The 57018-nt window shown below is 70.1% G+C and carries 52 protein-coding genes (1 of these 52 only partly in view); 40 read left to right on the top strand and 12 right to left on the bottom strand.

Going from position 1 to position 57018, the window contains the following annotated elements:
- On the bottom strand, window positions 1–422 hold the 5' end (the start) of the coding sequence (locus KAH28_RS01535) for an alpha/beta hydrolase (RefSeq protein ID WP_290574040.1). 517 nt of this gene lie to the left of the window's left edge; only the first 422 of its 939 coding nucleotides appear in the window; the start codon lies at window positions 420–422; its stop codon lies beyond the left edge, outside the window.
- A gap of 192 nt (window positions 423–614) precedes the next feature.
- Here KAH28_RS01535 and prpB point away from each other — a divergent pair, with 192 nt between their 5' ends.
- The 6 genes from prpB to KAH28_RS01505 all read left to right on the top strand — a co-directional run bounded on the left by prpB (window position 615) and on the right by KAH28_RS01505 (window position 5438).
- Window positions 615–1496 carry a methylisocitrate lyase gene (gene prpB / locus KAH28_RS01530; RefSeq protein ID WP_290574039.1) on the top strand — a complete coding sequence of 294 codons (882 nt, stop codon included), beginning with the start codon at window positions 615–617 and terminating at the stop codon, window positions 1494–1496.
- Between the two features lie 57 nt (window positions 1497–1553).
- Window positions 1554–2714 (top strand): 2-methylcitrate synthase, encoded by a 1161-nt coding sequence (gene prpC / locus KAH28_RS01525; protein WP_290574038.1) that lies wholly within the window; start codon window positions 1554–1556, stop codon window positions 2712–2714.
- Window positions 2715–2816: 102 nt separating this feature from the next.
- Window positions 2817–3377 (top strand): TMEM165/GDT1 family protein, encoded by a 561-nt coding sequence (locus KAH28_RS01520; RefSeq protein ID WP_290574037.1) that lies wholly within the window; start codon window positions 2817–2819, stop codon window positions 3375–3377.
- Window positions 3378–3487: 110 nt separating this feature from the next.
- Window positions 3488–4381, top strand: a complete 894-nt coding sequence (locus tag KAH28_RS01515) for an alpha/beta hydrolase (RefSeq protein WP_290574036.1) — start codon at window positions 3488–3490, stop codon at window positions 4379–4381.
- Between the two features lie 5 nt (window positions 4382–4386).
- Complete coding sequence (locus KAH28_RS01510) at window positions 4387–5043, top strand: hypothetical protein (protein WP_290574035.1); 657 nt, start codon at window positions 4387–4389, stop codon at window positions 5041–5043.
- Entirely contained in the window at window positions 5040–5438 is a 399-nt protein-coding gene (locus KAH28_RS01505; RefSeq protein ID WP_290574034.1) for a PaaI family thioesterase, read from the top strand. The genes KAH28_RS01510 and KAH28_RS01505 overlap by 4 nt, the downstream gene beginning before the upstream one ends.
- 9 nt (window positions 5439–5447) lie before the next feature.
- Here KAH28_RS01505 and KAH28_RS01500 read toward each other — a convergent pair whose 3' ends face one another.
- The 4 genes from KAH28_RS01500 to KAH28_RS01485 all read right to left on the bottom strand — a co-directional run bounded on the left by KAH28_RS01500 (window position 5448) and on the right by KAH28_RS01485 (window position 8541).
- A complete protein-coding gene (locus KAH28_RS01500; protein WP_290574033.1) occupies window positions 5448–6215 on the bottom strand; it encodes an HDOD domain-containing protein in 768 nt (255 codons plus the stop codon).
- A 226-nt stretch (window positions 6216–6441) separates the two neighbouring features.
- A complete protein-coding gene (locus KAH28_RS17420) occupies window positions 6442–6810 on the bottom strand; it encodes a DUF4399 domain-containing protein (RefSeq protein ID WP_366918107.1) in 369 nt (122 codons plus the stop codon).
- A 234-nt stretch (window positions 6811–7044) separates the two neighbouring features.
- On the bottom strand, window positions 7045–7713 hold the full coding sequence (gene rpiA, locus KAH28_RS01490; protein WP_290574031.1) for a ribose-5-phosphate isomerase RpiA: 669 nt from the start codon (window positions 7711–7713) through the stop codon (window positions 7045–7047).
- 168 nt (window positions 7714–7881) lie between these two features.
- Window positions 7882–8541, bottom strand: coding sequence for a YggS family pyridoxal phosphate-dependent enzyme (locus KAH28_RS01485; RefSeq protein ID WP_366918106.1), 660 nt, complete (start codon window positions 8539–8541; stop codon window positions 7882–7884).
- Window positions 8542–8619: 78 nt separating this feature from the next.
- Between KAH28_RS01485 and KAH28_RS01480 the strand changes: the two genes are divergently transcribed.
- The 5 genes from KAH28_RS01480 to KAH28_RS01460 all read left to right on the top strand — a co-directional run bounded on the left by KAH28_RS01480 (window position 8620) and on the right by KAH28_RS01460 (window position 14350).
- Window positions 8620–9663, top strand: coding sequence for a type IV pilus twitching motility protein PilT (locus tag KAH28_RS01480; protein ID WP_290574029.1), 1044 nt, complete (start codon window positions 8620–8622; stop codon window positions 9661–9663).
- Between the two features lie 11 nt (window positions 9664–9674).
- Window positions 9675–10844 (top strand): PilT/PilU family type 4a pilus ATPase, encoded by a 1170-nt coding sequence (locus tag KAH28_RS01475; RefSeq protein ID WP_290574028.1) that lies wholly within the window; start codon window positions 9675–9677, stop codon window positions 10842–10844.
- A complete protein-coding gene (locus tag KAH28_RS01470) occupies window positions 10841–11938 on the top strand; it encodes a PilT/PilU family type 4a pilus ATPase (protein ID WP_290574027.1) in 1098 nt (365 codons plus the stop codon). The genes KAH28_RS01475 and KAH28_RS01470 overlap by 4 nt, the downstream gene beginning before the upstream one ends.
- Window positions 11939–12043: 105 nt before the next feature.
- Window positions 12044–12454 carry a hypothetical protein gene (locus KAH28_RS01465; protein WP_290574026.1) on the top strand — a complete coding sequence of 137 codons (411 nt, stop codon included), beginning with the start codon at window positions 12044–12046 and terminating at the stop codon, window positions 12452–12454.
- A 51-nt stretch (window positions 12455–12505) separates the two neighbouring features.
- Window positions 12506–14350 (top strand): ABC transporter ATP-binding protein, encoded by a 1845-nt coding sequence (locus KAH28_RS01460; RefSeq protein ID WP_290574025.1) that lies wholly within the window; start codon window positions 12506–12508, stop codon window positions 14348–14350.
- Here KAH28_RS01460 and KAH28_RS01455 read toward each other — a convergent pair.
- Window positions 14344–14787: a hypothetical protein gene (locus KAH28_RS01455; protein ID WP_290574024.1), complete on the bottom strand. Its 444-nt coding sequence runs from the start codon at window positions 14785–14787 to the stop codon at window positions 14344–14346. The two genes, KAH28_RS01460 and KAH28_RS01455, sit on opposite strands and share 7 nt — an antisense overlap.
- A 93-nt stretch (window positions 14788–14880) precedes the next feature.
- On the opposite strand from KAH28_RS01455, the gene KAH28_RS01450 reads away from it, so the two are divergent.
- From KAH28_RS01450 to lpxC, 18 genes are all read left to right on the top strand, one after another.
- On the top strand, window positions 14881–15996 hold the full coding sequence (locus KAH28_RS01450) for a PQQ-dependent sugar dehydrogenase (protein WP_290574023.1): 1116 nt from the start codon (window positions 14881–14883) through the stop codon (window positions 15994–15996).
- 255 nt (window positions 15997–16251) lie between these two features.
- On the top strand, window positions 16252–16689 hold the full coding sequence (locus KAH28_RS01445; protein WP_290574022.1) for a division/cell wall cluster transcriptional repressor MraZ: 438 nt from the start codon (window positions 16252–16254) through the stop codon (window positions 16687–16689).
- 66 nt (window positions 16690–16755) lie between these two features.
- Complete coding sequence (rsmH, locus tag KAH28_RS01440; RefSeq protein ID WP_366918105.1) at window positions 16756–17622, top strand: 16S rRNA (cytosine(1402)-N(4))-methyltransferase RsmH; 867 nt, start codon at window positions 16756–16758, stop codon at window positions 17620–17622.
- Entirely contained in the window at window positions 17622–17879 is a 258-nt protein-coding gene (gene ftsL / locus KAH28_RS01435; RefSeq protein ID WP_290574107.1) for a cell division protein FtsL, read from the top strand. The genes rsmH and ftsL overlap by 1 nt, the downstream gene beginning before the upstream one ends.
- Complete coding sequence (locus KAH28_RS01430) at window positions 17876–19609, top strand: penicillin-binding protein 2 (RefSeq protein ID WP_290574020.1); 1734 nt, start codon at window positions 17876–17878, stop codon at window positions 19607–19609. The genes ftsL and KAH28_RS01430 overlap by 4 nt, the downstream gene beginning before the upstream one ends.
- Window positions 19606–21090 (top strand): UDP-N-acetylmuramoyl-L-alanyl-D-glutamate--2,6-diaminopimelate ligase, encoded by a 1485-nt coding sequence (locus KAH28_RS01425; RefSeq protein ID WP_290574019.1) that lies wholly within the window; start codon window positions 19606–19608, stop codon window positions 21088–21090. Before KAH28_RS01430 ends, KAH28_RS01425 begins: the two co-directional genes overlap by 4 nt.
- The gene (gene murF / locus KAH28_RS01420; RefSeq protein ID WP_290574018.1) at window positions 21087–22493 is read left to right on the top strand and encodes a UDP-N-acetylmuramoyl-tripeptide--D-alanyl-D-alanine ligase; all 1407 of its coding nucleotides are present in this window, start codon (window positions 21087–21089) and stop codon (window positions 22491–22493) included. Before KAH28_RS01425 ends, murF begins: the two co-directional genes overlap by 4 nt.
- Window positions 22474–23556, top strand: coding sequence for a phospho-N-acetylmuramoyl-pentapeptide-transferase (gene mraY, locus KAH28_RS01415; RefSeq protein ID WP_290574017.1), 1083 nt, complete (start codon window positions 22474–22476; stop codon window positions 23554–23556). Before murF ends, mraY begins: the two co-directional genes overlap by 20 nt.
- Entirely contained in the window at window positions 23553–24887 is a 1335-nt protein-coding gene (murD, locus tag KAH28_RS01410) for a UDP-N-acetylmuramoyl-L-alanine--D-glutamate ligase (protein WP_290574016.1), read from the top strand. Before mraY ends, murD begins: the two co-directional genes overlap by 4 nt.
- The gene (gene ftsW, locus KAH28_RS01405) at window positions 24884–26077 is read left to right on the top strand and encodes a putative lipid II flippase FtsW (RefSeq protein ID WP_290574015.1); all 1194 of its coding nucleotides are present in this window, start codon (window positions 24884–24886) and stop codon (window positions 26075–26077) included. The genes murD and ftsW overlap by 4 nt, the downstream gene beginning before the upstream one ends.
- Window positions 26078–26210: 133 nt before the next feature.
- Window positions 26211–27266: an undecaprenyldiphospho-muramoylpentapeptide beta-N-acetylglucosaminyltransferase gene (gene murG / locus KAH28_RS01400; RefSeq protein WP_366918102.1), complete on the top strand. Its 1056-nt coding sequence runs from the start codon at window positions 26211–26213 to the stop codon at window positions 27264–27266.
- Window positions 27263–28699 carry a UDP-N-acetylmuramate--L-alanine ligase gene (murC, locus tag KAH28_RS01395; RefSeq protein WP_290574013.1) on the top strand — a complete coding sequence of 479 codons (1437 nt, stop codon included), beginning with the start codon at window positions 27263–27265 and terminating at the stop codon, window positions 28697–28699. Before murG ends, murC begins: the two co-directional genes overlap by 4 nt.
- Window positions 28696–29631, top strand: a complete 936-nt coding sequence (murB, locus tag KAH28_RS01390; protein WP_290574012.1) for a UDP-N-acetylmuramate dehydrogenase — start codon at window positions 28696–28698, stop codon at window positions 29629–29631. Before murC ends, murB begins: the two co-directional genes overlap by 4 nt.
- A complete protein-coding gene (locus KAH28_RS01385; protein WP_290574011.1) occupies window positions 29628–30563 on the top strand; it encodes a D-alanine--D-alanine ligase in 936 nt (311 codons plus the stop codon). Before murB ends, KAH28_RS01385 begins: the two co-directional genes overlap by 4 nt.
- Window positions 30560–31282, top strand: coding sequence for a cell division protein FtsQ/DivIB (locus KAH28_RS01380; protein ID WP_290574010.1), 723 nt, complete (start codon window positions 30560–30562; stop codon window positions 31280–31282). Before KAH28_RS01385 ends, KAH28_RS01380 begins: the two co-directional genes overlap by 4 nt.
- On the top strand, window positions 31282–32520 hold the full coding sequence (ftsA, locus tag KAH28_RS01375; RefSeq protein WP_290574009.1) for a cell division protein FtsA: 1239 nt from the start codon (window positions 31282–31284) through the stop codon (window positions 32518–32520). Before KAH28_RS01380 ends, ftsA begins: the two co-directional genes overlap by 1 nt.
- Before the next feature lie 37 nt (window positions 32521–32557).
- Complete coding sequence (gene ftsZ / locus KAH28_RS01370; RefSeq protein WP_290574008.1) at window positions 32558–33754, top strand: cell division protein FtsZ; 1197 nt, start codon at window positions 32558–32560, stop codon at window positions 33752–33754.
- A gap of 149 nt (window positions 33755–33903) precedes the next feature.
- Window positions 33904–34821 carry a UDP-3-O-acyl-N-acetylglucosamine deacetylase gene (lpxC, locus tag KAH28_RS01365; RefSeq protein ID WP_290574007.1) on the top strand — a complete coding sequence of 306 codons (918 nt, stop codon included), beginning with the start codon at window positions 33904–33906 and terminating at the stop codon, window positions 34819–34821.
- Between the two features lie 96 nt (window positions 34822–34917).
- On the opposite strand, the gene KAH28_RS01360 is transcribed toward lpxC, so the two are convergent.
- Entirely contained in the window at window positions 34918–35271 is a 354-nt protein-coding gene (locus KAH28_RS01360; protein ID WP_290574006.1) for a DciA family protein, read from the bottom strand.
- A 20-nt stretch (window positions 35272–35291) separates the two neighbouring features.
- Here KAH28_RS01360 and KAH28_RS01355 point away from each other — a divergent pair, with 20 nt between their 5' ends.
- The 5 genes from KAH28_RS01355 (at window position 35292) to KAH28_RS01335 (ending at window position 43449) form a co-directional block, all read left to right on the top strand.
- A complete protein-coding gene (locus KAH28_RS01355; RefSeq protein ID WP_290574005.1) occupies window positions 35292–36221 on the top strand; it encodes a M23 family metallopeptidase in 930 nt (309 codons plus the stop codon).
- A gap of 238 nt (window positions 36222–36459) precedes the next feature.
- Window positions 36460–39276, top strand: coding sequence for a preprotein translocase subunit SecA (gene secA, locus KAH28_RS01350; RefSeq protein ID WP_290574004.1), 2817 nt, complete (start codon window positions 36460–36462; stop codon window positions 39274–39276).
- A 5-nt stretch (window positions 39277–39281) separates the two neighbouring features.
- The gene (argJ, locus tag KAH28_RS01345; RefSeq protein WP_290574003.1) at window positions 39282–40493 is read left to right on the top strand and encodes a bifunctional glutamate N-acetyltransferase/amino-acid acetyltransferase ArgJ; all 1212 of its coding nucleotides are present in this window, start codon (window positions 39282–39284) and stop codon (window positions 40491–40493) included.
- A gap of 22 nt (window positions 40494–40515) precedes the next feature.
- The gene (locus KAH28_RS01340) at window positions 40516–41436 is read left to right on the top strand and encodes a Nudix family hydrolase (RefSeq protein ID WP_290574002.1); all 921 of its coding nucleotides are present in this window, start codon (window positions 40516–40518) and stop codon (window positions 41434–41436) included.
- 96 nt (window positions 41437–41532) lie between these two features.
- Window positions 41533–43449 carry an amidohydrolase family protein gene (locus tag KAH28_RS01335; RefSeq protein ID WP_290574001.1) on the top strand — a complete coding sequence of 639 codons (1917 nt, stop codon included), beginning with the start codon at window positions 41533–41535 and terminating at the stop codon, window positions 43447–43449.
- Between the two features lie 9 nt (window positions 43450–43458).
- Here KAH28_RS01335 and KAH28_RS01330 read toward each other — a convergent pair whose 3' ends face one another.
- A complete protein-coding gene (locus KAH28_RS01330) occupies window positions 43459–44793 on the bottom strand; it encodes a TolC family outer membrane protein (protein ID WP_290574000.1) in 1335 nt (444 codons plus the stop codon).
- Between the two features lie 257 nt (window positions 44794–45050).
- Here KAH28_RS01330 and KAH28_RS01325 point away from each other — a divergent pair, with 257 nt between their 5' ends.
- From KAH28_RS01325 to KAH28_RS01310, 4 genes are all read left to right on the top strand, one after another.
- Complete coding sequence (locus KAH28_RS01325) at window positions 45051–46121, top strand: OmpA family protein (RefSeq protein WP_290573999.1); 1071 nt, start codon at window positions 45051–45053, stop codon at window positions 46119–46121.
- A gap of 29 nt (window positions 46122–46150) precedes the next feature.
- A complete protein-coding gene (locus tag KAH28_RS01320) occupies window positions 46151–47056 on the top strand; it encodes a hypothetical protein (RefSeq protein ID WP_290573998.1) in 906 nt (301 codons plus the stop codon).
- Window positions 47057–47203: 147 nt separating this feature from the next.
- Window positions 47204–48991, top strand: a complete 1788-nt coding sequence (locus KAH28_RS01315) for an acyl-CoA dehydrogenase C-terminal domain-containing protein (protein WP_290573997.1) — start codon at window positions 47204–47206, stop codon at window positions 48989–48991.
- A 22-nt stretch (window positions 48992–49013) separates the two neighbouring features.
- Window positions 49014–50495, top strand: a complete 1482-nt coding sequence (locus tag KAH28_RS01310; protein WP_290573996.1) for an amidase — start codon at window positions 49014–49016, stop codon at window positions 50493–50495.
- A gap of 35 nt (window positions 50496–50530) precedes the next feature.
- Here the strand turns inward: KAH28_RS01310 and KAH28_RS01305 are convergent, their stop codons facing one another.
- The 3 genes from KAH28_RS01305 to KAH28_RS01295 all read right to left on the bottom strand — a co-directional run bounded on the left by KAH28_RS01305 (window position 50531) and on the right by KAH28_RS01295 (window position 53059).
- On the bottom strand, window positions 50531–51592 hold the full coding sequence (locus KAH28_RS01305; protein ID WP_290573995.1) for a hemolysin family protein: 1062 nt from the start codon (window positions 51590–51592) through the stop codon (window positions 50531–50533).
- Window positions 51593–51651: 59 nt separating this feature from the next.
- Window positions 51652–52545 (bottom strand): DnaJ C-terminal domain-containing protein, encoded by an 894-nt coding sequence (locus tag KAH28_RS01300; RefSeq protein WP_290573994.1) that lies wholly within the window; start codon window positions 52543–52545, stop codon window positions 51652–51654.
- Window positions 52546–52621: 76 nt separating this feature from the next.
- Window positions 52622–53059, bottom strand: a complete 438-nt coding sequence (locus KAH28_RS01295; protein WP_290573993.1) for an Hsp20/alpha crystallin family protein — start codon at window positions 53057–53059, stop codon at window positions 52622–52624.
- 223 nt (window positions 53060–53282) lie between these two features.
- On the opposite strand from KAH28_RS01295, the gene KAH28_RS01290 reads away from it, so the two are divergent.
- Both KAH28_RS01290 and KAH28_RS01285 read left to right on the top strand, forming a co-directional pair.
- Window positions 53283–54797 carry a hypothetical protein gene (locus tag KAH28_RS01290; RefSeq protein ID WP_290573992.1) on the top strand — a complete coding sequence of 505 codons (1515 nt, stop codon included), beginning with the start codon at window positions 53283–53285 and terminating at the stop codon, window positions 54795–54797.
- 125 nt (window positions 54798–54922) lie between these two features.
- Window positions 54923–56449 (top strand): hypothetical protein, encoded by a 1527-nt coding sequence (locus tag KAH28_RS01285; protein WP_290573991.1) that lies wholly within the window; start codon window positions 54923–54925, stop codon window positions 56447–56449.
- On the opposite strand, the gene KAH28_RS01280 is transcribed toward KAH28_RS01285, so the two are convergent.
- Window positions 56433–56765 carry a hypothetical protein gene (locus KAH28_RS01280; RefSeq protein ID WP_290573990.1) on the bottom strand — a complete coding sequence of 111 codons (333 nt, stop codon included), beginning with the start codon at window positions 56763–56765 and terminating at the stop codon, window positions 56433–56435. The genes KAH28_RS01285 and KAH28_RS01280 overlap by 17 nt on opposite strands.
- Window positions 56766–57018 lie beyond the last annotated feature (253 nt).

Below are 57018 nucleotides of genomic sequence, written 5' to 3'. Positions count from 1 at the left end.
TTGCGCGCCACCCAGCGCACTGCCGCGAGCGCATCGTCCGGGGCCGCTGGGAAGGGATGCTCGGGCGCCAGCCGGTAGTCCACCGAGACCACCGCGCATTGCGCGCCGGCGCACAGCGCCCGGCAGAGGTGGTCGTAGGTGGACACATCGCCGATCACGAAGCCGCCGCCGTGGAAGAAGACCAGCACCGGTGGCGGCGCCGCGGCATCGGCCGGCAGATAGAGCCGGGCGCCGATGGTGCCCTCATCGGTCGGTATGGCGAGCTCGCGGGTGCCCCCGATGGCTGCGTCGGTCGGCGGGATGAGCCCCATCAGCTGCGCGAAGGCCGCGCGCCCCTGATCCGGTGGCAGGTCGCTGAAGGCAGGTGCTTGCGCGGCGGCCAGCTGATCGAGCAGCTGCCGGACTTCGGGATGCAGCGCCATGGAATGTCTCCTTCGTTCTAGTGGGAATGGCGATCCCGGATGCTAGCGGATCGACAGCGCGGTCAGACTACCCGACCGGGCGGTTGGGAGCGCCCGGTTCGTCGTTACGCTTTGTTTTAAACTTCCGTCGGCTCCACACACCGTCCAGGCGGCCGCAGCGCGGCACGCGCCGGACACGCACAGGAAAGAACCATGAGCGATTCCGCGGGCGCACGCTTCCGCGCGGCACTTGCCGAAGAGACGCCGCTGCAGGTCATCGGCGCGATCAACGCCAACCACGCCCTGCTCGCCCAGCGCGCGGGCTTCCGCGCGATCTACCTCTCCGGCGGCGGTGTCGCCGCCGGCAGTCTGGGCCTCCCGGACCTCGGCATCTCGGGGCTGGAGGATGTGCTGGTCGACGTCCGCCGCATCACCGATGTCTGCGACACGCCCCTGCTGGTGGACGTCGACACCGGCTTCGGGTCGAGCTTCTTCAACGTCGCCCGCACCACCAGGTCGATGATCAAGGCCGGCGCCGCCGCCATGCACATCGAGGATCAGGTCGGCGCCAAGCGCTGCGGACACCGGCCGAACAAGGAGATCGTCTCCAAGCAGGAGATGGTGGATCGCGTCAAGGCCGCCGTCGACGCGCGCACCGATCCCGACTTCGTGATCATGGCGCGCACCGACGCGCTCGCCGTCGAGGGGCTGGACGCCGCCATCGATCGCGCGGCGGCCTGCGCCGAGGCCGGCGCGGACATGATCTTCCCCGAGGCGATGACCGAACTGGACATGTACAAGCGCTTCGCCGGCGCGGTCGGCGTGCCGGTGCTGGCCAACATCACCGAGTTCGGCAGCACGCCGCTGTTCACCGTCGACGAGCTCGCCGGCGCCGACGTCAGCCTGGTGCTCTACCCGCTGTCCGCGTTCCGTGCCATGAACAAGGCCGCGCAGGCGGTCTACGAGGCGGTGCGCCGCGACGGCACGCAGAAGAACGTGGTCGATACCATGCAAACTCGCTCCGAGCTCTACGAGGCCATCGGCTATCACGACTACGAGCAGAAGCTCGACGCTCTGTTCTCCAAGAAGCAGTGAGCCGCCGGCCGCTGTCCGCAACCCCTTTCCCGAAATCGCATCCAGGGAGACAAACGCATGAGTGACGACGCCACCAACAAGAGCGGCTTCAAGCCCAAGAAGTCGGTCGCCCTGTCGGGCGTGGCCGCCGGCAACACCGCGCTGTGCACGGTCGGTCGCAGTGGCAACGACCTGCACTATCGCGGCTACGACATCCTCGATCTCGCCGAGACCTGCGACTTCGAGGAGATCGCCTACCTGCTGGTGCATACCAAGCTGCCGACCCGCGCCGAGCTCGCGGCCTACAAGGCCAAGCTGAAGCGTCTGCGTGGCCTGCCGGTGGCGGTCACCGATGCGCTCGAGGCGCTGCCGGCGTCGTCGCATCCCATGGACGTCATGCGCACCGGTGTCTCGGCGCTGGGCTGCGCGCTGCCCGAGAAGGACGACCACAATACCGCCGGCGCACGCGATCTCGCCGATCGCCTGCTCGCCAGCCTCGGCTCGATGCTGCTGTACTGGTATCACTTCAGCCACAACAGCAAGCGCATCGATACCGAGACCGATGACGACTCCATCGGTGGCCACTTCCTGCACCTGCTGCACGGCGAGCCGCCGAGCGAGAGCTGGGAGCGCGCCATGCACACCAGCCTCATCCTCTACGCCGAGCACGAGTTCAACGCGTCGACCTTCACCTCGCGCGTCATCACCGGCACCGGCGCCGACATGTACGGCGCCATCTGCGGCGGCATCGCGGCGCTGCGTGGACCCAAGCACGGCGGCGCCAACGAGGTCGCCTTCGACATCCAGCAGCGCTACGACGGACCGGACGAAGCCGAGGCCGACATCCGCAAGCGGGTCGAGAACAAGGAAGTCGTCATCGGCTTCGGGCACCCGGTCTACACCGTCTCCGATCCCCGCAACAAGGTGATCAAGGAAGTCGCGCGCAAGCTCTCCGAGGAGCAGGGCAACATGAAGATGTTCAGCATTGCCGAGCGCCTCGAGTCGGTGATGTGGGAAGTCAAGAAGATGTTCCCGAACCTCGACTGGTTCAGCGCCGTGAGCTACTACATGATGGGGGTGCCCACCGCCATGTTCACGCCGCTGTTCGTCATCGCGCGCACCGCCGGCTGGAGCGCCCACATCATCGAGCAGCGCCTCGACGGCAAGATCATCCGTCCCTCGGCCAACTACACCGGCCCCGAGGACCAGACCTTCCTGCCCATCGACAAGCGCAGCTAGTCGCGACTTCGGCGGGCCGGGCCTGGTACGCGGTCCGGCCCGCCCGGCTCGTCCGCGGTATCGACGCGCGCGAGCCGCGCATGCGGCCCGAGGGGTGCCGCCATGGACGCATTCGCCGTTTCCACCGCGCTGGTGGCGATCGCCGAGATCGGCGACAAGACCCAGTTGCTGGCGCTGGCGCTGGCCGCGCGCTATCGCCGAGCACCGGCGATCTGCGCCGGCATCCTGGTGGCGACCGTCGCCAATCACGCCCTGGCCGGTGCGGCGGGCCTGTTCATCGCGCACGAGCTGCCGGAGGGCGTCCTGCAGTGGGTCGTGGGCCTGTCCTTCATCGCCATGGCGGCGTGGATGCTGGTGCCCGACCGGCTCGACGATGACGAGATGCCGCGCGCCAGCCAGCGCGGCGCCTTCGCGGCCACGCTCATCCTGTTCTTCATTGCCGAGATGGGGGACAAGACCCAGATCGCCACCGCCGGGCTGGCGGCGCGCTTCGATACCGCGGCGGTCGCCGTTGTCGCAGGCAGCACGCTGGGCATGCTGATCGCCAACGTGCCGGTCGTCTGGCTCGGCGACCGCTATGCGCCGCGGATTCCGTTCGCCGTGGTCCGGGCGGCCAGCGCCGCGCTGTTCGCCCTCCTCGGAGTGGCCACGCTGCTCTGGTAGGCAGAGACAGCAGCGGGACGCACCCCCGCACGGCGATGCAGGGCGGCGCCCGCTTGCGTACATTGCGGGAACAGGCGCGCGTGCATGCGCCGTATTGCGAGGAGACCCCGATGAGCGGCCTGGCGGCATGGCGTGCCGGCGGCGACAACTTCGATTTCGGTGGCCACCGGGTGTTCTACCGTCACGCCCGGCGCGAAGTGGCGACGCCGCGCGCGCTGGTGTGCATCCACGGCTTTCCCACGGCGTCGTGGGACTGGCATCGCGTCTGGGATCGTCTCTGCGCCGCCTTCGACATCGTCGTGGCACCCGACATGCTCGGCTTCGGCTACTCGGCGAAACCGCGCGGTCATCGCTATCGCATTGCCGAGCAGTGCGACCTGCACGAGCAGCTGGCGGCGCATCTCGGCATCTCGGAGGCCGTCCTGCTGGCGCACGACTACGGCGACACGGTGGCACAGGAGTGGCTGGCGCGGACCCTCGACGGCAGCGCGCGCGTACGGCCGCAGGCCGTGGCGCTGCTCAACGGCGGCCTCTTCCCCGAGACTCATCGGCCACGACCGGTGCAGCGGATGCTGGCCTCGCCGCTGGGGCCGCTGCTCGCGCGTGCCATGCGCCGGAGCAGTTTCGAGCGCAGCTTCCGCGCCATCTTCGGCACCGACACCCAGCCCTCCGACGCCGAGCTGGCCGATTTCTGGGCGCTGCTCGCGCGCGATCGCGGCACCGTCGCGATGGCGCGGCTGATCCACTACATGGCCGAGCGCCGCCAGTGGCGGGCGCGCTGGGTGGACGCACTGGTGCGCAGTCCGGTGCCGCTGCGGCTGATCAATGGTCTGGTCGATCCGGTGTCGGGCGCCCACATGGTCGAGCGCTACCGCACGCTGGTGCCGCGCCCCGATGTCGTGGCCCTCGACGGCATCGGCCACTATCCGCAGATCGAGGCACCCGACGCGGTCGCCGATGCCTTCCTCGAATGGCCGGCGCTGCGTGCGCCGGCGGACCGGTGAACGGCATGGCGGCACTGCTCGGCTTCCATGCGCTGTTCGGGGTCGTGGCGGTGCTGGCGCTCGGCTTCGCACCGGCGGGTTTCTACGGTATCGCCATCACCGCCCTGGTGGTCGGCTACCACGTAGCGCTGGTGGGATGGAGCGCCTGGAGACGCCAGCGCGAGTGGCTGGTGCTATGGGGTTTCCTCCTGCCGCTGTCGCTGCTGCAGGTAGTGCCGGACTGGATCCTGGTCGAGCAGATCGGCAGTCTGCAGTTCTTCGACCACGGCGTGCCGCGCATCGGAGCGGTGCCGGTGTACATGGCCGGCATGTGGATGATCCCGCTGTTCGTGATCGTGCGCTGTGCCGATGCCATGCCGCGCGGCGGGATGCGACCGCTCGCCGCGCTGATCGCGGCGCTGGTGGTGTTCGGCGCAGCCGAGCTGCTGGCGGCGCCGCTCGGGTTGTGGGCGATGCGCGGGGTCGACGAGGCATTCATGGGTGCGGCCCTCTACGTGCTGCCGGCCGAGGCATTGCTGGGTCTTGCCGCCTGGTGGGGGCATCGCCTCATGCGCGGGCGCGCCTGGCCGCTGCGCGCGCTGGTGGCAGCAGGCATCAGCGTGCTGTATACCGGCGCGCTGATCACCGGCTACTTCTTCATCGAAACGGGAGCGACTCCTTGAACGCACGGCTCGACCGCGTCCGCGCGCTGCCGCTGCATCGCGATCTGGGCGTGCAGCGGATCACCAGCGATGGCGGCAGCGCGACGCTGCACTTCACGGTGACCGACTACACCGTCAATCCCGCGGGTGCGCTGCACGGCGGTGTGCTGTACACGCTATGCGACGTCTGCGCCTACGCGGCGCTGCTCGGCGTCATCGACGACACGCAGGAGGCGGTGACCCATGATCTGCATGTGTCCGTCATGAGCGCTGCCCGCCTCGGTGACGAGGTGGTGGTGAGCGCCTCGGTGGTCAAGCGGGGGCGCAGCGTCTGCTTTCTCGACGTCGTCGCGCGCGTCGGGGATCGCGTCATCGCGACCGCGCGCGTGACGAAGAGCCTGATCGCGACGGACTGATCGCCGCGCTCAGACGGCCAGGCGGGCCCTGGCACCTTCGTGCGCCTGCCGGATGGGGGGCGCGTCCAGGAAGTGGCCTTCGGCGTCGAGGCCCATCTTGTCCAGCGCGCTGATCGGCGCGACCGTGGGAGTCTTGCCTTCGTGCAGGGACCAGCCGTGTACCGCCACGATGACGACATCGGCGATCTCGGCGGCGCCGCCGTGATGGCGGTGCGGGTCGGCCACGATCGGCGGGATCTCCTGCAGCATTCCGGGGAACGCCCAGCGCGCCAGCAGCGCCCGGCCGATCTCGGGGTGCGTGGCGGTCACCAGCTCGTCGATCGCCGCCGGCGACAGGTCCGCTGCCGGCATGTCGTCGAGCAGCCGGATCAGGGGCAGTGCACCGACCATGTGCAGCAGGCCGCCGAGCATGGCGGTCTCCGGACGGAAACCCGTGCACTCGCGCGCCAGGGCCTCGCTGAGCGCGGCGACGCCCAGGCTGCGGTTCCACAGCCGGCGCGCGAACTCGCGCAGCGAGCTCTGCCGGGCGAGAAACATCTGCTCGACCGCGAGGCGATGCACCAGGGCCCGCGTATAGGCGAGGCCGAGCCGTGTGACGGCTGCCTGCACGGTCTGCACGCGCACGCGGCTGGCGCTGAAGGCGCTGTTGGCGGCGTGCATGAGGCGCGCCGCGATCGCCGGATCCTGTGCGATGGCGGCTGCCACGTCGGTCGCGCAGGCGTCCTCCGAGCCGACGATGGCGTCGATGCGCATGGCCAGATCGGGCAGGGTGGGCATGGGAAGGCGCCCGGCCGCGAGGCGGGCGCGAACGTCCGCCACCAGTTCCGGTGGGGACAGGGATGCGATTGCCGGGGCCGGTGCGGATTGCATGGCGCCAGTGTCGGTCCTGGTGCCGACGGGAACGCATCCCGGGCGACCAGCGGCGGCGCTTCGTCGATGGATGCGCGCCGCAGCGCCGGATGCGGGCCGCGCGCGCCGGCGCGGCCCGTGCTGTCCGGGATCTCTACTCGGTGACGGTGATGGTGATGCGCTCGCTGCTTACCACCGGATCGTGCGGCTGATGCTTCCAGTCGCCCAGCACCAGCTGAAGGGTGTGCTCGCCCGGCTCGAGGTCGAGCTCGGTCTCGGTCTGGCCGCCCCCGAAGTGGATGAACTGCTCGTTGGACGGCAGCGGGCGATCGGTCGGGATCTCGTCGACATCGACCAGCAGGTGGTGATGGCCGGTGCCCTCCTTGTGCATGCCGGCGGGCGCGACCCCCATGCCGGCGAGGCCGAACTTCACCATCACCGGACCGGAGACGGTGTCGCCGTCGGCCGGGCTGATGAAGTAGACGCTGGCGCCCTCGGGGGCGGGCAGGCGGCCGGTGGGCATGGGCGACGATGCAGCGGTGTCGTCGTCACCGGCTGCCGCGGCGGGAGCGGCAGGCTCGCCGGCGGTGCCGGCCGTCGAGGCGGTGCTCGGTGCGGCCTCACTGGTGTCGCCCGCGGTCGAGTCGGTGTTGCCGCAGGCCGTCAGGCCGAGGGCGAGGCTCAACCCGAGGGCGGTGATCAGCTTGGTCATTGCGTTCGGCATGCGAATGCTCCTTGGCGTGGGGGAATGGGGATGTCAGTGGTCGCCGGGTCGGCGGATGTCGACCCCGGATGCCGACCCCACCAGCAGGACATCGGCGGCGCGTCGGGCGAACAGGCCCACAGTGACGATGCCCGGGATCTGGTTGAGAGTCCGCTCCATCGCGACTGGATCGGTCAGATCGATCCCGGTGACGTCGAGGATGACGTTCCCGTTGTCCGTGGTCACGCCCTCGCGCAGTACCGGCCGGCCGCCGAGCGCGACCAGCTTGCGCGCGACCATCGAGCGCGCCATGGGAATGACCTCGACGGGCAGCGGGAATGCGCCGAGCACGCGCACGCACTTGCTCTCGTCGACGATGCAGACGAAGCGGCGGCTGGCCTCGGCGACGATCTTCTCGCGCGTCAGCGCGCCGCCGCCGCCTTTGATCAGCCGCAGGTGCGGATCGGCCTCGTCGGCGCCGTCGATGTAGCAGTCCAGACCGCCGGCCTCATTGAGGTCCGTCACCGCGATGCGGTGGCTGCGCAGCCGCTCGGTCGAGGCTTCCGACGACGAGACCGCCGCCCTGATGCCGGGGCCGCGGCTGGCGAGCAGGTCGATGAAGATGTTGACGGTGGATCCGGTACCCACGCCGAGCACGTCGCCTTCGTGGACATGGGTGAGCGCGGCTTCGGCCGCGCGGCGCTTGGCGTCGTCCTGGGACATGCCGTCTGAGGGTATGGGCCAATCGGCAGGATAGCGAATGGCAGCCTGCAGCGCCGTGTTCAGTGGCCGCCCGCGACCCGGTTGCGCGCGGCATCCCGGGCCGCCGCCGGTGCCCGACATGCGCATGCACCGGCCGCTGCGCTCGCTCGCCGTGCCGCGGGCATCGTCTCAGTCCCGGGCGCCGAACAGCGCGCTGCCGACGCGCACCATGGTCGCGCCGCAGGCGATGGCGGTCTCGAAATCGTCGCTCATGCCCATCGACAGCGTGTCCAGCGGCAGGCCGCGGTCGCGCAGTCGGTCGAACAGCGCGCGCATCGCGGTGAAGGCGCGCTCGCCGTCGTCGCGGGCGGGAATGCACATCAGGCCGCGCAGGGTCAGCCCGGGCTGGGCGAGCACGGCCTCGCAGAGGGCTTCGGCATCGTCCGGCGCCACGCCCGACTTGCTTGCCTCGCCGGATGCGTTGACCTGCACGCAGACCTGCAGCGGCGGACGCGCGGTGCCGCGCGCCGTACCCAGGCGGCGCACGATGCGCTCGCGGTCGACGCCCTGTGCCCAGTCGAAGTGCTCGGCGATATCGGCGCACTTGTTGGACTGGATGGGGCCGATGTGGTGCCAGGTGAGCGCATCGTCGGCGAGCGCTGCGCGCTTGGCGATGCCCTCCTGGGCGTAGTTCTCGCCGAACACCGTCTGTCCGGCGGCACGCGCGGCGCGCACGGCCTCGGCCGGCTGCTTCTTCGAAACCGCGACCAGTGTCACCGCTGCCGCGTGGCCGGCGCGTGCGCTGGCGGCCGCGATGCGGCCGTTCAGTGCCGTCAGGCGCTCGGTCATCGTGTTCGTATGGTCAGTCACGCTCGGCATCTATAGTCTTGGGCCCTCGCAAGGGGGAAACGGGGAGCATCCCGCCACATGGACATCACGCAGTTGCTGACCTTCGCGGTCAAGCAGAACGCATCGGATCTGCACCTGTCGTCGGGCGTCGAGCCGATGATCCGCGTGGACGGTGACGTCAAGCGCATCAACCTGCCGCCGCTGTCGCACAAGGACGTGCACGCCATGATCTACGACATCATGAACGACAAGCAGCGCAAGGACTACGACGAGCACTTCGAGACCGATTTCTCCTTCGAGATCCAGGGGCTGGCGCGCTTCCGCGTCAACGCCTTCAATCAGGGCCGCGGTGCCGGTGCGGTGTTCCGCACGATTCCGTCCAAGATCCTTTCGCTGGAGGATCTCGGTGCCCCCGAGATCTTCAAGAAGATCGTCGACGTGCCGCGCGGCATCGTGCTGGTCACCGGACCCACCGGCTCGGGCAAGTCCACCACGCTGGCGGCGATGATCGACTACATCAACAAGAACGAGCACGGCCACATCCTCACCATCGAGGATCCCATCGAGTTCGTCCACCAGTCCAACCGCTGCCTGATCAACCAGCGCGAGGTGCATCGCGATACCGAAGGCTTCAACCAGGCGCTGCGCTCGGCGCTGCGCGAGGACCCCGACGTCATCCTGGTCGGCGAGCTGCGCGATCTCGAGACCATCCGGCTGGCGCTGACCGCGGCCGAGACCGGCCATCTCGTCTTCGGCACGCTGCATACCAGCTCCGCGGCCAAGACCATCGATCGCATCGTCGACGTCTTCCCGGCGGCCGAGAAGGACATGGTGCGGGCCATGCTCTCGGAGTCGCTGCGCGCGGTGATCTCGCAGTCACTGCTCAAGAAGCTGGGCGGCGGTCGCGTGGCCGCGCACGAGATCATGATCGGCAACGCCGCCATCCGGAACCTGATCCGCGAGAACAAGATCGCCCAGATGTACTCCGCCATCCAGACGGGCGGGCGCGAGGGCATGCAGACCCTCGACCAGAATCTCAAGGATCTCGTGCGTCAGGGCAAGGTGAGCAGTTCCGAGGCCCGCATGTACGCCAATTCCAAGGCCGACTTCTCGGCCGCCTGAGCGGGTAAGCCATGGATCGCGACGCCGCCGTCAAGCTCGTCACCCAGCTGCTGCGCACGGTCAAGGACCGCGGGGCATCGGACCTCTTCCTCTCCGCCGGCTTCCCGCCCGCGCTCAAGATCGACGGGCAGCTCACGCCGGTGATGGAGCGCCCGCTCAGCTCGCAGCACGCGGCGCTGATCGTCCGGGCCATCATGAACGACCGGCAGCTCAAGGAATTCGAGGCCACCAACGAGTGCAACTTCGCGATCGCGCCGCAGGACATCGGCCGCTTCCGCGTCAATGCCTTCGTGCAGCAGAACCATGCCGGCGCGGTGCTGCGCCCGATCACCACCGAGATCCCGACGCTGGACGAGCTGCAGCTGCCGAAGGCGCTCGGCGACATCGTCATGTCCAAGCGCGGCATGGTGCTGATGGTGGGGGCGACCGGCTCCGGCAAGTCGACCTCGCTGGCGGCCATGCTCGGGCACCGCAACGCCGAGTCGCGCGGGCACATCGTCACCATCGAGGATCCCATCGAGTTCGTGCACCCGCACCGCGGCTGCCTGATCACGCAGCGCGAGGTCGGCGTCGACACGCACAACTGGGACAACGCCCTCAAGAACACGCTGCGTCAGGCGCCGGATGTGATCCTCATCGGCGAGATCCGTACCCGCGAGACCATGGAGTACGCCATCAACTTCGCCGAGACCGGCCACCTGGTGCTGTCGACCCTGCACGCCAATTCGTCGAACCAGGCGCTGGACCGCATCATCAACTTCTTCCCCGAGGACAAGCGCGAGCAGGTGCTGATGGACCTGTCGCTCAACCTGCGCGCGATCCTCTCGCAGCGCCTGGTGCGGCGCGAGGGCGGCGGCCGCAAGGCGGCGGTCGAGGTGATGCTCAACTCGCCGCTGGTGTCGGATCTCATCTTCAAGGGCGAGGTCTCGGGCATCAAGGAGGTCATGTCGCGCTCGCGCGAGCAGGGCATGCAGACCTTCGACCAGCACCTCTTCGATCTCTTCGAGAACGGCGACATCAGCTACGAGGAGGCGCTGCGCAACGCCGACTCGCAGAACGAGCTGCGCCTGCGCTTCAAGTTGGAATCGAATCGCGCCGCCCGGGATCTCCACAACGATCCCGGCGTGCAGGGCATGACCATGCGCGAGGATGACGAGGAGGGAGCGGGGGGCTGGCGGTGAGCGCGGGCGCCAGCGACGCGCTGCAGGGCTTCCAGCGCCTGCAGCCCTATCTGCGGCTGGCGGCCGAGAAGCGCGCCTCGGACATCTACTTCACCACCGGGTCGCCCGCCATGGTGCGCATCGAGGGCGAGATGCACGCGGTCGGCCGGCAGCCGCTGAAGGCCGAGGAGATCGCGGCCATGGCCGATGCCATGCTCAGCGACGCGCAGCGCGACGCGCTGAAGCGCGAGCGCTCGGTGGACCTCGCCACCCACGCCGGCGGTCTGGGGCGCTTCCGCGCCAACATCTTCCACCAGCGCGGCGACATCGCGATGGTGATGCGCTTCGTGGGGGCGGACATTCCGTCGATCGAGGCACTCGGCCTGCCCGCGATCCTGTCCGATCTCGCCATGCAGCGGCGCGGTCTCGTGCTGGTGGTGGGTGCCACCGGCTGCGGCAAGTCGACATCGCTCGCCGCGATGGTCGATCACCGCAACCGCACCGCCAAGGGGCACATCCTGACGATCGAGGACCCCATCGAATACGTGCACTCGCACCAACGGGCCATCGTCAATCAGCGCGAGGTGGGGCTGGACGTGCCGGACTACGAATCGGCGCTGGTGGCGGCCATGCGCGAGGCGCCGGACGTGGTGCTCATCGGCGAGGTGCGCATGCACGCCACCATGCAGGCCTGTCTGCACCTCGCCAACACCGGGCACCTGACCCTGTCGACCCTGCACGCCAACAATGCCCATCAGGCGCTGCAGCGCATCGTGAACCTCTATCCGGCGGACCTGCGCCCGCAGCTCTATCTCGACCTCGGCCTGACCCTGCGCGCCATCGTCTCGCAGCGCCTGATCCAGGGCGTCGACGGACATCGCGTGGCCGCCTGCGAAGTGCTGCTGAACACGCCCTATGTCAGCGAGCTCGTCACCGCCGGCCGCATCGACGAGGTCTACGATGCCCTGGAGTCATCGCGCGACCGCGGCATGCAGAGCTTCGACCATGCGCTGGCCACGCTCTACCGCGAGGGCCGGATCAGCGAGGAGGAGGCGCTCAACAACGCCGACTCGCGCGCCAACCTCGAGGCCAAGCTGCACTTCGGCGGCAGCTGAACAGTGCGCCACGGCTGAACGGGCGCGCGGGGCGCCCTTATACTCGTGCGCCTGCGACCGCCGGCGCCGCGCCGGCCCATCCATACGAGTCATTCGGAGCACGGCATGTCGAACGAACAGCAATTGCCGGAGATCAAGCTGGATGCCACCCAGCTCTACCGCGAGGAATCCATCACCGACCGCCGCGTGGGCACGCTGCGCAAGCTGACGCCGGTGACGGCCGAGGGCGAGGACGACGACAGCCGTTCGGTGGTCTTCGAGGGGCAGGCCAGCCTGATGACCCCGGCCGGCTCGCTGCCCCTGCACTTCGAGATCGATGCGACCACCATGCAGGAGGCGCTCGAGAAGTTCCCGTCGGTGGCCCAGCAGGCGCTCGAGGAGACCCTGGAAGAGATGCAGCGGATGCGCCGCGAGCAGCAGGGCGGCGGCATCATCGCTCCCGGCCAGGGCGGCTACGGCGGCGGCCAGGGTGGCGGCATGCCCGGACAGGGCGGAGGCGGCCGTATCCAGTTCTAGCGCCGCACCGCGGTACGCGTTCGCGCGGTCGTCGCGCCGGTCGATGACGCGATGAGCGCGCCGAGCGACGACACACCCGCCGAGCGCGGGCTGCTGCGCCGCACCGTCGGCGTGTTCCGCTACACGCGGCGCGCGCTGGCGCTGGTGTGGACGACTTCGGCGCCGCTCGCCATCGTTCTCGGCGTGCTGACGGTCGTGGCCGGGGTGCTGCCCGCGCTGGCGGCCTGGGTCGGGCAGATGATCGTCGACTCGGTGGTGGCCGCCATCGAGGCCCGCGAGGCCGGCACCACGCCTGATATCGCGCAGCCGCTGGAGTGGGTGGCGCTGGAGGCCGGCATCATCGTGGCCATCGCCGGCGCGCAGCGCGGCATCTCCGCGTGCCAGTCGCTGCTGCGGGCGCTGCTCGGCCAGCGCGTCAACGTCCTGATCCTCGAGAAGGCGGCGACGCTGTCACTGGCGCAGTTCGAGGACTCCGAGCTCTACGACAAGCTCACCCGTGCCCGGCGCGAGGCGTCGCAGCGCCCGCTGGGCCTGGTCAACAAGACCTTCGGCCTGCTGCAGAACGGCATATCGCTGGGCAGCTTCGCGGTCATCCTGGTGCAGTTCTCGCCGTGGGCGCTGCTCATCCTGGTGGCGGGCGCGCTGCCGGGCTTCGTGGCCGAAGCCAAGTTCTCGGGCGACGCCTTCCGGCTGTTCCGCTGGCGCTCGCCCGAGACCCGCATGCAGATGTATCTGGAGACCGTCCTGGCGCGCGAGGACAGCGTCAAGGAGGTCAAGCTCTTCGGGCTCGGGCCGCTGCTGCTGGAGCGCTACCGCGACATCTTCCGGCGCCTGTACAAGGAGGACCGGGCCCTGACGCTGCGTCGCGACGGCTGGGGCTTCGTGCTCGGCGTGGTCGGCTCGGCGGCGTTCTACGGCGCCTATGCCTGGGTGGTGGTGGCAGCGGTGCTGGGGCGGATCACGCTCGGCCAGATGACCATGTACGTGGCGGTGTTCCGGCAGGGGCAGTCGGCGGTCAGCGCCATGCTCACCGCCATCAGCGGCATGTACGAGGACAACCTCTACCTGTCCAATCTCTACGAGTATCTCGAGGAGCCGGTGGCCAGCGATACCGGTACCCGCACGGAAGGCGCCCTGCCGGGGGACGGCGTGCGCTTCGAGCACGTGGGCTTCCGCTATCCGGGGGCGCCGGCACCGGCGCTCTCCGATGTCAGCTTCCACCTGCGGCCCGGGCAGAGCCTGGCGCTGGTGGGTGCCAACGGCTCCGGCAAGACCACGCTGATCAAGCTGCTCACCCGGCTCTATCCGCCGGACCGGGGGCGCATCCTGCTCGACGGCAGTCCGCTGGAGGAATGGTCGATCACGGCTCTGCGCGGGCGCATCGGGGTCATCTTCCAGGACTTCATGCGCTACCAGCTCGAGGTCGGCGAGAACGTCGGCGCCGGTGACGTCGCGGCCTTCGGCGACGAATCGCGCTGGCGCCAGGCGGCCAATCTCGGTCAGGCCGACCATTTCATCGAGGCGCTGCCCGCAGGCTACCGGACCCAACTCGGGCGCTGGTTCCGCGACGGCCAGGAACTGTCGGGCGGGCAGTGGCAGAAGATCGCTCTGGCGCGCGCCTTCATGCGCGAGGGCGCCGACGTGCTGGTCCTCGATGAGCCCACCGCCGCGATGGACGCCCAGGCCGAAGCCGACATCTTCGCGCGCTTCCGTGAATATGCGCGGCATCGCATGACGATCATCATCTCGCACCGCTTCTCGACCGTGCGCATCGCCGACCACATTCTGGTCATCGACGGCGGGCGCGTGATCGAGTCCGGTACCCACGACGGCCTGATGGCGGCCGACGGGCGCTACGCGCATCTGTTCCGGCTGCAGGCGCGCGGGTATCAGTAGGCGCGTGGTGGCGCCGTCGCGCCGGCGAACACCGCGCCGGCGGCGGCACCGGCCAGCGCCAGGCCCGCCGTGCCCAGTGCCGTGCGTGCGGCCGCTATGGCGGTCACCGGCAGCGCCAGGTCCATGACCGCCAGCATCGTGAGGACGGCGGCGGCTTCGGCAACCGCGAAGAGGGCGAGGCGACCGCCGTCCAGTCTTCGCCAGAGCCAGGCCGCGATCGGGAAGGCGACCAGGAAGGCGGTGCCGCACAATGCGGCGTACATCGGTGCGAAGCCGGCAAGATCCTGTCCCGCGGTGCGCAGCGCGAGTCCGGCCGGGACCTCGTGGCCGAGCGTCTCGATGGCGACGATGTTGCGATGGGTCTGCCACAGGCTGCCCGTGGCTGCCGCCACGATGACGGCGCCGAGGAAGGCGAGGGCGGCGCGGAGGAAACGCATGAACGAACCGGCGGAGACGCGATGTCCGCGATCATGCCGCATCCCGGTGCGTGCTGCCTGCTATCGTCAGCGCATGCTCGAATGCGCCCGAACATGATGCGATTCGCCCGATTGCGGCTCTGCACGGCGCTGTGCGCCGTGCTGGCAGTCACGGTGCCGGGCAGCGCCGCCGCCGGCGCCGCGCCCGGCTATCGCATCGAGACCGTGGCGGACGGTCTCGATCATCCCTGGTCGCTGGCATTCCTGCCGGACGGTCGCCTGCTGGTCACCGAGCGGCCGGGTCGGCTGCGCATGGTCGAGGATGGCACGCTGTCGGCGCCGGTGACCGGCGTGCCGGCGGTGCACGCGGTCAGCCAGGGCGGGCTCTTCGAGGTGCTGCCGGCGTCCGATTTCGCCGACAGCGGCCTGCTGTACCTGTCCTATGCCGCCGGCGGGCCGGATGCCAATGCCACCACGGTGCTGCGGGCGCGCCTCGCCGACGGCGCACTGGTCGACGGTACCGTGGTGTTCGCCGCGACCCCGACCAAGGACACGCCGGTGCACTACGGCGGTCGCATGTGCCACCGCGGCGATGGCACCGTGCTGATCGGTCTCGGTGATGGTTTCGACTACCGGGAGGCGGCGCAGGATGCAGCCAGCCACCTCGGCAGCATCGTGCGGCTGGCGCCCGACGGCGCCGCGCCGTCCGACAATCCCTTCCGCAACGTGGACGGGGCGCTGCCGGAGACCTACAGCATCGGGCACCGCAACATCCAGGGGCTCGTCTGCGACGACGAGGGCGTGTGGGCCCACGAGCACGGGCCGCGCGGTGGCGACGAGCTCAACCGCATCGGCCCCGGCGCGAACTACGGCTGGCCGGTTGCGACCGGCGGTATCGACTATAGCGGTGCCCGCGTGTCGCCCTTCGAGCGCCGGCCCGGCATGGTGGCACCGGTGGTGGAATGGACGCCGTCGATCGGGCCCAGCGGCATGACGCGCTACCGCGGCGGGGCCTTCCCGGACTGGAACGGCGACCTCTTCGTCTCGACCCTGGTCGAGCGCAGCGTGCGCCGCCTGATCATGGACGGCGACGCCGTCAGCGGCCAGGAAGTCCTGTTCACCGAGCTGGACGCGCGCATCCGCGACGTCGCGACCGGGCCCGACGGCTTCCTCTATCTGCTCACCGATGCCGACGACGGCGCCATCCTGCGCGTCCGTCCCGCTCCCTGAGCGGCTGCGCGCCGCCACTTCCCCCACGGCACCCCACGGCGCGCCCCCGGCGGCGCCGGGCCTCGTCCTGTCGATGAAGTATGGCGCTCAACCTCATGTTTTTAATGCGATTGCAGTGAATGTGCCCGGATCTGCGCAAATGACTGTTTCGCCGTGCATTTTCTATTGCGGTGTGGGGAGGTGTGGGGTAAAGTGGGTGTCAAGTGCACTTAAGTGGGGAGCGCAGGGGACTGGCGGCTTCCAGGGGCGTAGGCAATGTTCACCGGGGAACACCCGCTCAATGTCGATGACAAAGGACGCCTGGCCGTGCCGGCGCGTTATCGGCAGCAGCTGGCCGATTCCCACGGATTGCAGCTCTACATCACCATCGTCACCCTCGACGGCAACACCCGGCTCGAGATCTATCCGGCTCCGGTATTCCGCGACATCGCGGAGCAGATCCAGCAGATGGAGGATCGCGATCTCGCCGAGGCGCTGAAGCTCGGCTTCGTCGGTCGCGCGGTCGAGGCCGAGATCGATCGGCAGGGCCGCATCGTGCTGCCGCCGCTGCTCCGCAAGGATGCGGGCATCGGCAACCGCGCCATGCTGGTGGGCCAGATCACGCGCTTCGATGTGTGGGATCAGCCCACCTACGAGGCCACCCGGGTGCCGGACGATCAGATCGCCAGCGCCCTCAAGCAGATCCGTCGGTGATCGGGCATGCCCTCCGCCGCCGCCACCGCCCTCCGCCTCGACATCGACGGCGACCGGAGCGCTGATATGCAGCCGCACCGCCCCGTGCTGCTCGACGAAGCCCTCGCGGGTCTGGCAGTCCGGGCCGGCGGCCGTTACGTGGACGCGACCTTCGGGCGCGGCGGCCACGCCGCGGCGATCCTCGATCAGCTCGCCGGCAGCGGCTGGCTGCAGGGTTTCGACCAGGATCCGGAGGCGGTCGCCGCCGCCCGCGAGCGCTTCGCCGGGGCCGCCAACTTCGGCATCCGGCATGCCCGCTTCGACCGGCTGTCCGAATGGGCCGCCGCCACCGGCTGCAGCGGCGCGCTCGACGGCGTGCTGATGGACCTGGGCGTGTCCTCGCCGCAGCTGGATACGCCGGCGCGCGGATTCTCGTTCCAGCACGACGGTCCGCTGGACATGCGCATGGATCCCGGACAGGGCGAGCCGGTGTCCGACTGGCTGGCGCGTGCCAAGGCCGACGAGATCGCCGACGTGCTCTATCACTACGGCGAGGAGCGTGCCAGCCGTCGCATCGCACGCGCCATCGTCGCGGCGCGCGAGAGCGAACCGGTGGTCACCACCACGCGGCTGGCCGGCATCATCGCCGGGGTCATGGGGCGGCGCGGCCGCATCCATCCGGCCACGCGCAGCTTCCAGGCCCTGCGCATCTTCATCAACGACGAGCTTGCTGTCCTCGAGGCCGCGCTGCAGCAGTGCGCCGCCGAGCTGGCGCCGGGCGGGCGGCTGGTGGTGATCAGTTTCCATTCGCTGGAGGACCGGCTGGTCAAGCGCTTCATGCGCGACGCGCCCGCGCTCAAGCCGGTGCAGCGCGTGCTGGCCGACGAGCAGCACGCGCGCGACAACCCGCGCGCCCGCAGCGCCGTGCTGCGCGTCGCGGAGGCGCAGCCGTGATGCTGCTACGCGCCCTTCTGATGGCGGCCGTGGTGGTTTCCGCGGTCACCGTGGTGTGGAGCACGCACGCCTATCGCGGCCTGGTGAGCGAGGTCGAGGTGCTGCGCGCCAAGCAGCACCAGCTCGATGTCGAATTCGGCCAGCTTCAGCTCGAGGAGGCCTCGCTGGCGCATCCCGGGCGCATCGACGAAGCGGCGCGCAGCGAACTCGGCATGCAGCTCCCGGACAACCGCACCGTGGTGGAGGCCCGGCCGTGAGCCGCGCCCGCCGCAAGCCGCAGGTACGCACCGTGCCGGCATGGCGCCGGCACAGCGTGACCGCGCTGGTGCTCGCCGGTGCCGTCGTGGTGGCGCTGCGCGCCTTCGAGCTGCAGGTGCTGGATCGCGCCTTCCTGGAGGGCGAGAGCGACAAGCGCGCCATCCGGCACGTCGAGATTCCGGCCCACCGCGGCGCCATCCGCGACCGCAACGGCGAGCCGCTGGCGGTGTCGGCGCCGGTGGAGTCGGTCTGGGTGGTGCCCGGCGACCTGCTGGCCGCGCCCGACTATCTCGCGCCGGTGGCGGATCTGCTCGGCCGCGACGCCGCCGATCTGCGCGCCGAGCTCGCGGCGCGCACCGACCGCCGCTTCTACTGGCTGGCCCGTCATCTGTCGCCGGCCCAGGCGCAGCGCATCAATGCGCTCAAGGCGCCGGGCATCGCCACCACACGCGAGTATCGGCGCTTCTACCCGACCGGCGAGATCGCCGCGCAGCTGGTCGGCCTGACCAACATCGACGGCAAGGGGCTCGAGGGCATCGAGGCCGCGGCCAACGACGAGCTCGCCGGGCGCCCCGGCAAGCGCCGCGTCATCCGCGCGCGCGACGGCCGCGTGGTGGACAGCGGCATCGAGCTTCAGCAGGCACAGCCGGGCCGCGACGTGCATCTGACGCTCGACCTGCGCATGCAGTACCTGGCCTATCGCGAGCTCAAGGCGGCGGTGCAGCGCCACGGCGCCGAGAGCGGCATGGTGGTCGTGGCCGACGTCGACAGCGGCGACATCCTGGCGATGGCGAGCGCGCCGGGGTTCAATCCCAACCGCCGTGACAGCATCGACAGCGCGGCGATGCGCAACCGCCCCATCACCGACGTGTTCGAGCCGGGCTCCACGGTCAAGCCGCTGCTGGTGGCACACGCCCTGGAGCACGACCTGGTGCCCGCCGGCACGACCTACGACACCGGAGACGGCTGGATGCAGGTGGGCCGCCTCACCGTGCAGGACGTCAGTGCCTACGGCGAGGTCGATCTGGCGCGCATGCTGAAGAAGTCGAGCAACGTCGGCGCCGCGCGCCTCGGTCTGGACATGGGCGCCGAAGCCGTGTTCGACGCATTCCAGACCTTCGGCTTCGCGCAGCCGATGTACATGGATTTTCCCGGTGCCGCTACCGGCCTGCTGCGCTTCTGGGGCGACTGGGACAAGGTCACCACCGCCACGGCCGCCTACGGCTACGGGATGTCCACCAGTGCGCTCCATCTGGTGCGTGCCTACGCCGCCATCGCCCGCGACGGCGAGATGCCCGGTCTGCGCATGCGCACCGACGGCGCGGTGCTGCCGCCGGAGCGCGTGCTCTCCGCGAGCACTGCGCGCCGTGTCCGCCAGATGCTGGAGGGGGTGGTGACCACGGACGGCACCGCCGCCGGCGCCGACGTGCCCGGCTTCACGGTGGCGGGCAAGACCGGCACCACGCACAAGGTCGGCGCCGGCGGCTATGCCAAGGACCGCTACCAGAGTCTCTTCGTCGGCATGCTGCCTGCGGAGGATCCCCGGCTGGTGGGGCTGGTGCTCATCGACGAGCCCCGGCGCGGCGGCCACTACGGCGGTGTCGTGGCGGGGCCGGTGTTCTCGCGCATCATGCAGGGCGCCGCGCACTGGATGCAGCTGGCGCCGCGCGCGCCCAAGGCGCCGGGCTTCACCACTGCCGCCGCGGGTCAGGAGGGGCCGAACTCGTGACCGCCACCACGCCCAGCGGCAGCGTGCGCCTGTCCGAACTCCTCGAGGGGCTCGCCGATCCGCAGGACACGCCCGATCTGCTGGTGTCCGGCGTGGCCATGTCGAGCCGCGATGTCGGGCCGGGGCAGGTGTTTCTGGCGGTCCGCGGCACCCGCATGCACGGGCTGGCCTTCGCGGCGGACGCGGCGGCGCGCGGCGCCGCCTGCATCGTCTATCAGTCGGGCGAGGGGGCCGTGGCGCCGGATGTCGCGGTGCCGGCGGTGCCGGTGCCGGATCTGGCGCGGCATGTCGGCACCATCGCCGCGCGCTTCCATGGTCATCCCGCCGACGCGCTGGCGGTGACCGCGATCACCGGTACCGACGGCAAGACCTCGGTGGCGTGGCTGATGGCAGGGGCGCTGGCCCATCTGCGCACGCCGGCGCACTACATCGGCACTCTGGGCAGTGGCATTCCCGGCGGACTGTCGGCGACGCAGCACACCACGCCGGATCCCATCCGGCTGCAGGCCGCGCTGGCCGAGGCGCGCGACGCCGGCGCCCGCGCCGTGGTCATGGAGGTGTCGTCCCACGCCCTCGACCAGTGGCGGCTGTCGGGTACCCGCATCGCCTGTGCGCTGCTGACCAACCTCGGCCGCGATCATCTCGACTACCACCCGGACGTGCAGCACTACCACGACGCCAAGCGCCGGCTGTTCCGGGACTGTGCGCCGGCGGTGAGCGTGTTCAACGCCGACGACCGCATCGCGCGGCAGTGGGCCGCCGAGCAGCCCGGCGCCTGGACCTATGCGCTCGACCAGAACGCCGACGTGCGCGCGGCGGAGCCGAGCTTCACGCCGGACGGCATGCGCTTCTCGCTCGAGCACGGCGATGCGCGTGCGCAGGTGCGTGCGCCGCTGCTCGGGCGCTTCAACGTGGCCAATCTCACCGCGGTGGGCACGGCCCTGCTCGCGCAGGGGCACGCCATGCGCAACGTCGCCGCGGCGCTGTCGCGTTCGGGCGTGGTGCCGGGGCGCATGGAGCCGATCCGCGTCGACGGGAAGCCCCTGGTCATCATCGACTACGCGCACACGCCGCAGGCGCTGTCGCAGGCGCTGCTCGCCTGCCGCGCGCACACCCGCGGCAAGCTCTGGTGCGTGTTCGGCTGCGGCGGCGACCGGGATCGCGGCAAGCGCGCGCTCATGGGGCAGACCGCCGCGGCGGTCGCCGACCACATCATCATCACCGACGACAACCCGCGCAACGAGGAGCCGGAGGCCATCGCCGAGGCAGTGCTCGAGGGCGTGGGGGCGCACGGGCAGGCACGCATCATTCTCCGGCGCGCGGAAGCCATCGCCCACGCGCTGGGCGCCGCAGCGTCCGACGACATCGTGCTGATCGCCGGCAAGGGGCACGAGACCGTGCAGCAGTACGGTGCCATCGAGTACCCCTTCTCCGACCGGGACTGCGCGCGGGCACTGCTGGGTCTGGAGGCGGCGTCGTGAGCGCGCGCAGCGCCGCAGCCTTCGCCACCGCCGTCGGCGGTTCCCTGTCCGGTGCCGATGTCGGCTTCGCCGCCGTGGTCACCGACAGCCGCGCGCTGGCGCGCGGCGACTGCTTCGTCGCGCTGGTCGGTCCGCGCTTCGACGGCCACGAGTTCGTGCCGCAGGCTGCCGCTGCCGGGGCCGCGATGGCGGTGGTCGCGCGGGAATGCGACGCGCCGCTTCCGCAGGTGCGCGTCCCCGATACGCTGGAGGCGTTGCAGCGTTTCGCGGCGGAATGGCGGCGCGGCTTCGACCTCCCGGTCGTGGGCATCACCGGCAGCAACGGCAAGACCACGCTGCGCGCCATGTGCGAGGCCGTGCTGGCGCCGCTCGGTCCGCTGCTGGCCACCGAGGGCAACCGCAACAATCACATCGGGCTGCCGCTGACCCTGTGCCGGCTCGATGCCACGCACCGCGCGGCGGTCATCGAGATGGGCGCCAACCACGCCGGCGAGATCGCGATGCTCGCGGGGTTGGCCGCGCCGCGGATCGGCATCGTCACCAATGCCGGCGATGCGCATCTGGAGGGCTTCGGTTCGCGCGAGGGCGTCGCGCGCGCCAAGGGCGAGCTGTTCGCGGCGCTGCCCGCCGACGGCACGGCCATCATCAATGCCGACGATGCCTACGCCGCCTACTGGCTCGGCGTTGCCGGCGACCGGCGCGTGCTGCGCTTCGGTCTGGCCGCCGATGCCGAGGTGCGCGCGGAGGGCGTCGAGGCGGTCGACGAGGGCGCGGGCAGCCGCTTCACCCTCTGTCTGCCCGGCGGCGACCGGGCCGCGGTCACGCTGCCGCTGCCCGGTGCACACAACGTGCGCAATGCGCTGGCGGCTGCTGCCGCCGGTCATGCGCTCGGTCTCGATGCGGCGCGCATCGCCGCCGGACTGGCGGCGACGCACACGCCCGACGGCCGTCTGGCATCGCGTTCCGCGGTGGGTGGCGCCCGCATCATCGACGACAGCTACAACGCCAATCCCGATTCGCTGCGCGCCGGCATCGCGCTGCTCGCCGGGATGCACGGCACGCGCGTGCTGGCGCTCGGCGAGATGGGCGAGCTCGGTGACGCCGCCGCAGCCCGGCACGCCGAGGCCGGGCGCGCCGCGCGCGAAGCCGGTATCGACCGGCTGCTCGCGGTCGGGCCGATGGCAGGTCTCGCGGCCGAGGCCTTCGGCGACGGTGGCGCGACCTTCGACGAGCCGGCGGCCCTGGCCGCGGCGCTGCGCGGCGAGCTCGCGCGCGACTGGGTCGTGCTGGTCAAGGGATCGCGCAGCGCGGGCATGGAACGGGTCGTCGCCGCGCTGGACGCGGGCGCGGCCGACAGCGAGCCAACAGCATCGGGGGAGTCGCATGCTCTATCACGTCACTGAGTGGCTGCAGGAGCTGGAGAGCGGCTTCCGCGTCTTCCAGTACCTCACCTTCCGTTCGGTGCTGGGCGTGCTCACCGCGCTGGTGTTCTCGTTCATCGCCGGCCCGTGGATGATCCGCCGTCTGCAGTTGAGCCAGATCGGGCAGGTGGTGCGGCATGACGGGCCGCAGACCCACCTCGTCAAGTCCGGCACGCCCACCATGGGCGGGGCGCTGATCATCGCTGCGGTGACTGTCGGCACGCTGCTGTGGAGCGACCTCAGCAACCACTACGTCTGGATCGCGGTGCTGGTGACCATCGCCTTCGGCGCGGTGGGCTTCGTCGACGACTACAAGAAGATCCGCTACGGCAAGTCGCAGGGACTGAATGCGCGCCAGAAGTACTTCTGGCTCTCCCTGGCGGGCTTCGCGGCCACCACCACGATGTATGTCACCGCCACCACGCCGGTGGAGACCGCGCTGCTGCTGCCCTTCGTCAAGGACGTGACCGTTCCGCTGGGCGCGGGCTTCATCCTGTGGGCCTATCTGGTGATCGTGGGCAGCTCCAACGCGGTCAACCTGACCGACGGGCTGGACGGGCTCGCCATCATGCCGACCGTGATCATCGCCTCGGCACTGGCGGTGTTCGCCTACGCACACGGCAACGCGGTGATTGCCGAATACCTCGGCATCCCGTTCATCGCCGGAGTCGGCGAGCTGTCCATCTTCTGCACGGCGATCGCCGGTGCGGGACTCGGCTTCCTGTGGTTCAACGCCTATCCGGCGCAGGTCTTCATGGGCGACGTCGGCGCGCTGGCCCTGGGCGCGGCCCTGGGCGTGGTGGCGGTGCTGGTGCGCCAGGAACTGGTGCTCTTCGTGATGGGCGGCGTCTTCGTCGCCGAAACCCTCTCGGTGATCCTGCAGGTGGGCTCGTACAAGCTGCGCGGCAAGCGCATCTTCCGCATGGCGCCGCTGCATCATCACTACGAGCTCAAGGGCTGGCCCGAGCCGCGCATCATCGTGCGCTTCTGGATCATCACGCTGATCCTGGTGCTGATCGGCCTGTCGACGCTGAAGATCCGATGATCGGCGCGACCCTCCAGGCCCCCTTTCTCGTCGTCGGCCTCGGCGCCACCGGGGCTTCGGTGCTGCGCTTCTGCGCCGGTCGCGGCCTGCAGGCCGATGCCACCGACGATCGTGCCGCGCCCCCGGGCATCGAGGCGCTGCGCGAGGCCCACCCCGCGAGCCGCTTCGCCGTCGGCGCCTTCGCCGCGCCGCGACCGGTCACCGAATACGGCGCCGTGGTGCTGTCGCCGGGGGTGTCGCCCCAGCACGCCTTCGTGCGCGAGATTGCCGCTGCCGGGATCCCGGTGGTCGGCGACATCGAGCTGTTCGCGCAGACCGCCGAGGCGCCGATCGTCGCCATCACCGGCAGCAACGGCAAGTCGACCACCACCGCCCTGCTGGGCGCGATGGCAGGGGCCGCCGATGTCGCAGCCGGCGTCGGCGGCAATCTGGGCACGCCCGCGCTGGATCTGCTGGCGCCGGATGTCGAGCTCTACGTGCTCGAGGTGTCGAGCTTCCAGCTGGAAACCACGCACAGCCTGGCGGCAGCCGCCGCGACCGTGCTCAACCTGTCCGAGGACCATCTCGACCGCCACGGCGACATGGCGGCCTACGCCGCCGCCAAGGCACGCGTCTACCGTCACTGCGGCACCGCCGTGATCAATCGTGACGACCCCGCCACCGCGGCGGGCAGCGAGGGTGCCGCGCGCTCGGTCAGCTTCGGACTGGACCGGCCGGCGAGCAACGACGCCTACGGCATGGACGCGGGCTGGCTGATGGTCGGCGACGAGCGCCTGATCGCGATCGACGCGATGCGCATGCGCGGTGCGCACAACCACGCCAATGCGCTGGCCGCGCTGGCGCTCGCCGAGGCGGCCAGTCTGCCGCGCGCGGCCTGCCTGCGCGCGCTGGCCGGCTTCGACGGCCTGCCGCACCGCTGCCGGCTGGTGCACGCATCGGATGCGGTCCAGTGGCTGGACGACTCCAAGGCCACCAACGTCGGCGCCGCCAGCGCGGCGCTCGCCGGCATGGCCGGCACGGTGGTCTGGATCGGCGGCGGTCAGGCCAAGGGCCAGGATTTCGCGCCGCTGGCCGCGGTGCTGGCGCCGCGCGCGCGGGTCGCCATCGTCTATGGCCAGGATGCCGCCGTTCTCGAGGACGCGCTCGCCGGCGGCGGTGTGCCCACGCGGCGGGTGGCGACGCTCGAGGAAGCGGTGGCCGAGGCCGCGAACGCGGCGCTGCCCGGCGATACGGTGCTGCTGTCCCCGGCCTGTGCCAGCCTCGACCAGTTCAGCGACTACCGCGCGCGTGGCGAGCGCTTCGCGCAGCTCGCCAGGGAGATGGCGGCATGATCGGCGAACGGCTGCGCGCGCTGCCGAAGCTGCCGATGCCCGATCGCTGGCTCGGCGGGCTGACGCTGGCCCTGCTGCTGCTGGGGCTGATCATGGTGGCGTCGAGCTCGGTCGCGGTGGCGGAACAGGGCAGCGGCGGTGCCCTGGCCCTCTTCTGGCGGCAGGCGATCTACGCACTGCTGGGCGCCTTCGTTGCCATCACGCTCACCCAGATTCCGCTGGCCGCCTTCGAGCAGAACAGCATGCTGCTGCTGGGCGGGGCGATTCTGCTGCTGCTTCTGGTGCTGGTGCCGGGTATCGGGGTCGAGGTCAACAATGCGCGGCGCTGGATCGATCTCGGCATCATCCGGCTGCAGGCCTCGGAGCCGGCCCGCCTGATGGTGGTGCTCTATGTGGCCGGCTTCATCGTGCGCCGGCAGGTCGAGGTGCAGTACCAGCTCCGCGGCCTCGCCAAGCCGTTGCTGGTGATCGCGCTGGCCTGTCTCCTGCTCCTCCTGCAGCCCGATTTCGGGGCCGCCGTGATCCTGGCGGCGATCTGCTTCCTGATGCTGTTCCTGGGCGGTGTCCGGCTGCGCTACCTGTTCGTGCCGGTGCTGGCCACGGTGGGTGCCTTCGCCATGCTGGCGGTGGCGCAGCCGTACCGCGTGCGCCGCCTGCTGGGCTTCTCCGATCCGTGGGCGCATGTGGAGACCGCCGGCTGGCAGTTGTCGCAGTCGCTGATCGCGATCGGCCGGGGCGGCTGGTTCGGCGAGGGGCTGGGCAACAGTCTGCAGAAGATGCTCTACCTGCCGGAGCAGCACACCGACTTCATCTTCGCGATCTTCGCCGAGGAGTTCGGCCTCTTCGGGGTGCTGGTACTGCTCGCGCTGTACATGGGGCTGTGCTGGCGCGGCCTGCAGATCTCGGCCGTGGCCGAGGCGCGCGGAGCGCGCTTTGCCGGCTATGTGGGCTACGCGCTGAGCTACTGGCTGGCCTTCCAGGTGCTGGTGAACCTCGCGGTCAACATGGGGCTGCTCCCCACCAAGGGGCTGACCCTGCCGCTGATGAGCTACGGCGGCTCCAGCCTGCTCACGGTGTGCGCCATGGTCGGGCTGCTCCTGCGCATCGATGTGGAGAACCGCGCCGCCTCGCCGGGCCACGATGCCCGCTCCAGGCGCTCCCGCGTGGGCGCCCGCGAGGTGGCGGCATGAGGGTGCAGATCGTGGCCGGGCGTGCGGGTTTCCGGGCGGTGTCCGGTGGACACCGACCCCCGGGAGCGCTCGGCCATGGATGGCCGAGCCGGAACCCCGCGCCACGGAAGGCTGCGGACGCGAGGATCGGGTCATGAAGGTGTTGATCATGGCTGGAGGCACAGGCGGGCACGTCTTCCCGGCGCTGGCGGTGGCGGAGATCCTGCGCGCGCAGTCGCACGACGTGGTCTGGATGGGTACGGCGGCCGGCCTGGAGGCGCGCGTGGTGCCGCAGAACCGCTTCCCGCTCGAGACCATCGAGGTGCAGGGGCTGCGCAGCAGCGGAGCGGGCCGCCTGATCCGCGCGCCGCTGACCCTGGCACGGGCCCTGCTGCAGGCACTGCGCATCGTGCGCCGCCTGCGCCCCGCGGTAGTCCTGGGCATGGGCGGATTCGCTTCCGGCCCCGGCGGCGTCGCCGCGTGGCTGCTGCGCCGACCGCTGGTGGTGCACGAGCAGAATGCCGCCGCTGGCCTCACCAACCGGCTGCTGGCGCGCCTGGCGCGTCGCCGGCTGCAGGCGTTTCCGGACGCGCTTCCCGGTGCCACGACGGTGGGCAACCCGGTTCGCGAGAGCTTCGCCGCGCTGCCGGCGCCCGACGCCCGCATGAGCGGTCGCGCCGGGCCGCTGCGTCTGCTGGTGGTGGGCGGCTCGCAGGGTGCGCGCGCGCTCAACATCACCGTGCCGGCGGCGCTCGGCCGGCTGCCTGCGGGCACCTACGAGGTGCGCCACCAGGGCGGCCGCACCGTCGAGGCCGCGGAGGGCGCCTATGCCGATGCCGGCCGGCAGGCGCGCATCGAGGCCTTCATCGAGGACATGGCCGAGGCCTACGGCTGGGCCGATCTGGTGGTGAGCCGCTCGGGCGCGATGACCGTCGCCGAGCTGGCGGCAGCCGGCGTGGCATCGATCCTGGTGCCATTCCCGTCGGCGGTCGACGACCACCAGACCCGCAATGCCCAGCATCTGGTCGATGCCGGTGCGGCGGTGCGGGTCGCCGAGTCGGCGCTGACGCCCGAGCGCCTTGCCGGGATCCTGAGCGAGCACGCCGATCGCGCCCGCCTGCTGGGCATGGCGCGCGCCGCACGCGCCGCCGCGGCACCCGACAGCGGCCGCCGCATCGCGGATGCCTGCCTGGAGGTGGCGTCGCCATGAATGCCGTCCACCAGCAGGACATGCGGAGCCGGCCGATGCGCCGCGTGCGGCGGCTGCACTTCGTCGGCATCGGCGGCAGCGGCATGGCCGGCATCGCCGAAGTGCTCTGCAACCTGGGCTATGACGTCAGCGGCAGCGACATGAAGGCCTCTGCCGTCACCGAGCGGCTGCAGGGCATGGGCGTGACCGTGCACTTCGGCCACGATGCCGGGCACGTCCGCGATGTCGATGCCGTGGTGGTATCGACCGCCATCGACCCGACCAATCCCGAGGTCGCCGCCGCGCGCGCCGCCCGCACGCCGGTGGTGAGGCGCGCCGAAATGCTGGCCGAACTGATGCGCTTCCGCTACGGCATCGCCATCGCCGGCACGCACGGCAAGACCACGACCACCAGCCTGGTGGCGGCGGTGCTGGCCGAGGGCGGGCTCGACCCCACCTTCGTGGTCGGCGGCCGGGTGAAGTCGGCCGGTGCCAATGCACGCCTCGGCGAGGGGCACTATCTGGTGGCCGAGGCCGACGAGAGCGATGCCTCCTTCCTGCATCTCAACCCGCTGATCGCCGCGCTGACCAACATCGACGCCGATCACCTGGAAACCTACGGCGGCGACTTCCAGAAGCTGCTCGATACCTATGTCGAGTTCCTGCAGCGCCTGCCGTTCTACGGGCTGGCGGTGATCTGCGCAGACGACGCCCACAACCGTGCGCTCATCGGTCAGATCGGGCGGCCGGTCATGACCTACGCGCTGGAGGCCGACGCCGACTTCCGTGCCCGCGACCTGGTCGCCGGCGAGGGGGGCACGCGCTTCGCGGTGGAAGCGCCGGACGGCCGGCACGACGATCTCTTCCTCGCCATGCCGGGTCGCCACAACATCGCCAATGCGCTGGCCGCCATCGCGATCGCGCGCGAGCTGGAGGTACCGTGGGATGCCATCGCCCGCGGTCTCTCCGGCTTCCAGGGCATCGGCCGGCGACTGGAGCCCTGCGGCGCGCTGACCTTCGGCGATGCCGCCGTCAGTCTGATCGATGACTACGGCCACCATCCCCGCGAGCTCGAGGCAACCTTCGAAGCGGTGCGCGCGGCCTGGCCCGGCCGCCGCCTGCTGGTCGTCTTCCAGCCGCATCGCTACACCCGCACGCGCGACTGCTTCGATGATTTCTGCGCGGTGCTGTCGAGCGCCGATGCCGTCATTCTGTGCGAGGTCTACCCTGCCGGCGAGCAGGCCATCTCCGGCGCCACGTCGGCGGCGCTGGCGACCGCCATGCGGGCGCGCGGCAAGGTGGTGCCGGTGGTCGTGCACACCCCCGCGGATGTGGTCGACCTGCTGCCCGATGTCGCGCGCGACGGCGATATCGTGCTGACCCTGGGCGCCGGCGACATCGGCACGCTGCCCGCGCGACTGCGCGAGCGCTTCGGCGCCGGGGCGACGGCATGAACGCCGCCATCGATACCGGTCGGGTGCGCGGCCGCGTGCTGCGCGACGAGCCCATGGCGCGGCACACATCCTGGCGCGTCGGCGGGCCTGCCGACCGCTACTTCGAGCCGGCGGATCGCGCCGATCTCCTGGCCTTCATCGCGTCGCTTGCCGATGACGAGCCGCTGCACTGGGTGGGTCTGGGCAGCAACCTGCTGGTGCGGGACGGTGGCCTGCGCGGCACGGTGATCGCGCTGCACGGCGCGCTCGACACGCTGGTGCTCGAAGCCGCCACCGACGCCGATCCGGAATCGCGGACCGTGTTCGCCGAAGCCGGCGTGCACTGCGCGCGTCTTGCCAAGTTCACCGAGCGCGAGGGCCTTGCAGGACTCGGCTTCATGGCCGGCATTCCCGGCACCGTAGGCGGTGCGCTGGCGATGAACGCCGGGGCGTGGGGCGGTGAAACCTGGCCGGCGGTCGAAGCGGCCGAGGTCGTGCTGCGCGGCGGCGGGACGCGCTGGCTGACGCGCAACGCCGTCGACTACGGTTATCGCCACGTCGCGCTTCCCGAGGCCGCCCTCGGCTTCATCGCCGCGCGCTTCGCGGTGTCCGCCGACGCCGACGGCAGTCAGGCTGCCGCGGTGCGCACCCAGCTGGCCCGGCGCAAGGCCACGCAGCCGGTGGGCCGCCCCAGCGCAGGCTCGACCTTCCGCAACCCGCCGGGCGACTTCGCCGCGCGCCTCATCGAGGCGGCGGGGCTCAAGGGGTATCGCATCGGTGGCGCCGGTATTTCCGAGCAGCACGCCAACTTCATCCTCACCGAGACGGGCGCGCGCGCGGCCGATGTCGAGGCGCTCATCGGCCACGTGCAGCGCACCGTGGCCGAGCGCACCGGCATCCGGCTCGAGGCCGAGGTGCGCGTCGTCGGCGAGCCCGATGGAGGTGCGGCATGACGGGCCGGATCACCGACGCGCGCGCCTTCGGCCGGGTCGCCGTGCTTGCCGGGGGCTGGTCCCCGGAGCGCGAGATCAGCCTGCAGTCCGGCGCCAACGTCTACAACGCGCTGCTGCGGCGCGGCGTCGATGCCGAGATGCTGGACATCGACCGCGCCGATCTGCTGGGCGACCGCCTGGCCGGCTTCGATCGCGTGCTCAACCTGATGCACGGCCGCGGCGGTGAGGACGGCACCGTGCAGGCGCTGCTCGATCTGCGCGGCCTGGTCTACCCCGGCAGTGGGCTGGCGGCATCGGCGCTGGCCATGGACAAGCTGCGCAGCAAGCGCGTCTGGCGCGACGCCGGATTGCCGACGCCCGCCTTTGCGGCGCCGGCCACGCTCGACGAGGCGATGGAGGCGGGCGCGGCGATCGGCTATCCGCTGTTCGTGAAGCCGGTGGCCGACGGCTCGTCCGTGGGCATCAGCAAGGTGCACGCGGCTGCGGAGCTGGAAGTCGCCTTCGCGGAGGCGGCGCGCTACGGCGACGTGCTCATGGAGGCCTTCGCCGCCGGCCGCGAGCTGACCTGCACCGTGCTCGGCGGCGAGGCGCTGCCGCTCATCTGCATCGAGCCCGACGGCGCCTTCTACGACTATCACGCCAAGTATCTGTCGGATGCGACGCGCTATCTGTGCCCGGCGCCGGTCGACGCGGATCTGACCCGGCGCGTGCAGACCATGGCGCTGCAGGCCTTCGCCGCCATCGGCGCGCGCCACTGGGGTCGGGTCGATTTCATGCTCGACGCCGAGGGCGCGCCGCAGCTGCTGGAGATCAACACGCTGCCCGGCATGACCACCCATTCGCTCGTCCCCATGGCCGCGGCGGCGGTGGGGATCGACTTCGACGCGCTGTGCTGGCGCCTGCTCGAGCTCACCATGGAGGAATCGCCATGATCGATCTGCGATCGGACTGGCGCGGCGGGTTGATCCCGCTGCTCGCCGGCATGCTGCTGGCCGGCGGTGCCGGCGCCGCCACGCATGCCATCGTCGAGCGCGATGAAGGCGTGACGCGGCTGGTGCTTCCCGAGGTGCCGCGTCACGTCGACGGTGCCGAGCTGCGCGCGCTGGTGCGCCGGCATGACGCGGGCGGTCTCGCGACCGTCGACCTCGCCGCGCTGCGCGCCGACATCGAGGCCATCGACTGGGTGGCCTCGGCAGGTGTCCGCCGGAGCTGGCCCGACGGGCTGGTGGTGCGTATCCGCGAGCACCGGCCGGTGGCACGCATGGGGGGCGGTCGCTATCTGACGGCCGCGGGCCGGGTCGTGACGCTGGAGGCGGTGGCCTCGGCCGAAGCGCTGCCGCTGCTGGGGGTCGATGAGGCTCATGCGGCCAATGCCTTCGATGCGCTGACGGCGCTTCGCGACGGGCTCTCGGCAACCGCGCTGGCGCCCGCCGAGATTCGCCGCGACGCCCGCGGCAGCTGGACGCTGGTGGATACCGCCGGAGTCAGCTTCCGCCTCGGGAAGGGCGATCCGGTGACGCAGCTTCCGCGCCTGCGCGATGCGGTTGCACCGGCGCTCGGCGGGCGCCTCGAGCGGGTCGCGTACGTCGACCTGCGCTACGGAAACGGTTTCGCAGTGGGCTGGGACGACACCGGCCCGGAGATGGAGTAATGGCGAAGAAGGGCAACAACCGGCTCCTGGTCGGACTCGATATCGGGACTTCCAAGGTGGCGGCCATCGTCGGCGACATGCACGACGACGGCACGCTGGAGATCGTCGGGCACGGCGAGGCGCCGTCCAAGGGCCTGTCCCGCGGCGTGGTGGTGGACATCGAGGCCACCACCGGCGCCATACGGCGGGCCGTCGAGGAGGCCGAGCTGATGGCCGGCTGCCGCGTGCAGTCGGTCTACGCCGGCATCTCGGGCAGCCACGTCCGCGCGGTGAACTCGCAGGGGATCGTCGCGGTGCGCAGCCGCGAGGTCACCGAGACCGACAAGGAGCGCGTCATCGACGCAGCCCGCGCGGTGGTCATCCCCACCGATCAGCGTGTCCTGCACGTGGTGCCGCAGGAGTGGTCGGTGGACGGTCAGGAAGGCATCCGCGAGCCGGCCGGCATGGCCGGTGTACGGCTCGAGGCCAAGGTGCACATCGTGTCGGTGGGAACCTCGGCGGCGCAGAACATCTACAAGTGCGTCGAGGGCTGCGGGCTGGAGATCGACCGCCTGATCCTCGAGCCGCTGGCCTCCAGCTACGCGGTGCTGCAGCCGGACGAGCGCGATCTCGGCGTCTGCCTGGTGGACATCGGCCACGGCACCGCCGACATTGCCATCTTCAAGGATGGCTCCATCCGGCACATCGCCGTGGTGCCGGTGGCGGGCGAGTACGTCACCCGCGACATCGCCGCCATGTTCCGCACGCCGAGCCAGTCGGCCGAGGCCATCAAGCGCGAGTACGGCTGCGCCTGGCCGCAGATGTGCGAGCCCGGCGATGCCGTCGAGGTGCCTTCCACCGGGGATCATCCCTCGCGCCAGATCTCGCGCCAGGAGATGGCCGAGGTCATCAAGGCGCGCTACGAGGAGCTGTTCCGCGAGTTCATCGCGCGCGAGCTGCATCGCAGCGGCTTCTACGACCTCATCGCCAGCGGCATCGTCCTCACCGGCGGCAGCGCCCGCCTGCCCGGAGTGATCGAGCTGGCCGAGGAGATCTTCCAGGTCCCGGTGCGTCTCGGCGTGCCGCAGGACCAGGTCAAGGGCATCACCGATGTCACCAAGAACCCGTCATACGCCACAGCAGTCGGCCTGCTGCTGTTCGGGCGTGATCAGCGACCGCACGAGCGTGTCGACTTCGACCAGGCCGGAGTGAAGCAGCTGTGGCAACGGGTACGCAGCTGGTTCCAGGGCAATTTCTGATCCGCAACGGCAAGCGCACGCGCAGGAGGTAACACCAATGAGCGAAATGTTCGAAGTACTGGATGGCCAGTCCCCCGAAAGAGCCATCATCCGCGTCATCGGGGTGGGCGGCGGTGGCTGCAACACCGTCAACCAGATGGTCGAGGCCGAGATCGAGGGCGTCGAGTTCATCTGCTCCAACACCGATCGGCAGCATCTCGACCGGTCCAAGGCCGCCAACATCCTGCAGATCGGCGCCGCCGTGACGCGCGGGCTGGGCGCCGGCAGCGACCCCGAGAAGGGGAGGGCCGCCGCCGAGGAGGATCGTGACCGCATCCGCGACCTGCTGGAAGGCACCGACATGCTCTTCCTCACCGCCGGCATGGGCGGTGGCACCGGCACCGGTGCGGCGCCGGTGATCGCCGAGATCGCGCGCGAGCTCGACATCCTGACGGTGGCAGTGGTCACCAAGCCCTTCATGTTCGAGGGCAAGAAGCGCAACTCGGCCGCGGTCAACGGCATCAGCGAGCTGCACAAGCACGTCGACTCGCTGATCCTGATCCCGAACGAGCAGCTGCAGCGGGTGCTCGGTGACGACGCCACCATGGACGAGTGCTTCCGCAAGGCGAACGACGTCCTGCAGAACGCGGTCCAGGGCATCTCCGATCTGATCACGCGCCCGGGCCAGGTCAACGTCGATTTCGCCGACGTGTCCACGGTGATGCGCTCGCGCGGCAAGGCGATGATGGGGCTGGGCCGCTCCAGCGGCGACGACCGCGCCATCAACGCCGTCGACGAGGCGCTGACCAGCCCGCTGCTCGACGACATCGAGCTGACCAACGCCCAGGGCATCCTGGTCAACGTCGCCTGCGACCACTCGCTGAAGATGGGCGAGATCAACCGCATCATGGGCCGCGTGCTGGAGATCGCCAGCGAGGACGTCGATCTCAAGTTCGGCACCTCGCTGGACGAGAATCTGGACGGCGAGCTGCGCGTCACGGTGGTGGCCACCGGCCTGGGCGGTGCGCAGGCGCAGCCGCAGCCGGTGCACGACCCCAACAGCAACGTCACGCCCATCAGCCGTCAGCCGGCGGCCGACGTCAACGGCCAGCCTCGCCAGGGTTCGGTGGAAGTGCCGGCGGTGATGCGCGAGTCGGGCGGCCGGGTCGCGGTCGGTCAGGACTTCCGGAGCCGGAGCATTCCCGACGAGGAAGTGCTCAACATTCCGGCCTTCCTCCGCAATCAGGCGGACTGACCGTCAGCCGGGCGCAGCCGTTGCGCCCCGGGCCGGGGATGCACCCGGTCCGGGGCGGCGTCGCGTTCAGTCTGGATACCGGGTCATGGTGCTGTCATAATGATTCATTAAGCACAATGCACCAAGACGAGGCAGGACGCCCGACCCTGATGCTCAAACAACGAACGCTGAAGAATCCGGTCCGCGCATCCGGCGTCGGACTGCACAGCGGCCGCAAGGTCTACATGTCCCTGCTGCCGGCCGATCCCGACACCGGCATCGTGTTCCGGCGCATCGACCTGCCCGGCGCGCCCGAAGTCCCCGCGCGCGCGCATCTGGTCACCGATACGCAGCTGTGCACCTGTCTGACCAATGACGACGGTCTCAAGATCCAGACCATCGAGCACCTGCTGTCGGCGTTGTCCGGCATGGGCGTCGATAACGCCGTCGTCGAGCTGTCCGCGCAGGAAGTGCCGATCATGGACGGCAGCGCCGGGCCCTTCGTGTTCCTCGTGCAGTCCGCCGGCGTGGTCGAGCAGGATGCCGCCAAGCAGTTCCTGCGCGTGACCCGCCCGGTTCAGGTGCAGGACGGCGACAAGATGGCGCGGCTGGAGCCCTTCGACGGCTTCCGGCTGTCCTTCGGCATCGAGTTCGCCCATCCGGTCGTGCGCGGCACGCGTCAGCACGTCACCATCGACTTCTCGAGCACGAGCTTCGTGCGCGAGGTGGCGCGTGCGCGGACCTTCGGATTCATGCAGGACGTTGAGTTCATGCGGGCACGCAACCTCGCGCTCGGCGGCAGCCTGGAGAACGCGGTGGTCCTCGACGAGTACCGGGTGCTCAACCGCGACGGCCTGCGCTACGACGACGAGTTCGTGCGCCACAAGATCCTCGATGCGGTCGGCGATCTCTATCTCGTTGGTCATAGCGTGCTGGGCGCCTATTCGGCCTTCAAGTCCGGTCACGATCTCAACAACCGGCTCGCGCGTGCGCTGCTCGAGAACGAGGATGCGTGGGAGCTGACCACGGTCGCGGATGCCGGAGACGCGCCGGTGCAGTTCATTCCGGCGCTGCCCGTCACCGCCTGAGCCATCGGCGGCCGGAAGGCCTTTACCGCCCCGATAGTTGTCACGGGCGTGACAGGACGCCTAGACTGCGGGAATGCACTTGAATTCAGCGGGGATTCAGTCTCCAGCACGGGCGCCGTTTGTCTGGCGGCGCGCGGCGGGGCGGACCCGGATTTCAATACGTCGACAGTCGACACCGCGCCTCTGCAGCCATTCGGTGATGCGGCGCGATTCCAGCCGCGCGCGCGCCGCGGCCGCCGCGTTGTCGGCGAAGACCACGACGCAGTCGCCGCGCAGGTTCGCGACGCGAAGCGCGGGCGCCCAGGGCGCATCCAGCTTCTGCAGTTCCGCGCTGAGCGCCTGCAGGCGGGCAGCGCGCGCCAGCACTCGCGCCGTCGTGCCGCTGCGGCTGTCGAGCACTTCCGAGAGACGCGCGCCGGTGGGCGTCAGCGCGTCGGACGCCTTTTTCATCAGTTGAGAGAACCGGACGGATGCAGATCATCATCGTAGACCATCGACGAGGTACGTCGCGCCGCTTCGATCTGCGGCGGGTGCGCGTGCGTGCGCTGGCCGTCCTCGGCGGTGCCGGTGCCTTCCTGACGATGGCGCTGTTGATCGCCGGTGGCTGGAAGCTGCACGACCTGATGGTCCCGCAGCGCGTGGAAGTGGTGGATCTCTGGGGGGTCGACAACACCGACCAGCGCCAGGAGATCGCGGCCCTGCGCGAGCGCATCCACGACGAATCGACCGCATTCGCGCGTCGCATCGCCACGCTGCAGGCTCATGTCGCCCGTCTGGATGCCGCCGGCGAGCGCATGACCCGCCTCGCCGACCTCGAGGACGGCGAGTTCAACTTCGGCGAATCGCCCGCCGTCGGCGGTCCGCTGACCGAGCAGGGCGACACCCCCGAGCTGGCCGCGCTCGCCGACGAGCTCGATTCGCTCGAGGCGCGCGTGCGGAGCCGTTCGCGCCAGCTGAGCGTGCTCGAGGACATGCTCGTGGATTCGCACGTGCGCGACGCGTCGCGCCCCGAGGGGCGCCCGGTGGCGAGCGGATACATCTCCTCGGGCTACGGGCGTCGCACCGATCCGTTCACCGGGCGTCCGGCCGCGCACTACGGACTCGACTTCGCTGCGCGCACCGGTACCGATGTCACCGCGGTCGGTTCCGGCATCGTCGAGGTCGCCGGTGACCGGCCCGGCTACGGGCACATGGTCGAGATCAACCACGGCAACGGCTACATCACGCGCTACGGGCACAACAGCAAGCTGCTGGTGCGCGCCGGCGAGCGCGTGACGCGCGGGCAGGTCATCGCCGAAGTCGGCGATTCCGGCCGTGCCACAGGGCCGCACCTGCACTTCGAGGTATGGCAGGACGGGCGCACGGTCGATCCGGTGCGCTACGTGCGCGCCGCGCGCTGATCGCGCTCCGCCAGTCGGTACCACCGGCGGTACCGAACCGGTTCGCTCGGAGCCCCGCGTTCCGCCCGTTTTCCCGTTCCGCACGCCGCAGCGATGCTGCCATGCAGCACCGCGGTGCGCCGCGGTCCGGCCGCTGACGGATGCGCTCGGTCGGCAGCCGGCATAATGTGCGATTGACGTCCCCGCCGGGCGCCCGGCCCGCAGGCGGCGTGCCTCCGTCTCAAGCCCGCGAGTATCGATGTTCAACAATGTGATGGCTCGGCTGTTCGGCAGCCGGAATCAGCGTGTCGTTTCCCGCATGCGCGGTCTGGTGACCCAGGTCGCCAAGCTTGAGGACGAGCTGCAGGCACTCTCGGACGAGGCGCTTGCCGCCAAGACCGACGAGTTCCGCAAGCGGCTGGCCGAAGGCGCCAGCCTGGAGAGCCTGCGCGCCGAGGCCTTCGCCGTGGTGCGCGAAGCCGGCCGGCGCTGGCTCGGCATGCGCCATTTCGACGTGCAGCTCATCGGCGGCTCGGTGCTCGACAGCGGTCGCATCGCCGAGATGAAGACCGGCGAGGGCAAGACGCTGGTCGCCACGCTCGCGGTCTACCTGAACGCGCTGCCCGCCAGGGGCGTTCACGTGGTGACCGTCAACGAGTATCTGGCACGCCGCGACGCCGAGTGGATGGGGCGCGTCTACCGGGGGCTGGGCATGACCGTGGGCGTGGTGGTGCCGCAGCAGGACCGCGAGGAGAAACGGGCGGCCTACCAGGCCGACATCACCTACTGCACCAACAACGAGCTGGGCTTCGACTATCTGCGCGACAACATGGCCTTCCGCCAGGAAGACAAGATGCAGCGCGGGCACGCCTTCGCGATCATCGACGAGGTCGACTCGATCCTCATCGACGAGGCCCGCACGCCGCTGATCATCAGCGGCCCCACCGACGACAAGCCCGAGCTCTACAAGAAGATCAACGAGATCGCGCCCCGCCTGATCAAGCAGGAGGAGGAGGACGGTCCCGGCGACTTCTCCGTGGAGGAGAAGAACAAGCAGATCTACCTCACCGAGGAGGGGCACGATCACGTCGAGGAGCTGATGCGCGAAGCGGGTCTGCTCGAGGAGGGCGACAGCCTCTACGACGCCCAGCACATCGTGCTGATGCACCACCTCAACGCCGCCCTGCGCGCGCACCATCTGTACAAGCGCGACGATCACTACATCGTGCGCAACGGCCAGGTGGTGATCATCGACGAGTTCACCGGCCGCATGATGGTCGGCCGTCGCTGGTCCGACGGCCTGCATCAGGCGGTGGAGGCGAAGGAAGGTGTCGCCATCCAGCAGGAGAACCAGACGCTGGCGTCGATCACCTTCCAGAACTACTTCCGCCTCTACGACAAGCTCGCCGGCATGACCGGCACGGCCGATACCGAGGCCTACGAGTTCCAGAGCATCTACGGTCTGGAAGTGGTCGTCATCCCGACCCACAAGCCCATGGTGCGCGATGACCGCGCCGATCTCGTCTACATCTCCGCACAGGAGAAGTTCGAGGCGGTCTGCGCCGAGGTCGTCGAGGCCCACGGCAAGGATCAGCCCGTCCTGCTCGGCACCGCCAGCATCGAGACGTCCGAGCTGCTCTCGCGTCTCCTCAACCAGGCCGGCGTCGCGCACGAGGTGCTCAACGCCAAGCAGCACGAGCGCGAGGCCGACATCATCGCGCAGGCCGGACGGCCGGGCGCGGTGACCATTGCCACCAACATGGCCGGCCGCGGTACCGACATCGTGCTCGGCGGCGCGCTCGACGCCGAGCTGGCGCAGATCGACGAGGCGGACACCGCCGCCCGCGAAGCCGCCAGGCAGGACTGGCAGGCGCGCCACGATCAGGTCATCGCCTCCGGCGGTCTGCTGGTGATCGGCTCGGAGCGCCACGAGTCGCGGCGCATCGACAACCAGCTGCGCGGGCGTTCCGGTCGTCAGGGTGATCCGGGTGCCACGCGCTTCTACCTGTCGCTCGACGACAACCTCATGCGCATCTTCACGCCGCCGCGCATGCGCGCGATGCTGCAGAACATGGGCATGGAGAAGGGCGAGGCCATCGAGCACCGGTGGGTCACGCGCGCCATCGAGACCGCCCAGCGCAAGGTGGAGTCGCACAACTTCGACATCCGCAAGCATCTGCTGGACTACGACAACGTCGCCAACGATCAGCGCAAGGTCGTCTACGAGCTGCGCGACAACCTCATGGGGGCCGACGACGTCAGCGACCTCATCGAGAATGTCCGCGACGAGGTCGTCGACGGCGTGATCGACGCCTACATCCCGCCGCAGAGCGTCGAGACCCTGTGGGATGCCGAGGGCCTCGAGAATGCGCTGCGCAAGGATTTCGAGCTCGAGCTGCCGGTCCGCCGCTGGCTCGACGAGGAGAAGAACCTCAACGAGGCAGGGCTGCGGCAGCGCATCCGCGATGCACTGGTCGAAGCCTACGAGGCCAAGCGCGAGCAGGTAGGCGCCGAGGTGTTGCAGCACTTCGAGAAGGCCATCTCGCTGAACGTGCTCGACCGTCTCTGGCGCGAGCATCTGGCGGCCATGGACTACCTGCGACTGGGCATCCACCTGCGTGGCTACGCGCAGCGTGACCCCAAGCAGGAGTACAAGAAGGAAGCCTTCACGATGTTCAGCGACATGATCGCCCGCTTCAAGCACGAGGTGATCAGCGTGCTGGCGCGGGTCCAGGTCAAGAGCGAGGAGGACGTCCAGAACGTCGAGGCGCAGCGCCGCGAACCCGAGAAGATGGAGTTCCGGCACGCCGAGGCGGAGCAGGTCGCGACCGGAGCGGTTGCCTCCGGCGAGGCGCCGCAGCCGGCGCAGGCCGCCGCCGCCGGCGCGGTCGGCGGCGGTGCCGCTGCAGCCGCGGATGGCGGCGGCGCGCGGCGCCTGCCGCTGGGTGCGGATGCGCCGGCGCCGCAGGCCAAGCCCGAGACCGTTCGCCGCGACGTGCCGAAGGTCGGCCGCAACGACGCCTGTCCGTGCGGCTCGGGCAAGAAGTACAAGCACTGCCACGGACGCATCGAGTAGCGCGCATGGCGGTCAATCTCACCGAGCCGGGCCCGCTGCTGCCGGTCGGCGGTATCCGGCTGGGAACCGCTGCCGCCGGCGTGCGCGCCCCCGACCGCGACGATCTCCTGCTGCTGGCCTGCGATGCCGGTACCAGCGTCGCCGCGCTGTTCACGCGCAATGCCTTCTGCGCGGCGCCGGTGACGCTTTGCCGGCAGCGGCTGGCCGAGCGCACCGCCGTGCACGGGCTCCTGATCAACGCCGGCAATGCCAATGCCGGCACCGGCGCCGCCGGCCTGGACGCCGCCCGCCAGTGCGCGGCCGCCGCCGAGACCCAGCTCGAGGGCATGGTGCTGCCGTTCTCCACCGGCGTCATCGGAGAGGCACTGCCGGTCGCGCGCATCAGCTCGGCGGTGCCGCGGGCGGCAGGCAATCTGCGTGCAGATGGCTGGCTGGCGGCCGCGCGCGCCATCATGACCACGGACACTGTCCCCAAGGGCTGCAGCCGGCAGCTCGAGATCGGCGGCAGGACCGTGACCATCACCGGCATCGCCAAGGGCGCGGGCATGATCTGCCCGGACATGGCGACCATGCTCGCCTTCGTCGCCACCGACGCGGCGGTATCGCGCTCGACCCTGCAGCGCGCGCTCGCGGAGGCAGCGGCGGACAGCTTCAACGCCATCACGGTGGACGGCGATACCTCCACCAACGACAGCCTCGTCCTGATGGCGACCGGTGCCTCCGGCGCGCCCGCGCTGGCGCCCGACAGCGACGACTATGCGCGCTTCCTGGCGGCGCTCCAGGCCGTGTGCGGCACGCTCGCGCAGGCGGTGGTGCGCGATGGCGAGGGCGCCACGCGCTTCATCACCGTGCGCGTCGAGCAGGCGCGTGATCGCGACGAGGCGCGTCGCGTGGCCTATACGCTGGCCCATTCTCCGCTGTTCAAGACGGCGGCCTTCGCCGGCGATGCCAACTGGGGCCGCATCCTGGCGGCGGTGGGGCGCGCGCCGGTCGATGCCCTCGATCTCTCGCGCGTCACCATCGCGATCGACGACGTGCCACTGGTGGCCGCCGGCGAACCGCATCCCGACTACAGCGAGGCCGCCGGCAGCGCGGTCTTCGCGCGCGCCGAATTCACGGTGCGCATCCAGCTCGGCCGCGGTCGGACCGCGGCGGAGGTCTACACCTGTGACTTCTCCTACGACTACGTGCGCATCAACGCCGAATACCGCAGCTGAGGGCGAGGCCCGCGAGCTGCCGGTGGCTGCGGCCGCGCTGCGCAACGGGCGCGGCGAGGTGCTGCTGGCCGAGCGCGCGCCCGGCAAGCCCTATGCGGGCATGTGGGAGCTGCCCGGCGGCAAGCTCGAAGCCGGCGAGACCGCGCTGGACGCCCTGCGCCGGGAGCTCGACGAGGAGCTCGGCATCACCGTCACCGATGCCGCGCCGCTGATCCGGCTGCGGCACGCCTATCCCGAATTCACGGTGGCCCTCGATGTCTTCGAGGTCGCCACCTGGCAGGGCACGCCGCGTCCCCGCGAGGGGCAGCGCCTGTCCTGGGTGGCGCCGCAGGCGATGCACGGGTGGCCGCTGCTGCCCGCTGACGCTCCCATCGTCACCGCGCTGCGTCTGCCGGCGTGCTACGCCATCACGCCGCCCGAGCTGACGCCGCCCGCCGTGCTGGCGGGCCTCGAGGCGCTGCCGGCCGGCTGCCTGCTCCGGCTGCGTCTGCCGACCCTGTCGGACGGCGAGTACGCGGCGCTCGCCGGCGTGGTCTGCGCCTCGATAGGCGGCGGGCGCCTGGTGGTCGATCGCGACCCGGCGCTGGCCGACCGGCTCGGCTGCCGGCTGCACCTGAACGGCGCGGCGCTGCAGGACCGCGGCGGGGTGGCGCGCCCCACCGATCCGCCGTTGCTGGTCTCGATTCACGATGCCGCCGAGCTCCGCGCGGCCGAAGCCTGCGGCGCCGAGGCCGTGGTGCTGGGGCCGGTGGCGCGGACGGCGAGTCATCCCGATGCCCGGCCCCTGGACTGGGCCGGCTTCGCGGCGATCGCCGCATCGGCGGCGGTGCCGGTCTACGCCATCGGCGGCATGACGCCGGCCATGGCGGCCACCGCACGGCACCACGGGGGGCAGGGGGTGGCCGGCATCGGTGCGTTCTGGCCGGCGGCGCCGGCCGGCTGATCGACCCGGGTCATCACACTCCTGCAAAACAACGAGTGTCGGGTTGGTCGGTAGCGGTTATGGTCCCGCAATCGATTCTCGATCAGGCAGGAGACCATGGACGGAAGCGATCGCGCGCAGTTCGACACCGTCATCCGCGGCGCCACCGTCTTCGACGGGCTCGGCGGCGCCCCGATGCAGACGGACGTCGCCGTCCACGAGGGCAGGATCGCCGCTGTCGGCGGTGATGTCGGCCGCGGCCGGGAGGAAGTCGATGCCCATGGCCAGTGGCTGATGCCGGGGCTGCTCGATATCCACACCCATTTCGATCTCGAGGTCGAGCTCGCGCCGGGTCTGCCCGAGGCGCTGCGTCACGGCAGTACCACGGTCGTGATGTCGAACTGCTCGCTGGGTCTCGCCTTCGGTAACCAGCGCCGGGGGGATGCCGATCCGGTGGTGGATTGCTTCGCGCGTGTCGAGAACGTGCCCAAGCATGTGCTGCGCAAGGTGGCGGATGCGGCCGACTGGCAGGATTCCGGCGCCTATCTCGACCATTTCGACCGCATGCCGCTGGGGCCCAATGTCGCCGCCATGATCCCGCATTCGATGCTGCGTATCGAGGTGATGGGGCTGCAGGATTCGGTCAGCAGGGACCCCACCCCGGACGAGCTCGCGCGCATGGAGTCGCTGCTGGAGAAGGGCATGCGCGAGGGCTATGTCGGCTTCTCCACCGACGCGCTGCCGTTCCACTATCTGGCCAACCAGCCCAATGTGCGCAAGCAGATTCCCACGCAGTTCGCGCCCTTCGGCGAGCTCAAGCGCCTGACCCACGTGGTGCGGCGCTGGGGGCGCGTGTGGCAGGCCACGCCGCCCAAGGACAGCAAGGTCGGCATCCTGCGCAACTTCCTGCTGACCTCCGGGCGTCTGTTCGGCCGCCCGCTCAAGGTGACCGCGGTGGCGGCCATCGACCTGGTCATGAACCGCTCGATCATGCGCATGGGGCTGGTGCTCTCCCGGCTGCTCAACTCGCGCTTCATCGGCGGGCATTTCCGCTTCCAGGCGCTGCCGGCGCGCTTCAAGACCTGGAGCGACGGCGTCATTACGCCCATCGCCGAGGAGATCCCGGAGCTCCGCCGCCTCAACGAGTGCGATCTCGAGGATCGTGAGGGGCGCCTGCGCATCCTGAACGATCCGGAGTACGTCAAGGCCTTCCGCCGCATGTGGTACCACGGGCGGCGCGGCTTCGGGCCGGCGCGCATCAAGCACTGGCTGAAGATCGACGACAACGTGCTCTCGCGCGACCTCGGCGACATGACCATCGACGACTGCCCGGTCGAGGTATGGCACGGCGAGACCATGAAGGCCGTCCGCGACCGCCTGGTGGCCTGGCAGCGCAGTGGCGAGGGAGTCCGCAGCGAGGCCGAGGCCGAGGCCTTCGCGAGCTTCCTGGATGCGCCGGACGATGCCGAATTCCTGCTCCACCTGCTGCGCCGCTACGACACCGCGCTGCGCTGGTGGATCATCTCGGCCAACCGCGACATGGCGGTGGTCGAGGATCTCCTGTTCAACCCGCTGCTGCTCCCCGGGTTCAACGACAGCGGTGCGCATCTCACCAACATGGCCTTCTACGACGGCAACCTGCGCATGCTCAAGATCGCGCAGAAGCGCGGGCTCGCCCGCGTGGCGCTGGCCGTGCGCCGGCTGACCAGCGAACCGGCCGAGTTCTTCGGCGTCGACGCGGGCACGCTCGCGGTCGGCGCGCGCGCCGACCTGCTGCTGGTCGATCCGGAGCGGCTCGCGGTGTGGGAGCCGGAAGCCACCTATCGCTACGTGTGGCGGGAGGCCTTCGACCACCATCAGCTGGTGAACCGTTCCGAGGGCGTCGTGCGGCGCGTCTACGTCAACGGCCACTGCGCGTTCGCGGACGGTGACTTCGGCGCCGACTTCGAGCGCGTGCCCATGGGTCAGGTCCTGCGCAGCCGCGACCATGATCCGGCGGCCGCGAACGCGCCGGCGATGGCGCGCGCTGCCTGAGGCGCGGCGTCAGCGCTCCGGCGTCGCGATCTCGATGGTCGCGGTGTCGCGCAGCGGGGTCTCGCGCACCAGGGCGTCGTTGAGACGCGAGAGATCGTCGGCACCCAGCGTGCCGGCGGCGCGCTCCAGCCGCAGCACCGCCAGCATGTAGTCGTAGCGCGCGCGGGACAGATCGCTGCGGGCGCCGAACAGGGCCTGCTGGGCATCGAGCACATCCACCGCGGTGCGTGTCCCGACCTCCACACCGGCCTCGGCGGCTTCGAGCGCGGTGCGGTTGGACAGGACCGCCTTGTCCAGCGCCGCGACGCGCGCGCGGCTGCTGCGCACCGCCTGGAAGGCGCTCCGCGTCTGCCGGAGCGCGCTGCGCAGGGCCGCCTCGCGCTGGGCGTCGCGCTGCGCGGCCAGGGCTGCATTGCGGTCGACCTCGGCGCTGATCCGCCCGCTGGTGAACAGCGGCACATCGAGCGTGAGACCGACGCTGCGGGTCTCGGTGCTCAGCACGAAGCCGGGCTGTTCGCTACGGCCGTAGTTGCCTTCGAGGGTGAGGCTCGGCCAGCGCTGCGCGCGGGCGCTGGCGACGTCGGTCCGCGCGAGCTCGGCGTCGAGCGCGGCGATGCGCAGCGCCAGATTCTCGGTGCGCGCGCGCTCGATCCAGGGGTCGAGGGCGGGTGGATCGGGTGGCGGCGTGGCGAAATCGTCACCGGGCCGCGCCAGCGCCGCCGGGCGCTGGTCGATGATCTCCTGCAGCGCGTCGCGGGCGCTGGAGAGCGCCTGCTCGGCCTCCAGGGCGCGCGCGATGGTGAGGTCGTAGCGCGCCTGCGCCTCCTGGACATCGGTGATCGCCGACAGCCCGACCTCGAAGCGCTGCTCCGCCAGGGCGCGCTGCTCGGTGACGGCGTTGCGCTCGGCGAGCGCGAAACCCAGCGCCTCGTCGGCCGCGAGCACGTCGAAGTAGGCCTCCGCCACCCTCAGCAGCAGCGCCTGCTCGCTGTCCGCGAGGGCGATATCGGCACGCCGCACGCTGTCCCCGGCACGGTCGAGCGCCAGCCAGGCGCCGCGATCGTAGACCGGCTGCGTCAGCGACGCCCCGTACTCCTCGGTGCGCGCCGTCTCGGCACCGAAGATCTCGGCGCAGTCGCGTGCCGGCGCCGGGTTGGCGCCGCCGCTCTCGGCGGTGGTCTGATCCTGCCGCTCGCAGCCGATCGCCGCCGAGGCCGAGATCCGGGGGAGCAGGCCAGCACGGGCTATGGGCTCCGCCTCGCGCGCGGCGTCGCGCGCGTGCCGCGCCGCCATCAGTTGCTGGTCGGCCGCCAGCGCCTCCCGGTAGACGGTTTCCAGGTCCATCGCCGACGCCGCAAAAGGCACGGAAAGCAACAGCACTGTCAGGAGATGGCGCGGCATTCGGGGGCCCGGCGTTCGATCAGCCCGGAGCATAGCAACTGCCCGCGGGTACCCGGGTCACCGGTCCCGTGCGTGCTGAACGTTCGGTCGGGGTATTGTGCAGTGCGGCTCCCGGTGTCACTATGACCTTAGTCACCCGTAATAACCGGTGGACTGCTGTCGCGCAGGGCAGCACTCATAAACGACTTGGGAGAGTGTCAATGACCATCCAACTTCTCGGCCGCGCCGCGGCTTGTGCGGCGCTGGCCGCGACCTGCAGCGCGTTTGCGCAACAGAGCGACGGCAGCGACGAGACCGTCAGCTACTTCTCCACCATGGGCACCTACGCCATCACCGACGAGGATCGCACCCCGCTCGGCGAGGGCGACGAGGGCTACGGCGTGCGCGCGGTCTACGGCTGGCAGTATCCGTCGCGCTTCGGTATCGGCATCGCGCTCGGCACCGAGGTCATCGAGACCGACATCTCGTCGTTCACCGATTTCTATCGGCATTCGATCGAACTGCACGGTACCTACGCGCTGGGTGACCGCACCGGCTTCACGCCCTATGCGCTGCTCGGCGGCGGCGGCAACTACAACGATGTCCGCGACGTGGGCGAGGACGACAGCTTCGATGTCTACGGTACGGCCGGCCTCGGCTTCGTGACCGGCCCGCTGACCGAGAAGGGTTCGGTCAAGCTGCGCGGTGAAGTGCGCTATGTGTACGACACCTTCGCCGACGAGTACCAGGACTACGAGGCTTCGCTGGGTATCGAGATTCCGCTGTTCGGCAAGCCCGAGCCGGTGGAGCCGCCGCCGGCGCCGGACCCCGAGGTGCAGGTGGTCGAGGCCGAGCTCGAGGATTCCGACGGTGACGGCATCCCGGATCAGGCCGACAAGTGCCCCGGCACGCCCGCCGGCACGCGGGTCGACGGCGAGGGCTGCGCGCTTTCCGACGTCATCCAGCTCTACGGCGTGCTCTTCGCTTTCGATTCGGCCGACCTGCACGCCAATGCGCGCCGTCTGCTGAATCCGGTGGTGGAGATCTTCAACCGCTATCCGGATCTCGAGGTCGAGGTCGCCGGTCACACCGATTCGCTGGGCTCGGACGAGTACAACCAGGAGCTCTCGCAGCGTCGCGCCGAATCGGTCAAGCAGTACCTTGCCGATCACGGTGTCCCGGCGGGTCAGGTCTCCGCGGTCGGCTACGGCGAGAGCGAGCCGGTCGCAACCAACGATACCGAGGAAGGGCGCGAGGAGAACCGTCGCGTCGAGATTCGGATCCTTAACTAACCAGCCTTTCGGCTCACGGAGGAATCGACATGGCTTACAGGAAGTTCTTCACGATTGGCGCTCTGGCGCTGGCCGGTGTTCTCACCGGCTGCGCGCAGGGCGGAGAGGATGACACCGGCGTCGGTCCCGGCACGCCGCCGGGCAGCGGCGGTGGTGGCGGTATCCCGGGCGTCGAGAACTGCTCGGTGCCGCTGGGTGGTGTCTGCGTTCTCGGCGGTACCGCCGGCGGCGACGGTCTCGTCGACGAGCTGCTCGCCGAGGGCGGGGCGCTGGCGCCGATCGCCGACAACATCAACACCGCGGATCTCGAGGCCGCGCTCGAGACGCTGCTCGCGAATGACGGCAATCTCGCCAGCCTCGTCGGCGGTCTGCTCATGGAAGGGCAGCTGCAGGCGGGTCTGACCGAGCTCCTGACCGGCGGCGAGGACGGCGAGGGCGGTCTGGCCGACATCCTGGCCGACCTGCTGATCGGTTCCGACCAGGGCGACGGTCTGGTCGCGCTGCTCGGGCAGGAAGGGGTCACCGGTCTCGTCCAGTCGCTGCTGATCAACGGCACCATCGACCCCGACTGTCAGGCCAATCTCGGCACCATCTGCCTGATCGCGGGCGAGGACAGCGGCAAGGACGGTCTCGTCGATCTGCTGATCACCGAGGACGGTGCGCTGACCGCGATCAGCGACAACCTGTCGCAGGACAACCTCGTCCAGATCCTCGCCAATCTGCTCGAGAGCAACGGCAACCTCGCCAATCTGGTCCAGGGGCTGCTCGCCGAGGGGCAGCTGGTCGAAGGGCTGCAGGCGCTGCTGATCGGCGATCCCGACGCGGGTGAGCCGAGCGGTCTCGTCCAGGCCGTGCAGTCGCTGCTCGACCCGAGTCTGGTCACCGAGTTGCTCGGCTTCCTGGGCGGTCTCCTGGGCGTGGGCGGCGGCAACTAGTTCCCGCGCTGCAGCGATGGACCCGAAAGGGCCCGCCGAACGGCGGGCCCTTTTTTGTTGGACGGCGGGACGTGCGCTGCAACATACGGTACAGTATGGCGTCCGCGGCCGTCGCCGCTTCCGCCAACCCCGACCATCGGATTCGCCATGCCTCAGTACACCCCGCCCCTGCGTGACATGCAGTTCGTCCTGCACGAGCTTCTCGGCGTCGAATCGTCGCTCGCCGACGTTCCGGCCTTCGCCGAAGTCGATCGCGACATCATCGACCAGGTGCTCGACGAGGCCGGCAAGTTCTGCTCGGAGGTCCTGTTCCCGCTCAACGCCAGCGGGGATGCCCAGGGCTGTCGGCGCGACGATGACGGCAATGTCTTCGCGCCGGACGGCTTTAAGGCCGCCTATCAGCAGTACGTCGAGGCGGGCTGGCCGGCGCTGGCGTGCGCCCCGGACTTCGGCGGTCAGGGACTGCCGGAGCTGGTCAACAACTGCCTCTACGAGATGCTGAACTCGGCCAACCAGGCGTGGACCATGTACCCCGGTCTGACGCACGGCGCCTATGCGTGCCTGGCGGCGCACGGCACCGAGGAGATCAAGGCGACCTATCTGCCCAAGATCGTCGAGGGCACCTGGACCGGCACCATGTGCCTGACCGAGTCGCACTGCGGCACCGATCTCGGCCTGCTGCGCACCAAGGCCGAGCCCAACGACGACGGTTCCTACAGCCTGAGCGGCTCGAAGATCTTCATCAGCTCGGGCGAGCACGATCTGGCCGAGAACATCGTGCATCTGGTGCTGGCGCGTCTGCCCGATGCGCCCGCCGGCACCAAGGGCATCTCGCTGTTCGTGGTGCCGAAGTACCTGCCCGATGCCGACGGCAATCCCGGCGAGCGCAACGGCATCCGCTGCGGCGCCATCGAGCACAAGATGGGCATCCACGGCAACGCCACCTGCGTGATGAACCTGGACGGCGCCAGCGGCTGGCTGGTGGGCGAGCCGCACCGCGGCCTGCCGGCGATGTTCGTCATGATGAACGGCGCCCGCCTCGGCGTCGGCATGCAGTCGCTGGGGCTGTCCGAGGTCGCCTATCAGAACGCCGTGGCGTATGCGCGCGACCGGCTCCAGATGCGCTCGCTGTCCGGTCCCAAGGCCAAGGACAAGCCGGCCGATCCGATCATCGTGCACCCGGATGTCCGCCGCATGCTGCTCACGCAGCGCGCCTACACGGAGGCCGCGCGCGCCTTCTGCTACTGGGTCGGCCTGATGATCGACACCGAGCACCAGCACCCCGACGAGTCCGTGCGCAAGGAGTGCGCCGACCTGGTCGCGCTGCTCACGCCGGTGGTGAAGGCCTTCATCACCGACAACACCTTCGAGACCACCAACATGGCGCTGCAGTGCTACGGCGGTCACGGCTACATCAGCGAGTGGGGCATGGAGCAGTTCGTGCGCGATGCCCGCATCAACATGATCTACGAGGGCACCAACGGCATCCAGGCGCTGGACCTGATCGGCCGCAAGGTGCTCGGCGACGGCGGTGCGCGCCTCAAGCGCTTCGGCGGTCTGGTGCAGACCTTCATCCAGGAGAACGCCGACCGCGAGGACATGAAGGAGTTCGTCGAGCCGCTCGCCGACATCGGCGGCAAGCTGACCAAGCTCAGCGGCGAGATCGGCGCCAAGGCCATGCAGAATCCCGAGGAGGCCGGCGCGGCTTCGACCTCGTACCTGCGCGTGGTCGGCCACACCATCTTCGCCTATCTCTGGGCGCGCATGGCGCGGGTGGCGCTGGACAAGCAGGACAGCGGCGACAGCTTCTATACCGCCAAGCTCGCGACTGCGCGGTTCTACTTCGCGCGTCTGCTGCCCGAGACCGCCTACCACATCCGTGCCGCGCGCTCGGGCGCCGAGACGCTGATGGCACTCGACGCCGAGCTCTTCTGAGTCCGGGTCGGAGCGACACCGGATGGACTACGCCACCTATCGCGGCTGCGACGCCATCGACCTCGCCGACGCGCACGCGCGCGGCGAGGTCGACGCCGCCACTCTGCTGGATCTGGCGCGGTGCCGTCTGGCCGAGGTCGATCCCGCGCTGAATGCGGTCTGCATCGCCATGGACGAGATCGCCGACGCGCGCGTCGGCGAGCCGCTGTCCGGTGCCTTTTCCGGCGTGCCCTTCCTGGTCAAGGATCTGATCCAGGACTACGCCGGTGTGCCGACGACCGCGGGAAGCCGCGCACTGCGCGAGCGCTGTCCGGCGCAGCACGCCGACTACACGCAGCGCGCGCTGGATGCCGGCATGGTCATCTTCGGCAAGACCGCGACGCCGGAACTGGGCCTCAAGGCCGTCACCGAATCGGTGCTGTGGGGCGCGACCCGCAATCCGTGGGATACCGGGCGCACGCCCGGCGGATCCAGCGGCGGCGCCGCTGCGGCGGTCGCAGCCGGCGTGGTGCCGATGGCCGGCGCCAACGACGGTGGTGGATCGATCCGCATTCCGGCATCGCACTGCGGTCTCTTCGGCCTGCGGCCGTCGCGCGGTCTGGTGCCGACGACGCCGGCGACCGTCGAGCACTGGGAGGGTGCCTCCAGCGACGGCGTGGTGTCGCGCAGCGTGCGCGACAGCGCCCGCATGCTGGACGTGCTGGCCGGCCCCGGTCGCGGTGCGCCCTACCACGCGGCGCGGCCGTTGGATGCGTACGAGCGTCTCGCGGCGCAGCTGCCCGGGCGCCTGCGCATCGGCTGGAGCACGCGCTCGCCGATCGGCGCCGATGTGGATCCTGAATGCGTGCACGCGGTGGAGCGCACCGCGGCGCTGCTCGAGTCCCTCGGTCACGAGGTGGTCGAAGCCGAGCCGCCGGTCGACGGCATGCTGGTGGCACGCGCCTACTTCGGCCTGTACTTCGGTCAGGTGGCCGCGGCGGTGGACGAGGCCGTGGCGGCGGGCGCGCGCGAGCGCCAGTTCGAGCGCGACACGCGCACGCTGGCCGCGATCGGGCGGGCCATCTCGGCGGGCGAGTATGTGCGCATGCGGCAACGGTGGACCGGGATCGCGCAGGCTGCTGCCACCTTCTTCGATGGCCACGATCTCTGGCTGTCGCCCACGGTGGCGGCGCCGCCGCCGCGCATTGGCGAGCTCGATCAGCCGCCGGCCGTGCAGGCGCTGCAGTCGGTGCTCCTCCGCCTGCCCGCGGGGCGTCTGCTGAAGAGCGGTCGCGTCGTCGAGCAGCTGGCCATGGAGGCGCTGGCGCGCACGCCGTTCACTCAGTTCGCCAATCTCACCGGGCTGCCGGCGATGTCGGTGCCGCTGCACTGGACTGCGCAGAATCTCCCCATCGGCTCGCAGTTCACCGCGCCGTGGGGCAGCGAGGCGACGCTGCTGGCGCTGGCCACGCAGCTCGAGTCGGCCCAGCCCTGGTTCACGCGCGTGCCGGAAGCGGCCGCGTGACGACCGTCCCGGCCCGTTAGCCGGCGGGCAGTGCGTCAGGCGCCGTGGTCGGCGTGCCTGCCGTTGGCGCGCGCCAGGGCCTGCATGTCGGCGATGGTGTCAGCCTCGTCCATGATCTCGAGGCCGAGCAGCGTCTCGACGACGTCCTCCATCGTCACCACGCCCTGGGTGACCCCGTACTCGTCGACCACCACGGCGAGCTGTGCGCGCGCCTCGGTGAGCTGGCGCAGCAGGCGCGGCAGCGGTTGCTGGTCGAGCACGAAGAGGGCCTCGCGGCTGATGGTGTCGATGCGGCGGTCGTGCTCGTCGCGCGCCGCGGCGGCGAGCAGGTCGTCCTTCAGCACCATGCCGGTGACGGTATCGATGTCGTCGCGGTAGACCGGAAGGCGGGACACCGCGAGCTCGGGGTTCCGCTCCAGGAACTCGCCGACCGTGTCACTCCCGCGCGCCGCGATGACGACGGTGCGCGGCGTCATGATCCGGCGCGCCCGCGTCTCGCGGAACTCGAGCAGGTTCTGGATCACCGATGCCTCGGAGGCATCCAGCCGCCCCTCCTGTCGCCCGAGCTCGGCCATCGCCAGGAAATCCGCGCGCGAGAATACCGGCCCGTGCGCGCCGCCCTTGAGGAAGCGCGTGATGGTCTCGCTGAGCCGCACGAAGGGATAGAGCGCGAGCACGAGGAACTTCAGGCAGCGCACCGTCAGCGGCGCGAAGCGTTCCCAGTAGGTGGCACCCAGCGTCTTCGGGATGATCTCGGACACCACCAGGATGGCGAGGGTCGCGCCGCCCGCGATCATGGCCTCGAAGCTGAGGTGCATGCCCATCAGCGCAAGGCCGGCGCTGCCGAAGAGCACGTTCGCCTGTGCCCCCACGCCGATGGCGCCGACGGTGTGCGCGATGGTGTTGAGCGTCAGGATCGCCGAGAGCGGTCGGTCGATGTCGCGCTTGAACTCCTGCAGCAGGCGACCGGTGGAGCCGCCCTCCTGTACGCGGCGGGTGACATAGCTCGGCGTGACCGAGAGCAGCACGGATTCCCACATCGAGCAGGCGAAGGACACCACCAGCGCGAGCAGGAGAAAGAGGACCAGTAGACCCATGACGGCGATGACGGGGGTGAACGCGAGAGTCTAGCGTCTCGGTCGCACCAGCCGATACCTCAGTCGTCGTGCTCCCGGAAGGCGTCGCGCAGCGCCTCGTAGGCCTGCCGCTGGGCGTCGGACTGCGGCTCGGGTGCGTGCACGGCGAGCTCGGCGTAGGCGTCGCCGGGCGGATTGCCGGGCAGGCCCCGGCCGCGCAGTCGCAGCTTCCGCCCGCTCTGCGAGCCCGCCGGCACCGACAGCGATACCGTGCCGGCCAGCGTCGGCACGGCCACCTTGCCACCCAGCGCGGCAGTCCATGCCGGCACCGGCACGGCGACATGGACATCCTTGCCGTCGGCGCGCATGCCATCGCTCGGGCGCAGCGTGATCTCCAGCAGCAGGTCGCCACCCTGCTGGCCCTGGCCGGCGAGCCGGATCACCTGACCGGTGGTAATGCCCTTGGGAATGCGCACGGACAGCCGCTTGCCGCCCACATTGATGGCCCGGGTCGCGCCTTCGTGGCTTTCGCGGACGCTGACACTCAGCGTGGCGCGGGTCTCCGGCGGCGGTCGGCGGAAACCGGCGCCGGCACCGCCGGCGCCCATCTCGCCGAAGGGGTCGAATCCGGCGCCGGCTGCGCCGCCCCCGAACAGCGTGGAGAAGAAGTCCGAGAAGCCGCCGAACTCGCCGGTGCGCCGGCTCTGGCGGAAGCCGCCCTCCCAGCCCGGCGGCGGACGGAACTGCTGGCCGGCCTGCCAGTTGGCGCCGAGCTGGTCGTAGGCCTTGCGCTTCTCGGCGTCGGACAGCACCTCGTAGGCCTCGTTGACCTCCTTGAAGCGGGTCTCGGCGTCGGGTTCCTTGTTGCGGTCCGGGTGGTACTGGCGCGCGAGCTTGCGGTAGGCGCGCTTGATCTCGTCTGCGCTCGCGCCTTTGTCAACCTGCAGGGTCTTGTAGTAGTCCTTGTATTCCATGGGCCGATGCTATCCGCTCACCAAGAAAAACGGGGCGCGATGCGCCCCGTCATGTTGCGTCCCGCGAGCGCCGCGCTCAGGCGGCGACCGCGATGCGCCGGGGCTGGGTGGAAGCTCGCTTGGGGATCACGACCTCCAGCACGCCGTTGTTGCCGCGAGCGCTGACGTTGTCGGCATCGGCCGTGTCGGGCAGCGTGAAGCGGCGGTAGAAGCGCCCGTGCGCACGCTCGACGCGCCGGCGCTCGGCCTTGTCCTGCTCCACATGGCCTTCGCGGGCGCCGGAAAGCGTCAGCACGCCGTTCTCCAGCGTGACCTCGATCGATGCCGGATCGACGCCCGGTACGTCGGCGTAGAGGACGAACCGCTCCTTGTCCTCCTCGATATCGACCGGCGGAACCCAGTCCGCCGTTGCGCCGCTCGACGCATCATCGGACTGCATGCGGTCCAGCGCACGGCTCATTTCCTGCCACAGGTCGCGGTGCAGCGACCACGGTTCGTAACGCATCACACTCATGGCGACCTCCTTCGATGGTGGGCCAATGGTTCGGGTCGGCGGTGACGGCGTCATGCCGCGCCGCCTCGACCTCCTAGATAGGGGCGTGCCGAAGCCATTCAAGAGCGCACGCGGTCGCCGCCCGACCGTCGCGCGATGGCCGGGGAATTGCATGCGTCAGGGCGGTACCCGCCCCGATCAGCGCGGGCGTCGACGACAGGGCACGGCAATCAGAATGCGTCGGATGAAGCGCCCGCGGTGGTCGTGGCTGGCGGTCGCCATGATGGTGACGGTGACGCCCGCAACGGCCACGAACGGCTACTTTGCACACGGCCACGGCGCTTCGCAGCGCGCGATGGGCGGTGCCGGGACCGCCATGGCGGAGGACGCCTTTGCGGTCACGGGGAATCCCGCTGCCGGCGTCTGGGTGGGAGATGCGCTCGACGCTACCTTCACGCTGCTGGTGCCGGTGCGCGACTATTCCGCCACCGCGCGCGGGGAGGGTGCGGGACCGGGTCTCTTCACCATCGGGCAGGTGGACGGCCTGCGCAGTCGACGCGAGCGCTTCTACGTCCCCGGCGTGGCCTTCGCGCGTCGGGCGGGGCGGGCGCACGCCTGGGGGCTGGCGGTCTACGCCAACGGGCTGAACACGGTGTATCCCGGCAACGCGGCACGCTTCGCCAAGAGGATCCCCCTGCTCACCGCCGAGTGCGAGGGCACTTTCGGCGGGGGCGCGCCGGTGGTCGGTGGACCGCCGGACGTTGCCGGGCTCTGCGGCAACGACAGCCCGCTCACCGGGGTCGATCTGGCGCAGGTTCTGGTGGTGCCGCACTATTCGCGACGGCTGGGGCGGCGCTGGTCGCTGGGCATATCGCCGGTGCTGGCGGTGCAGCGCTTCGAGGCGAAGGGATTGAGCGCGTTCGCGGCATTCTCGAATGCCCCGGGGCAGGTATCGGATCGTGACATGGAGTACAGCTTCGGAGGCGGCGTGCGCGTCGGTGTATTCGGGCTCCCCGTCGACTGGCTCGCGCTGGGCGCTTCCTTTCAGTCGCGCATCGACATGCAGCCCTTCGATGCGTACGCGGGTCTGTTTCCGGAGCAGGGTGCCTTCGATATTCCCTCGACCTGGAACGTGGGGTTCGCACTGCTCCTTCCCGGGCGGCAACGGCTGGCGCTGGATTTTCAGCGCATTGGCTACCGCGATGTCCCGATATTCCGCAACGGCGTGGAGCCGGAAGCGTTCGTCAACGGATGCCTGCTGCCGCGCCTGCTCGCCGCCCAGACCGGCGGGCTGCTCGGGGACGGCGGGCCCAGCCGTAGCTGTCTGGGCGGCGACGGCGGGCCCGGTTTCGGATGGCGGAACGTCGGCGTGCTCAAGGTGGGATATCAGGTCGTGCTCGGAAGCTTCGTGCTGCGCGCCGGCTACAGTCGTTCCGATACGCCGATCGTTCCGGAGCACGTGCTGTTCAACATCGTGGCGCCGGGTGTGCCGGACGAGCATTTCACGGCCGGCTTCAGCTTCCGCATGTCGTCCGCCCTGAGCGTGGACGTGGCCGCGATGTACGCACCCGCCAATCCGGTGCGTGGTCCCAATCCACTGAGCCACGTGGACGCGGGCCTGGTGCGGATCCTGGGCGGTGCAGCGTTGCCGGGGCTGACGGAAGGCGATGCCATCTACGGCGCCGATCCACAGGATCAGGAAGTGGAAGTCGACATGTACCAGCTGGAGCTGACGGTCGGAATCGGCTATCGCTTCTGAGCGGCCGGACCGTATCGCTGCCGGTCGGTCGATTGTGCGCATCGGCTGGACCGCTGGTACGCGCGCTTTGTGTCCCGAAAGCGTTTCCCCGATACTCCGCGCCCGGACAGGAGGGGGATACCGCAATGGCGAACGGGGTTCGCGTCCGCGCGCGCTGCGCGGCGGGTGTGCTGATGCTGGCGTCCGCCCAGGCCGTCGCGACCAACGGTTATTTCGCGCACGGCTACAGCGCGTCGCAGCGCGCGATGGGCGGTGCCGGCACGGCGATGGCGGAGGACAGCTTCGCCGTGACATCGAATCCGGCCGGTGGCGTGTGGGTCGGCAACGCGTTCGACGCCGGGATCAGCTTCTTCGTGCCGATTCGCGACTACATGGCGACCGAGCGGGGGGCGGACGCGGGTCCCGGCATCTTCAGCATCTCGCCCGTCGTGGAGAAACGCAGCGGCCGCGAGCGCTTCTACATTCCCGGTATTGCCTACAACCGCCGGATCGATGCGCACAGCGCGTGGGGCATAGCGCTCTACGGCAACGGCGGGCTGCAGACGGTCTATTCCGGCAACACCGCGCGCTTCGGTGAAGGCATTCCGCTGTTCCGTACCGAGTGCGAGGGCAGCTTCGGAGGTGGCGTGCCGGCAGCGGGAGCACCGCCGGATGTGGCCGGCTTCTGCGGCAACGACAGTCCGCTGACCAGCGTCGATCTCATCCAGCTCTTCATCGTGCCGCACTACTCGCGCAAGCTCGGAGAGCGCCTGTCGATCGGTGTGGCCCCCATTCTCGCGGCCCAGCAGTTCGAGGCGAAGGGGCTCAGCGCCTTCGCCCAGTTCTCGAACGCTCCGGAGCGCGTATCCGACAACGACAAGGACCACAGCGTGGGCTATGGCGGCCGGATCGGAGTGTTCGGTCTGCCCTTCGACTGGCTGGCGGCAGGGGCGTCGTACCAGTCGCGCATCCACATGCAGCGATTCGACGACTACGCCGGTCTATTCGCTGAGCAGGGCGCCTTCGATATTCCGTCCGCCTGGAACGTCGGGATCGTGTTCCTGCTGCCCGCGCAGCAGCGAGTGGCTGTCGACTTCCAGCGCATCCACTACAGCGAGATCGCGTCCGTCGGGAGACCGCTCGGGCCGAACCGCTTCGTCAACGAATGCGCCCTGCCGCGGCTGCTCGCCGGGCAGACCGGCGGCCTGATCGGCGACGGCGGGCCGAGCCCCGCCTGCCTCGGTGCCGACAACGGTCCGGGCTTCGGCTGGAGCGATGTCGACGTCATCAAGCTTGGGTATCAGGCGGTCGTCGGCAGCTTCGTGCTGCGCGCCGGCTACAGCCGCAGCAATTCGCCGATCGATGGCGACGATGTCCTGTTCAACGTGCTGGCACCCGGAGTGCCGGAAGCGCACTTCACGGCCGGTTTCGGCGTCCGCATGACGCCGGCGCTGAGCCTGGAAGTGTCCGCGATGTACGCCGACAGCAACGCGGTCCGCGGCAAGAATCCGCTGAGCAATGTCGACGCCAGCATCGTGGAGATCCTCGGGGGCGGCATATTGCCCGGGGCTGTCGATACCTCCGCGGCCTTCGGCGCCGACCCGCAGGATCAGGACATCGAGCTCGACATGTACCAGTTCGAGCTCACCGTGGGAATCAGCTACCGCTTCTGAGCGCCGGCAGTCGGCCGCCGGGCGTGGTGGCCGCAACGCCGACCGTTCGGCGGCCCGGTTCGCGCGGGCGCGGGACGGCCGGTCGGCCATGCACGCGTGCCCCGAGGACGATGGCGCCGACGCACTGGCTCACGAACAGAAGTATCGCTGCCCCCAGCCCGATTGCGTGCAGCCACCAGCACAGGGATGCGGCCTGCAGCAGGAAGCAGGCGGGAATGTACTCGGCGCGCTCCGACGCAAAGGCGGCGCGCCGGCGGCCGGTACGCATCCCGGCAAGGCCGAGCAGCGCGAGAAGGCTTGCGATAAGCGAGGGCATGTTTCGTGGCCGCGAGAGGTCGGGCGGGCGATCAGTCAAGCATATCGTTAACATAAATGCAAACCATTCGCATTTAATGCGGCGGGTAGTGCACTCGCCTCAGCGTGCCAAGCCGTTCGGAGTTCCTGCCCGCGTTACGGCTGGCGCTGTGACCTGCGGGCATCCCGAGTCCCCGTCATGCGATTGACCGATCCGGCGCCTTCCCCTATATTGCGCGGCCGCACTGCGGGCGGTTAGCTCAGCGGTAGAGCAC

The organism is Algiphilus sp. (assembly GCF_023145115.1).
Classification (GTDB): domain Bacteria; phylum Pseudomonadota; class Gammaproteobacteria; order Nevskiales; family Nevskiaceae; genus Algiphilus.
Note: the sequence above shows the minus strand (reverse complement) of the source record. Positions and strands in the feature narration are given on the sequence as shown.

Coding starts and splice junctions, on each gene's coding strand:
- prpB (WP_290574039.1), top strand. CDS start 615: ATGAGCGATTCCGCGGGCGCACGCTTCCGCGCGGCACTTGCCGAAGAG.
- prpC (WP_290574038.1), top strand. CDS start 1,554: ATGAGTGACGACGCCACCAACAAGAGCGGCTTCAAGCCCAAGAAGTCG.
- KAH28_RS01520 (WP_290574037.1), top strand. CDS start 2,817: ATGGACGCATTCGCCGTTTCCACCGCGCTGGTGGCGATCGCCGAGATC.
- KAH28_RS01515 (WP_290574036.1), top strand. CDS start 3,488: ATGAGCGGCCTGGCGGCATGGCGTGCCGGCGGCGACAACTTCGATTTC.
- KAH28_RS01510 (WP_290574035.1), top strand. CDS start 4,387: ATGGCGGCACTGCTCGGCTTCCATGCGCTGTTCGGGGTCGTGGCGGTG.
- KAH28_RS01500 (WP_290574033.1), bottom strand. CDS start 6,215: ATGCCCACCCTGCCCGATCTGGCCATGCGCATCGACGCCATCGTCGGC.
- KAH28_RS17420 (WP_366918107.1), bottom strand. CDS start 6,810: ATGCCCACCGGCCGCCTGCCCGCCCCCGAGGGCGCCAGCGTCTACTTC.
- rpiA (WP_290574031.1), bottom strand. CDS start 7,713: ATGTCCCAGGACGACGCCAAGCGCCGCGCGGCCGAAGCCGCGCTCACC.
- KAH28_RS01485 (WP_366918106.1), bottom strand. CDS start 8,541: ATGACCGAGCGCCTGACGGCACTGAACGGCCGCATCGCGGCCGCCAGC.
- KAH28_RS01480 (WP_290574029.1), top strand. CDS start 8,620: ATGGACATCACGCAGTTGCTGACCTTCGCGGTCAAGCAGAACGCATCG.
- KAH28_RS01475 (WP_290574028.1), top strand. CDS start 9,675: ATGGATCGCGACGCCGCCGTCAAGCTCGTCACCCAGCTGCTGCGCACG.
- KAH28_RS01465 (WP_290574026.1), top strand. CDS start 12,044: ATGTCGAACGAACAGCAATTGCCGGAGATCAAGCTGGATGCCACCCAG.
- KAH28_RS01460 (WP_290574025.1), top strand. CDS start 12,506: ATGAGCGCGCCGAGCGACGACACACCCGCCGAGCGCGGGCTGCTGCGC.
- KAH28_RS01455 (WP_290574024.1), bottom strand. CDS start 14,787: ATGCGTTTCCTCCGCGCCGCCCTCGCCTTCCTCGGCGCCGTCATCGTG.
- KAH28_RS01450 (WP_290574023.1), top strand. CDS start 14,881: ATGATGCGATTCGCCCGATTGCGGCTCTGCACGGCGCTGTGCGCCGTG.
- KAH28_RS01445 (WP_290574022.1), top strand. CDS start 16,252: ATGTTCACCGGGGAACACCCGCTCAATGTCGATGACAAAGGACGCCTG.
- rsmH (WP_366918105.1), top strand. CDS start 16,756: ATGCAGCCGCACCGCCCCGTGCTGCTCGACGAAGCCCTCGCGGGTCTG.
- ftsL (WP_290574107.1), top strand. CDS start 17,622: ATGCTGCTACGCGCCCTTCTGATGGCGGCCGTGGTGGTTTCCGCGGTC.
- mraY (WP_290574017.1), top strand. CDS start 22,474: ATGCTCTATCACGTCACTGAGTGGCTGCAGGAGCTGGAGAGCGGCTTC.
- murD (WP_290574016.1), top strand. CDS start 23,553: ATGATCGGCGCGACCCTCCAGGCCCCCTTTCTCGTCGTCGGCCTCGGC.
- ftsW (WP_290574015.1), top strand. CDS start 24,884: ATGATCGGCGAACGGCTGCGCGCGCTGCCGAAGCTGCCGATGCCCGAT.
- murG (WP_366918102.1), top strand. CDS start 26,211: ATGAAGGTGTTGATCATGGCTGGAGGCACAGGCGGGCACGTCTTCCCG.
- murC (WP_290574013.1), top strand. CDS start 27,263: ATGAATGCCGTCCACCAGCAGGACATGCGGAGCCGGCCGATGCGCCGC.
- murB (WP_290574012.1), top strand. CDS start 28,696: ATGAACGCCGCCATCGATACCGGTCGGGTGCGCGGCCGCGTGCTGCGC.
- KAH28_RS01385 (WP_290574011.1), top strand. CDS start 29,628: ATGACGGGCCGGATCACCGACGCGCGCGCCTTCGGCCGGGTCGCCGTG.
- KAH28_RS01380 (WP_290574010.1), top strand. CDS start 30,560: ATGATCGATCTGCGATCGGACTGGCGCGGCGGGTTGATCCCGCTGCTC.
- ftsA (WP_290574009.1), top strand. CDS start 31,282: ATGGCGAAGAAGGGCAACAACCGGCTCCTGGTCGGACTCGATATCGGG.
- ftsZ (WP_290574008.1), top strand. CDS start 32,558: ATGAGCGAAATGTTCGAAGTACTGGATGGCCAGTCCCCCGAAAGAGCC.
- lpxC (WP_290574007.1), top strand. CDS start 33,904: ATGCTCAAACAACGAACGCTGAAGAATCCGGTCCGCGCATCCGGCGTC.
- KAH28_RS01360 (WP_290574006.1), bottom strand. CDS start 35,271: ATGAAAAAGGCGTCCGACGCGCTGACGCCCACCGGCGCGCGTCTCTCG.
- KAH28_RS01355 (WP_290574005.1), top strand. CDS start 35,292: ATGCAGATCATCATCGTAGACCATCGACGAGGTACGTCGCGCCGCTTC.
- secA (WP_290574004.1), top strand. CDS start 36,460: ATGTTCAACAATGTGATGGCTCGGCTGTTCGGCAGCCGGAATCAGCGT.
- argJ (WP_290574003.1), top strand. CDS start 39,282: ATGGCGGTCAATCTCACCGAGCCGGGCCCGCTGCTGCCGGTCGGCGGT.
- KAH28_RS01335 (WP_290574001.1), top strand. CDS start 41,533: ATGGACGGAAGCGATCGCGCGCAGTTCGACACCGTCATCCGCGGCGCC.
- KAH28_RS01330 (WP_290574000.1), bottom strand. CDS start 44,793: ATGGACCTGGAAACCGTCTACCGGGAGGCGCTGGCGGCCGACCAGCAA.
- KAH28_RS01325 (WP_290573999.1), top strand. CDS start 45,051: ATGACCATCCAACTTCTCGGCCGCGCCGCGGCTTGTGCGGCGCTGGCC.
- KAH28_RS01320 (WP_290573998.1), top strand. CDS start 46,151: ATGGCTTACAGGAAGTTCTTCACGATTGGCGCTCTGGCGCTGGCCGGT.
- KAH28_RS01315 (WP_290573997.1), top strand. CDS start 47,204: ATGCCTCAGTACACCCCGCCCCTGCGTGACATGCAGTTCGTCCTGCAC.
- KAH28_RS01310 (WP_290573996.1), top strand. CDS start 49,014: ATGGACTACGCCACCTATCGCGGCTGCGACGCCATCGACCTCGCCGAC.
- KAH28_RS01305 (WP_290573995.1), bottom strand. CDS start 51,592: ATGGGTCTACTGGTCCTCTTTCTCCTGCTCGCGCTGGTGGTGTCCTTC.
- KAH28_RS01300 (WP_290573994.1), bottom strand. CDS start 52,545: ATGGAATACAAGGACTACTACAAGACCCTGCAGGTTGACAAAGGCGCG.
- KAH28_RS01295 (WP_290573993.1), bottom strand. CDS start 53,059: ATGAGTGTGATGCGTTACGAACCGTGGTCGCTGCACCGCGACCTGTGG.
- KAH28_RS01290 (WP_290573992.1), top strand. CDS start 53,283: ATGAAGCGCCCGCGGTGGTCGTGGCTGGCGGTCGCCATGATGGTGACG.
- KAH28_RS01285 (WP_290573991.1), top strand. CDS start 54,923: ATGGCGAACGGGGTTCGCGTCCGCGCGCGCTGCGCGGCGGGTGTGCTG.
- KAH28_RS01280 (WP_290573990.1), bottom strand. CDS start 56,765: ATGCCCTCGCTTATCGCAAGCCTTCTCGCGCTGCTCGGCCTTGCCGGG.